Origin of the sequence: Lampropedia puyangensis (assembly GCF_004833285.1) — a bacterium.
In the GTDB taxonomy this organism is placed as follows: Bacteria; Pseudomonadota; Gammaproteobacteria; order Burkholderiales; family Burkholderiaceae_C; genus Lampropedia; species Lampropedia puyangensis.
On the sequence record NZ_STFG01000001.1, the window covers coordinates 632,694 to 690,364 of the forward strand.

Annotated in this window: 45 protein-coding genes (2 of these 45 cut by a window edge); 15 read left to right on the forward strand and 30 right to left on the reverse strand. The window is 54.4% G+C overall.

From position 1 onward, the window contains the following. Positions 1-40, reverse strand: partial view of an NAD-dependent succinate-semialdehyde dehydrogenase gene (locus E9531_RS02675; protein WP_136572166.1) — the start only. Its footprint begins 1,349 nt before the window's first position; 40 of the gene's 1,389 nt are visible here — the first part of the coding sequence; it begins with the start codon at positions 38-40; its stop codon lies beyond the left edge, outside the window. Between the two features lie 405 nt (positions 41-445). On the opposite strand from E9531_RS02675, the gene E9531_RS02680 reads away from it, so the two are divergent. The 5 genes from E9531_RS02680 (at position 446) to E9531_RS02700 (ending at position 6,150) form a co-directional block, all read left to right on the forward strand. Continuing rightward, the gene (locus tag E9531_RS02680; RefSeq protein ID WP_158291703.1) at positions 446-1,510 is read left to right on the forward strand and encodes an FUSC family protein; all 1,065 of its coding nucleotides are present in this window, start codon (positions 446-448) and stop codon (positions 1,508-1,510) included. 208 nt (positions 1,511-1,718) lie between these two features. Beyond that, positions 1,719-3,125 carry a prephenate-dependent tRNA uridine(34) hydroxylase TrhP gene (gene trhP / locus E9531_RS02685; protein WP_136572168.1) on the forward strand — a complete coding sequence of 469 codons (1,407 nt, stop codon included), beginning with the start codon at positions 1,719-1,721 and terminating at the stop codon, positions 3,123-3,125. A gap of 91 nt (positions 3,126-3,216) precedes the next feature. Further along, positions 3,217-3,804 carry a shikimate kinase gene (locus E9531_RS02690; RefSeq protein ID WP_136572169.1) on the forward strand — a complete coding sequence of 196 codons (588 nt, stop codon included), beginning with the start codon at positions 3,217-3,219 and terminating at the stop codon, positions 3,802-3,804. Positions 3,805-3,808: 4 nt separating this feature from the next. Further along, complete coding sequence (gene aroB / locus E9531_RS02695) at positions 3,809-4,957, forward strand: 3-dehydroquinate synthase (RefSeq protein ID WP_136572170.1); 1,149 nt, start codon at positions 3,809-3,811, stop codon at positions 4,955-4,957. Further along, positions 4,954-6,150: a deoxyguanosinetriphosphate triphosphohydrolase gene (locus E9531_RS02700; RefSeq protein WP_136572171.1), complete on the forward strand. Its 1,197-nt coding sequence runs from the start codon at positions 4,954-4,956 to the stop codon at positions 6,148-6,150. Before aroB ends, E9531_RS02700 begins: the two co-directional genes overlap by 4 nt. Before the next feature lie 108 nt (positions 6,151-6,258). Here the strand turns inward: E9531_RS02700 and tpx are convergent, their stop codons facing one another. The 4 genes from tpx to E9531_RS17430 form a co-directional block, all read right to left on the reverse strand. Then, the gene (gene tpx / locus E9531_RS02705; protein ID WP_136572172.1) at positions 6,259-6,759 is read right to left on the reverse strand and encodes a thiol peroxidase; all 501 of its coding nucleotides are present in this window, start codon (positions 6,757-6,759) and stop codon (positions 6,259-6,261) included. A gap of 250 nt (positions 6,760-7,009) precedes the next feature. Continuing rightward, positions 7,010-8,476 carry an ATP-binding protein gene (locus E9531_RS02710; RefSeq protein ID WP_136572173.1) on the reverse strand — a complete coding sequence of 489 codons (1,467 nt, stop codon included), beginning with the start codon at positions 8,474-8,476 and terminating at the stop codon, positions 7,010-7,012. Between the two features lie 12 nt (positions 8,477-8,488). Continuing rightward, positions 8,489-9,292: a response regulator gene (locus E9531_RS02715; RefSeq protein WP_136572174.1), complete on the reverse strand. Its 804-nt coding sequence runs from the start codon at positions 9,290-9,292 to the stop codon at positions 8,489-8,491. A gap of 383 nt (positions 9,293-9,675) precedes the next feature. Then, positions 9,676-9,852 (reverse strand): hypothetical protein, encoded by a 177-nt coding sequence (locus tag E9531_RS17430; RefSeq protein ID WP_158291704.1) that lies wholly within the window; start codon positions 9,850-9,852, stop codon positions 9,676-9,678. Between E9531_RS17430 and E9531_RS02720 the strand changes: the two genes are divergently transcribed. The 3 genes from E9531_RS02720 (at position 9,846) to E9531_RS02730 (ending at position 15,692) form a co-directional block, all read left to right on the forward strand. Then, positions 9,846-12,146 carry a TonB-dependent siderophore receptor gene (locus tag E9531_RS02720; RefSeq protein WP_136572175.1) on the forward strand — a complete coding sequence of 767 codons (2,301 nt, stop codon included), beginning with the start codon at positions 9,846-9,848 and terminating at the stop codon, positions 12,144-12,146. The two genes, E9531_RS17430 and E9531_RS02720, sit on opposite strands and share 7 nt — an antisense overlap. Positions 12,147-12,593: 447 nt before the next feature. Further along, positions 12,594-14,873 (forward strand): catecholate siderophore receptor Fiu, encoded by a 2,280-nt coding sequence (locus E9531_RS02725; RefSeq protein WP_136572176.1) that lies wholly within the window; start codon positions 12,594-12,596, stop codon positions 14,871-14,873. A gap of 141 nt (positions 14,874-15,014) precedes the next feature. Then, positions 15,015-15,692 carry a Fe2+-dependent dioxygenase gene (locus E9531_RS02730; RefSeq protein ID WP_136572177.1) on the forward strand — a complete coding sequence of 226 codons (678 nt, stop codon included), beginning with the start codon at positions 15,015-15,017 and terminating at the stop codon, positions 15,690-15,692. Between the two features lie 78 nt (positions 15,693-15,770). On the opposite strand, the gene E9531_RS02735 is transcribed toward E9531_RS02730, so the two are convergent. The 9 genes from E9531_RS02735 to E9531_RS02775 all read right to left on the reverse strand — a co-directional run bounded on the left by E9531_RS02735 (position 15,771) and on the right by E9531_RS02775 (position 29,313). Then, positions 15,771-16,112 (reverse strand): DMT family protein, encoded by a 342-nt coding sequence (locus E9531_RS02735; RefSeq protein ID WP_136572178.1) that lies wholly within the window; start codon positions 16,110-16,112, stop codon positions 15,771-15,773. A 121-nt stretch (positions 16,113-16,233) separates the two neighbouring features. Continuing rightward, a complete protein-coding gene (locus E9531_RS02740; RefSeq protein ID WP_136572179.1) occupies positions 16,234-18,000 on the reverse strand; it encodes a sulfite reductase subunit alpha in 1,767 nt (588 codons plus the stop codon). Between the two features lie 103 nt (positions 18,001-18,103). Beyond that, positions 18,104-23,659, reverse strand: coding sequence for a glutamate synthase-related protein (locus E9531_RS02745; protein WP_211343348.1), 5,556 nt, complete (start codon positions 23,657-23,659; stop codon positions 18,104-18,106). A gap of 729 nt (positions 23,660-24,388) precedes the next feature. After that, entirely contained in the window at positions 24,389-24,934 is a 546-nt protein-coding gene (locus E9531_RS02750; protein WP_158291705.1) for an Lcl C-terminal domain-containing protein, read from the reverse strand. 241 nt (positions 24,935-25,175) lie between these two features. Then, complete coding sequence (locus E9531_RS02755) at positions 25,176-25,406, reverse strand: DUF1653 domain-containing protein (protein WP_136572181.1); 231 nt, start codon at positions 25,404-25,406, stop codon at positions 25,176-25,178. 31 nt (positions 25,407-25,437) lie between these two features. Further along, positions 25,438-26,373, reverse strand: coding sequence for an EamA family transporter RarD (gene rarD, locus E9531_RS02760; RefSeq protein WP_136572182.1), 936 nt, complete (start codon positions 26,371-26,373; stop codon positions 25,438-25,440). 136 nt (positions 26,374-26,509) lie between these two features. Then, positions 26,510-27,469: a purine nucleoside phosphorylase YfiH/LACC1 family protein gene (locus tag E9531_RS02765; protein WP_244609941.1), complete on the reverse strand. Its 960-nt coding sequence runs from the start codon at positions 27,467-27,469 to the stop codon at positions 26,510-26,512. A gap of 40 nt (positions 27,470-27,509) precedes the next feature. Continuing rightward, positions 27,510-28,727: a type II secretion system inner membrane protein GspF gene (gene gspF, locus E9531_RS02770; RefSeq protein WP_136572183.1), complete on the reverse strand. Its 1,218-nt coding sequence runs from the start codon at positions 28,725-28,727 to the stop codon at positions 27,510-27,512. Positions 28,728-28,821: 94 nt separating this feature from the next. Beyond that, the gene (locus E9531_RS02775) at positions 28,822-29,313 is read right to left on the reverse strand and encodes a thermonuclease family protein (protein WP_158291706.1); all 492 of its coding nucleotides are present in this window, start codon (positions 29,311-29,313) and stop codon (positions 28,822-28,824) included. Between the two features lie 474 nt (positions 29,314-29,787). On the opposite strand from E9531_RS02775, the gene E9531_RS02780 reads away from it, so the two are divergent. The 5 genes from E9531_RS02780 (at position 29,788) to E9531_RS02800 (ending at position 34,256) form a co-directional block, all read left to right on the forward strand. After that, on the forward strand, positions 29,788-30,918 hold the full coding sequence (locus E9531_RS02780; RefSeq protein WP_136572185.1) for a Re/Si-specific NAD(P)(+) transhydrogenase subunit alpha: 1,131 nt from the start codon (positions 29,788-29,790) through the stop codon (positions 30,916-30,918). Further along, on the forward strand, positions 30,915-31,289 hold the full coding sequence (panD, locus tag E9531_RS02785) for an aspartate 1-decarboxylase (protein ID WP_136572186.1): 375 nt from the start codon (positions 30,915-30,917) through the stop codon (positions 31,287-31,289). The genes E9531_RS02780 and panD overlap by 4 nt, the downstream gene beginning before the upstream one ends. A gap of 25 nt (positions 31,290-31,314) precedes the next feature. Then, complete coding sequence (locus E9531_RS02790; protein WP_136572187.1) at positions 31,315-31,644, forward strand: NAD(P) transhydrogenase subunit alpha part 2; 330 nt, start codon at positions 31,315-31,317, stop codon at positions 31,642-31,644. Next, the gene (locus tag E9531_RS02795) at positions 31,641-33,062 is read left to right on the forward strand and encodes an NAD(P)(+) transhydrogenase (Re/Si-specific) subunit beta (protein WP_136572188.1); all 1,422 of its coding nucleotides are present in this window, start codon (positions 31,641-31,643) and stop codon (positions 33,060-33,062) included. The genes E9531_RS02790 and E9531_RS02795 overlap by 4 nt, the downstream gene beginning before the upstream one ends. 231 nt (positions 33,063-33,293) lie before the next feature. Beyond that, the gene (locus E9531_RS02800) at positions 33,294-34,256 is read left to right on the forward strand and encodes an EI24 domain-containing protein (protein WP_136572189.1); all 963 of its coding nucleotides are present in this window, start codon (positions 33,294-33,296) and stop codon (positions 34,254-34,256) included. Between the two features lie 67 nt (positions 34,257-34,323). Here E9531_RS02800 and hemG read toward each other — a convergent pair whose 3' ends face one another. The 12 genes from hemG to E9531_RS02860 all read right to left on the reverse strand — a co-directional run bounded on the left by hemG (position 34,324) and on the right by E9531_RS02860 (position 50,263). Further along, the gene (gene hemG, locus E9531_RS02805) at positions 34,324-34,911 is read right to left on the reverse strand and encodes a menaquinone-dependent protoporphyrinogen IX dehydrogenase (protein WP_136572190.1); all 588 of its coding nucleotides are present in this window, start codon (positions 34,909-34,911) and stop codon (positions 34,324-34,326) included. A 24-nt stretch (positions 34,912-34,935) separates the two neighbouring features. Next, positions 34,936-36,165 carry a hypothetical protein gene (locus tag E9531_RS02810; protein ID WP_136572191.1) on the reverse strand — a complete coding sequence of 410 codons (1,230 nt, stop codon included), beginning with the start codon at positions 36,163-36,165 and terminating at the stop codon, positions 34,936-34,938. Between the two features lie 41 nt (positions 36,166-36,206). Continuing rightward, a complete protein-coding gene (gene mfd / locus E9531_RS02815; RefSeq protein WP_425293549.1) occupies positions 36,207-39,737 on the reverse strand; it encodes a transcription-repair coupling factor in 3,531 nt (1,176 codons plus the stop codon). A 340-nt stretch (positions 39,738-40,077) separates the two neighbouring features. Next, a complete protein-coding gene (locus tag E9531_RS02820; protein ID WP_136572192.1) occupies positions 40,078-41,061 on the reverse strand; it encodes a Bug family tripartite tricarboxylate transporter substrate binding protein in 984 nt (327 codons plus the stop codon). Between the two features lie 38 nt (positions 41,062-41,099). After that, positions 41,100-42,290 carry a tricarballylate utilization 4Fe-4S protein TcuB gene (gene tcuB / locus E9531_RS02825; RefSeq protein ID WP_136572193.1) on the reverse strand — a complete coding sequence of 397 codons (1,191 nt, stop codon included), beginning with the start codon at positions 42,288-42,290 and terminating at the stop codon, positions 41,100-41,102. A gap of 18 nt (positions 42,291-42,308) precedes the next feature. Then, positions 42,309-43,751: an FAD-dependent tricarballylate dehydrogenase TcuA gene (tcuA, locus tag E9531_RS02830; RefSeq protein WP_136572194.1), complete on the reverse strand. Its 1,443-nt coding sequence runs from the start codon at positions 43,749-43,751 to the stop codon at positions 42,309-42,311. Positions 43,752-43,881: 130 nt separating this feature from the next. Next, entirely contained in the window at positions 43,882-44,850 is a 969-nt protein-coding gene (locus tag E9531_RS02835) for a LysR substrate-binding domain-containing protein (protein WP_136572195.1), read from the reverse strand. 176 nt (positions 44,851-45,026) lie between these two features. Then, the gene (locus E9531_RS02840) at positions 45,027-45,959 is read right to left on the reverse strand and encodes a 2-hydroxyacid dehydrogenase (protein ID WP_136572196.1); all 933 of its coding nucleotides are present in this window, start codon (positions 45,957-45,959) and stop codon (positions 45,027-45,029) included. Further along, the gene (locus E9531_RS02845; RefSeq protein WP_136572197.1) at positions 45,956-46,657 is read right to left on the reverse strand and encodes an RraA family protein; all 702 of its coding nucleotides are present in this window, start codon (positions 46,655-46,657) and stop codon (positions 45,956-45,958) included. Before E9531_RS02845 ends, E9531_RS02840 begins: the two co-directional genes overlap by 4 nt. Beyond that, a complete protein-coding gene (locus E9531_RS02850) occupies positions 46,650-47,654 on the reverse strand; it encodes a Bug family tripartite tricarboxylate transporter substrate binding protein (protein WP_244609942.1) in 1,005 nt (334 codons plus the stop codon). Before E9531_RS02850 ends, E9531_RS02845 begins: the two co-directional genes overlap by 8 nt. Positions 47,655-47,758: 104 nt before the next feature. Beyond that, positions 47,759-48,778, reverse strand: a complete 1,020-nt coding sequence (locus E9531_RS02855) for an NAD-dependent epimerase/dehydratase family protein (protein WP_136572198.1) — start codon at positions 48,776-48,778, stop codon at positions 47,759-47,761. 24 nt (positions 48,779-48,802) lie between these two features. Continuing rightward, a complete protein-coding gene (locus E9531_RS02860) occupies positions 48,803-50,263 on the reverse strand; it encodes an aldehyde dehydrogenase (RefSeq protein WP_136572199.1) in 1,461 nt (486 codons plus the stop codon). A gap of 76 nt (positions 50,264-50,339) precedes the next feature. Here E9531_RS02860 and E9531_RS02865 point away from each other — a divergent pair, with 76 nt between their 5' ends. Then, positions 50,340-51,308 carry a LysR family transcriptional regulator gene (locus tag E9531_RS02865; protein ID WP_136572200.1) on the forward strand — a complete coding sequence of 323 codons (969 nt, stop codon included), beginning with the start codon at positions 50,340-50,342 and terminating at the stop codon, positions 51,306-51,308. Here the strand turns inward: E9531_RS02865 and E9531_RS02870 are convergent. The 3 genes from E9531_RS02870 to E9531_RS02880 all read right to left on the reverse strand — a co-directional run bounded on the left by E9531_RS02870 (position 51,301) and on the right by E9531_RS02880 (position 56,530). Further along, a complete protein-coding gene (locus E9531_RS02870) occupies positions 51,301-55,290 on the reverse strand; it encodes a non-ribosomal peptide synthetase (RefSeq protein ID WP_136572201.1) in 3,990 nt (1,329 codons plus the stop codon). The genes E9531_RS02865 and E9531_RS02870 overlap by 8 nt on opposite strands. An 85-nt stretch (positions 55,291-55,375) precedes the next feature. Further along, on the reverse strand, positions 55,376-55,627 hold the full coding sequence (locus tag E9531_RS02875; RefSeq protein WP_136572202.1) for a phosphopantetheine-binding protein: 252 nt from the start codon (positions 55,625-55,627) through the stop codon (positions 55,376-55,378). A gap of 228 nt (positions 55,628-55,855) precedes the next feature. Further along, positions 55,856-56,530, reverse strand: a complete 675-nt coding sequence (locus E9531_RS02880; RefSeq protein ID WP_211343349.1) for a CDP-alcohol phosphatidyltransferase family protein — start codon at positions 56,528-56,530, stop codon at positions 55,856-55,858. Between the two features lie 129 nt (positions 56,531-56,659). Between E9531_RS02880 and E9531_RS02885 the strand changes: the two genes are divergently transcribed. Beyond that, positions 56,660-57,136: a flavodoxin domain-containing protein gene (locus E9531_RS02885; protein WP_136572203.1), complete on the forward strand. Its 477-nt coding sequence runs from the start codon at positions 56,660-56,662 to the stop codon at positions 57,134-57,136. An 8-nt stretch (positions 57,137-57,144) separates the two neighbouring features. Here the strand turns inward: E9531_RS02885 and E9531_RS02890 are convergent, their stop codons facing one another. Then, positions 57,145-57,671, reverse strand: partial view of an NUDIX hydrolase gene (locus E9531_RS02890; protein ID WP_136572204.1) — the 3' portion only. Its footprint extends 22 nt past the window's final position; only the last 527 of its 549 coding nucleotides appear in the window; its start codon lies beyond the right edge, outside the window; its stop codon occupies positions 57,145-57,147.

The window sequence follows — 57,671 nt, forward strand, 5'->3', positions numbered from 1 at the left end:
GTTGTTCGCCTGTATATGGATTAACGGTTTTGTAAGCCACAATTGGACTCCCTAAAGCTGCATCAAATAGAACGTGCATTGCCAAAGAAGCAGCCACACAATGGCAATGTGTTGCAGCCCTTTCACGCACTCATAGTGTGGGGGATTCAGAGTTTTTTCCTCTTTAAGCTGCATCAAGGCATCTTGTGCCTTGCTGAGTATCTTGCGCCTTTTATGGGCCGAGACAATGCCTAAAAAAGAAACAGTGTGTTGTGTTTTTTGTGCCTGAGTGAAGGCGCGCTGAATGAAGCGCAGTTGGATGCGTTTAGAACGTATTTAGGATGGAAGTCTTGTGATTCGGGTTTATGAAAAAACTTGAATGCTGTTGTTCGATGATGAGGATATTGTGAGCAGGCCCGGAGCGGTTTAATAGGAAGAGCGGATGTTTGCAGGCTTTTTTCAATACATGGCACAAGTTGCAAAGGCACGCGTGGACTTCGCTTTGCGTGATGCCGTGGTCTCAGCCATTGCTGCCGTGCTGGCTTGGGTAGCTGCCCACTTGCTATGGGGGCACGCCAAACCCACTTTTGCAGCCGTGGCTGTTGTGGTGTGTCTGGCGCCGGGCTTGCCCAGCCACCTCAAGCAAACTTGGAGCATGCTGCTGGGATGCACCATAGGGATTGTGATTGCTGAAGTGGCGTGGTTGCTGCCTGAACACCATCCTATGTTGCGCTTGGGGTGTTCAATTTTTATTGCTTTACTGCTGGGGTGCTTGGTCAGTCCAACGCCGGTTGCGGCGATTCAGGCGGCCGTATCCGTGCTCTTGGTTTGGGCTATGGGGCCTGCGGTTGCGGGCGAGGCGCGTTTGCTCGATGTCATGACTGGCGCTGCAATCGGCTTGGTGTTCAGCCAGATTTTGTTCACGACGGACCCACTCAAAGGGATGTCGGTTGCAGCGCAAAAGCTTTTGCACCAGCTCGGCAAAGGATTAGAGGCCATGCAGCTGGCCTGTGCTGGGACAGATTCTGCGCAGGCCGAAAAGGCACTCAACACCATCACGCAGGCCTACAGCAATTTGTCGGTGTTGCAGGCCGCTATTGAGCAAAGCGACCAGTCAGCCAAATGGTCCGTACGGGGGCGGTTGGTTAGTGACAAGGTGCAGGCGCACGCACGGCGGTATGGTCGGCATGCTGCCCGTTTGTATGGGGCCAGTTTACTGTTGGGAGAGGGCTGGGCGAGGACGTTGGCGCATGCTGATGGCGCGGCACCAGATGCCTTGCAGCGTAAACTGAATACGTTGGTGCAGGTGTTGCTGCGATTGGAGGTCGGAGGGAACGCCGCTGGGCCGCAGCAGTCAGCTTTACTGCAGCAGTTAATGCCATTGGTTCAACCCGTGTCTGCAGTGACCTGGCAATCTATGGCGGTTGATTCTGCACGCTGGCGCTTGGTCGATGAGTATGCTGTGCAGGTGGCGCAGGCAGTTGTCGCGTTGTTGGATGCCGAGCTTGGTGTGCACGACGCGACGCTATGAGAACGTGTTTTTACTGCGTTGTCATGGGCCATCAGGCGGCTGCAGGGTATGGTCTTTTGGTCTGAGGCTGGAAAGGTTGTCCGCAGACTGGGATAATTGCGGTTTTTATACCATCGTCCCCCTTGTTTGCTTTGGTTGCTGGATGGGCCGATGAGACAGCGTTGAGGCGCACGACAAGTTGCGCCTTGATGCCACCACGAGATCGACCATGACGACTTTTAGCCCTGAACTTTTATTGCCTGCTGGTTCGCTGGAAAAGATGCGCGCTGCCTACGATTTTGGCGCCGATGCGGTGTATGCAGGCCAACCCCGTTATTCTTTGCGCGCGCGCAATAATGACTTCAGGATCGAGCAGCTTAAGCAGGGCATTGAAGAAGCACACGCACGGGGCAAAAAGTTTTTTGTGACCAGCAATTTGTTGGCACACAACGACAAGGTGCGCACTTATCTGCGCGACATTGAGCCTGTGATCAATCTCAATCCTGATGCATTGATCATGGCCGACCCGGGCTTGATCATGCAAGTGCATGAGAAGTGGCCGCATATCCCAATCCATTTGTCAGTGCAGGCCAATACGACCAACTCTACTTCCGTGAAGTTTTGGCAAAAAGTTGGCGTCTCGCGCATTATTCTTTCGCGTGAATTGAGCCTCAAAGAGATTGAGCAAATCCGCCAAGACTGTCCAGACATGGAGATTGAAGTGTTTGTGCATGGCGCTTTGTGCATTGCCTATTCCGGGCGTTGCCTGTTGTCGGGGTACTTCAACCACCGCGACCCAAACCAAGGCACTTGCACCAATGCCTGCCGTTGGGACTATAAAACCCATGACGCAGCTGTTGACCCCAACACGGGCGAAGCATTGGCCACGGAAAAAATGGATGCTGGCTTTAACTTTCAGCATATGCAGGAAGAGGCCGATAAGGCGTTTTCAGCTTGTGGCGATGGCCAGCGCCACCCCAAGGCCGATCAGGTCTATTTGATTGAAGAAATTGGCCGCCCTGGTGAGCTGATGCCGATCATGGAAGATGAGCATGGCACCTACATCATGAACAGCAAGGATTTGCGCGCGGTTGAGCATGTGGAGAAGCTAACGAAAATCGGTGTTGATTCCCTCAAAATTGAGGGGCGTACCAAGAGCCTGTATTACGTTGCACGCACGGCACAGGTGTACCGCCGCGCAATTGATGATGCGGTAGCGGGCCGCCCCTTCAATCCGGCGTTGATTACCGAGCTTGAAGGCTTGGCCAACCGGGGATATACAGGTGGTTTGCTTGAGCGTCGCCCTGCCAATGATTACCAGAACTATGAAACCGGCCACTCTGTCGCCAACCGCAGCCAGTTTGTGGGCGAAGTGCGTGGCGTGCGTGCAGATGGCTGGGTTGAGGTGGAGACTAAAAACCGCTTTGCAGTGGGCGATACCCTGGAGATTATTCACCCCACTGGCAACCGTTTTGTGAAGCTGGAAACCATGCAGAACAAAGATGGTGCTGCCATTGATGTGGCTTCAGGCAACCCATTGCGTGTCTGGATTCCGGTGCAAGGCCCTGTTGAGGGCGCTCTGGTTGCACGCTTGCTGCCCGAGACTGCTGCCAGCGTGGCCGCCAGCTTGTCTTGAGCTGAGTGCAGCTAGGCCGAAAGCCTTGCGGGGCGTTGAAGTCATGGCATGATGGACGGATACGTTATTTCGATATTGAAGACCCATCTGAATGAGAACCGCAACGCCGCATATTGCGCTGATTGGAATGCCCGCGATTGGGAAGACCACTGTAGGGCGCAAATTAGCCAGAATTTACGCTAGGCCATTCGTCGATTTGGATCATGCCATTGAAGAGTCCATCGGTTGCAGTATTGCGGAATATTTTGAGCGCATGGGCGAAGTGGCATTTCGTGATGCCGAGCAGCGTGTATTGGCAGAACAGGTGGCTCGTGCTGAGCCTTTGGTACTTTCTACTGGTGGTGGTGTTGTGCTGCGCGAGGCGAACCGAGCCCAACTGCGTGCGCAATGCCACGTGCTGTATCTGACTGCAAAGCCTGAAATGTTGTTGCGCAGGGTTCGCAATGACCGCACCCGACCTCTGCTGCAAGTGGCTGACCCGCTCAAACGGTTGCAAGAGCTGTATGACGCGCGCCACCCGTTCTATAGCGAAACGGCGGACCATGCCATCGTCGCCGATGCTGGAATGCGCCATATTCTGCAAACCATTGAGCAAGCTTTGAAAACACACGGCATTGAACCTGTGCTGCCAGCCTGCACCAGTGATGCCCGTTCCCTGAATTGCCATTCCCCATTGTGAGCTTATGACTACCGCAACTACTGCCTCCTCATTTGCCCAGTCTGATCGTGCCGCTATTGATGTGGTACAGATTGACTTGGCAGAGCGTTCTTACCCCATTTTGATTGGCCAAGGCGAGAGCCTGTGGCAAGAGGCCCATGCGCACTGGCCCAAGGGCACCAGTGCGGTGATTGTGACCAACGACACCGTGGCACCGCTGTACGCAAAGGCATTGCGCCAACGGCTTGAAGGCCATTACCCTAAAGTCATTGAAGTGGTGTTGCCCGATGGCGAGCAATATAAAAACTGGGAAACACTGAACCAGATTTTTGACGTACTGCTAGGCCAAGCTGCGGACCGCAAGGCCGTGCTGTTTGCATTGGGCGGTGGTGTGATTGGCGATATGACTGGCTTTGCCGCTGCTTGCTATATGCGTGGGGTGCCTTTTGTGCAGGTGCCTACCACCTTGCTTGCGCAGGTCGACTCTTCGGTTGGTGGCAAAACCGCTATTAACCATCCCTTGGGTAAAAACATGATCGGTGCTTTTTACCAGCCCAAGCTGGTGGTGTGCGATCTCGATACGCTCAAAACCTTGCCTGCTGCAGAGTTGAGCGCGGGGCTGGGTGAAGTCATCAAGTATGGCCCGATTTATGACATGGCCTTCTTTGAATGGTTGGAGGCCAATGTACAAGCACTGGTCGCGCAAGATGTGGAGGCCTTGCGGTATGCCGTGCGACGCAGTTGTGAGATCAAAGCGGCAGTGGTGAGTGCCGATGAAACCGAAAGCGGCTTGCGCGAGATTCTCAATTTCGGACATACCTTCGGCCATGCGATTGAGGCTGGCAAAGGCTATGGCGCTTGGCTGCATGGCCACGCTGTGGCTGCAGGTATGGTGTTGGCCAGCCATTTGTCGACCAAGCTCGGCTATCAGCAAGATGCTCAGTTTCACGCCCGTTTGGTTGCACTGTTGGAGCAGGCTGGTTTGCCTGTGCAAGCGCCTGTTCTGGATGCGACTAACAATGCACAGCGTTACTTGGATTTGATGCGTGTGGACAAAAAATCCCAAGGCGGTGCAATCCGTTTTGTGGTGCTCAAGCCAGCAGGCAAGGCCGTGACAGAAAAAGTCGACGATGCCATTGTGGCCAACTTGCTGAACGAACTTATCACCGCATGAGTAACACCACCGCATTGGCCGTTTACGCCAGCGATTGGGCGCAAAGCCGTGGCAGAAGAATTGCGGAGCAGAGTGCTCCAACGCGCAGTGATTTTCAGCGCGATCGAGACAGGATTGTGCACTCATCGGCATTTCGCAGACTGGTGTACAAAACGCAGGTCTTTCTCAACCATGAAGGCGACATGTTCCGCACGCGCCTGACGCACTCGCTGGAAGTGGCGCAGGTAGCGCGCTCCATTGCGCGTCCGCTGGGTTTGGATGAAGACTTGGTTGAAGCCATTGCCTTGGCACATGACTTGGGGCATACGCCGTTTGGCCATGCAGGCCAAGATGCGCTACACGACTGCATGCGTGATTTTGGTGGTTTTGAGCACAATATCCAAAGTTTGCGTGTAGTGGATCTATTAGAGCAGCGTTATGCAGACTTCGATGGTTTGAACCTGACCTATGAAACACGCGAGGGCATTCTTAAACACTGCTCTGCGCACAATGCCCGTTTGATTGAAGCTCAGGAGCCAGGTGGTATTGCGCGTCGGTTTCTTGACCCGGCACTACCGAGTCCGAGTCTGGAGGCGCAGCTGTGCAATTTGGCCGATTCGATTGCCTACAACGCCCACGACATTGACGATGGTGTGCGTTCAGGCTTGTTGCATGAACAGCAGTTGGAAGATGTGCCTTTGTTTTCTACGTACCGGCGTGCCACATTGGAGCAGCATCCGCATTTGCGTGCCGCGCCCAAACGCTGGTTGTACGCGACGTTGCGCGAAATGCTCAGCGCGCAAATCTACGATGTGATCAACACTACGCGTGCACAGTTGGCAGTGCACGCGCCTGACGGCGCCGATGCCGTGCGCCGATTGCCACTGCTGGTGCGTTTTAGCGATGCGATGCACCAACAGGCCGTTCAATTGAAACGAACGCTGTTTGCCAATCTATACCGTCATCCAGTTGTGGAGGACACCACAGGCAGGGCGAAACAGGTGATAGCCACTTTGTTTGCGCATTACTGGCAGATGCAGCAAGAAATGCCGCCTGAATTCGCTGCCAGAGCTGCGCAGGCCGTGACAGCGCATGACCAAGCCCGTGTTGTGGCTGACTTTATCGCCGGGATGACTGACCGCTATGCATTGCGCACGCATGAGCGTTTGACGGGCAGTCGTATCATGGATGGTGCCTTGTCCGTCCATGAATAAGCGGTTGTAATAATCACTTTTTGGCATGCGTGCGCAGGCATAGATCCCCATGAAAAAAGACCATGCATGCATGGTCTTTTTGTTGGGCGTCAGTAGTTTCTTTGCAGATCAGGCTAGGCTGGCTTTGGCTGCTTCGTAGTTGGGCTCTTGCGCAATTTCGCTGACCAGCTCGCTGTGCAGCACTTTATTGTCTTCATCAAGTACCACCACGGCACGTGCGGCCACGCCGGCCAATGGCCCTGTGGCGATGGCCACACCATAGTCTTTCAGGAAAGCAGCGCCGCGCATGGTGGACAAAGTCACCACGTTGCTCAGGCCTTCAGCGCCGCAAAAACGTGCTTGGGCGAATGGCAAGTCAGCTGAAATGCATAACACGACAGTGTTGTTCAAGGCGGATGCTTGTTGGTTGAAGGTGCGAACCGACGTTGCGCAGGTGGGAGTGTCTACGCTGGGGAAAATGTTTAGCACTTTGCGCTTACCAGCAAATTGCGCCAAAGTAACATCGGCCAAGTCTTTGCCAACGAGCGAAAAGGCCGGAGCCGTTTGACCGGCTTGCGGCAATGTGCCTTCAACTTCGATAGGGTTGCCTTTGAGGGTAACTTGTGCCATGGGTGCTCCTTGTAATGGTTAAACAGAAATGCAATGCGCTTTGTGCAGTGGGCCAGACTGGCATTTGGAAAATGGTCTTTCTGCATGGTTCGTGCGCCACTGCCTGATCGGGCGAATTGTCGCATTCAGGCCGGTGCAGTGTTGGACTTCTTCGCAGTGGCTTAGCCTCAATAGGGCTATTGCGATGGTGTCAGGGGCAACTGCAACGACGGGGGCAGGTGGCTGCAGTGCTTGCGGTGCGGCCTGCCGATCAGTGGAGTGCAGTAAGCACTTTTCCTGAAAAACGAGGCAACTCTAAATAGGCGCAAACACCTTGCTGCTCAGCGCGGTTGCTCAAACGAAATTGGCCGCGGTGGCTGCGCGCAACAGCCTCAACAATGCTCAATCCTAAGCCGTAACCGCCGGTGGCGTTGTTGCGCGATGGCTCACCCCTGACAAAAGGCTGGGTGATGGAGGCAAGCAAAGCTTCAGGGATGCAGGGGCCCTCGTTGAGTATGGTGATACTGACCGTTTCTTGGGTGTGTGCCAACAGCACTTGCACGTTGTGGCCGTAGCGCAGAGCGTTGTCGAGCAAATTGCTCAGGGCGCGTTTGAGGCCCATCGCATCGGCCTCAATGGGGGCTCCTGTGGCACCTGTGATGGTGATGTGGTGCCCCAGCTCTTGCAGGTCTTGGCATAGGCTGTGTGCCAGTGAGTCTAGGTCTAAACGTTGAACATGGGAGGCCCGTTGCTCCGCTTGAATGAAGGCAAGGGTGCTTTCAACCAAAGACTCCATGTCGCTGAGGTCGTCACGCAGTTTGCTCACTGATGCCGCGTGGTTGTCAGTGTTGAGCAATGCCAGTCGCAAGCGCATACGGGTCATGGGGGTGCGCAGGTCATGCGAAACAGCGGCAAGAAAACGATCGCGCTCCTCAATCTGGGCAATGATGCGAGCCTGCATGCGGTTAAAGGCATGGGCTGCATGGCGTACTTCTGCGGGGCCATTCTCGTCCAAAGGGGTGGCCTGGGTGATGTTGCTGCCCAATGATTGGGCAGCTTTGGCCAGTCGCGACAACGGCTCCGCTACCCAGCGAACGGCAAGCACCACCAGCGCCACGACAATCAAAATACGGATGGCGTAGACCCGCCAGAATAAGTCACCAAGCACGCGCCAGGCATTGTCTTCCTGCCAACCTGGCTGTAACTGCGAGGTGATGCGAAGCCATTGGTTAGGGGCGTATTGCAATTGCATCGAATAGACCACGGTCAAAGGGCTAAAGCCTGAGAGCGTGAACCAGTCTGCGTTATGGCCTTGGTCATCCAGCAGGGCCAGATGCAGTAACTCTAATTGCCGCTGGTCGGGGACACGTTCGTGAAATACGCGCTCCAAGAGTTTGGCTGCAGAGAGAGCATGTTGTGTGCGACCCAACTGGCTGGGCTGGCTGCTGGTGCTGAGGGTGGCATTCAGGCCGATGTGCGTAGCCAGTTCCAGTACTTCAGCGCGTGGGTGCCCGCTGTCAAGCAACTCGACCAAGTCTGCAATGCGCTCTCCTACCAGACGCGTTGGTGCTTCAAGCCGCTGGGCGTGGCGCACATTAAGCCAAATACTACTGGTGAGGAATTGCGCTGCCAGCATTCCTGCCACCAGGATCAGCACCATGCGTCCAAATATGGAGTCCGGCCAAAGTCTAGCCAGGTGCTGCTTGGCCTTGCTGATGGCTTGCTGAATCGCGGTCATGCCAGCCAGGTTTTAGCTGAAAGCATGTGGCAAGGGCAAGGGGGTGGGTGTGAGACTGGCCGTGCGGGGCAGTTCGCCGTTGTACATATATCCTTCGTGGCGGATCGTTCGGATCATTCGCGGCTGACGGCTATCTGATTCGAGGTGGCTGCGCAGGCGAGAAACGCACACATCTACCGTGCGGTCGTTAGGAGCTCGCTCGCGTCCGAACGCGTGTTCCAGTAATTCATCGCGGCTGATGGGGCGGTGCGGGCGGCTCAATAGCAATTGCAGAATCTGGTAGTCAGAGTTGGCCAAGCTGATCACCACGCCTTCTGGTGAATGGAGTTGACGCGCACGCGTATTGAGTTGCCAACCTTCAAAGTGGTAGGTGGCGGGGATGTCGTCGCTCTCGTTGTGGAGCGCGTCATTTGCTGACGGATTGAGTGCATTCTCAGGCGGGCTGCGGCGCAGCACTGCTTTGATACGGGCGAGAAGCTCTACAGGTTCAAACGGTTTGGCCAGATAGTCATCTGCGCCCAGTTCTAATCCCAGCACACGGTCGAGTGTGCTGCCTCTGGCCGTGAGCATGATGATGGGGGTTTTGGCGTAGGTGGGGTGCGCGCGCAACTCTTTGCACAGATCCAAGCCATCCGAGCCTGGCAACATCAGGTCCATGACGATCAGGTCAGTGGGGCCTTGCAGCAGCGCTTCGCGCATGGCATCACCGTGTTCTGCCGTTTTGACATTGAACTGTGCTTGGTGCAAGAACGTTGCAATCAGTTGGCTCATGTCGAAGTCGTCTTCAACAACAAGAATATGGGGGCGCAATGACATGGGGAATTCAGCGTAAAGGGCGATGCGGCCTGAGAATCAAAAGTAATGGCTTGCGTGGTGCACATAACTCGCCACGTTGGGAGCGTGGGGACATGGCAACATCTTAAATTGAATCACTGGGGTGTGCGAGACGCGTCATCTGGTACAAACCAGCACGCTGGGGCGGCGTTCACGAGGTGTATGCCAAGAATGGCTAAATGCAATATCGGCGCAGGTTTACAACGGTATCCTGACCGTAATGTAAGCGATGTTGCGCCACCCAAATGCGCTATTCTTTCGGGATAAAAATGATAATGAGAATATATTTCATTACATTTCATTGGCTCTGTAACCCCTTTTCCGAGCCGCAGATTTACTAGACTTCGCTCGCGTTCGAAATGCCTTCAAACAGCATCTGGATACAAGCGAGCAGTGGCAGGATTGAGTTTTTCTGCAACTGGACGTGAAGGACTGAACGCAATCAGGTCACTACCACATACCAAGGACTGCCGAGTGCGTCCCATCGCTTGTTGCGGTATGGGGGGTGTTGGCTTTATTCCATTCAGAGCAATCCATGTCATCGAATCCATCTTCTTTCGCGCGCCGGGCTTTGCCGCCTTCGGTGGTTCCTACGGTATTGGCATTGAGCATCCAAGCACTCATGGCCTCAGGCGCTTATGCCCAGTCTGCAACCAACTCAGACACTCCGGCGCTGGCCGAAGTGCAAGTGAGCAGCACGGCCGAGGTGACCAATGCCAGTGAAGTGACCAAATCCTATGAGAACCCAGCCGTATCGGCATCGACGGGGCTGACATTGACGCGCCGCGAGACACCGCAGTCTGTGAGCACGGTCACGCGTCAGCAAATGGACGATGAAAACGTTGAAACCCTTGACGATGCGTTGTTACATGCCACAGGGATTACGGCCACCCAGCTCGACATTGGTGCGCGTGTTGATTACCGTGCACGCGGCTACAAGATCACCAACTTCAAGGTCGATGGCGGTCGCATTGATGGTGACACTGGCTTTGCTGGTCAGGGTATGTCGATCAACATGGATTTGTATGACCGTGTGGAAATTTTGCGTGGTGCCAATGGGTTGATGGGCAATACCGGAGATCCTTCTGGTGCCGTCGAAATGGTGCGTAAAGAACCACGTAAAACCCGCTCAACCACCTTGTCTGCGACGGTGGGCAGCTGGAACAAGCGCCAATTGATGGCTGATGTCAATCAACCCTTGACCAGTGATGGCCGGGTGCGTAGCCGCTTTGTGGTTTCGGGGGAGGATTCAGATGGTTTTCGCGATCGTGAAGAAAACAAAGCGGTTGGTGCGTTGGCCAGCTTTGCCATTGATGCCACGCCTGATACCAAAATTGGTTTTGGCGCGCAGTATGAGCGCCGCCGTTTGAATGGGGCAACATGGGGCACAAACGTACCGATCTGGTTTGCAGATGGCACGCCAACCAGCTTTAGCCGCAGCTTGAATTCAGCGGCGGATTGGAGTTTTAGCGAGCGCGAAAGCCGTGGTATTTTTGCTAATGTGGAGCACCGTTTCGAGAACAACTGGACTACACGCTTTCAGGCTTCTAGCGCTAAGGGCGAGAGCAAAACACACATTGGCGCATCCAAAGCCAATAGCGGCGGTAACCGTGGTTACTGGAACCAAGATGGCACAGGCGGCGCCATGAATACGATGTTCCAAGAAGGCGAGAACACTACGAAAAATGTGCAATGGAGTCTTAATGGCCCTTACGAGCTGTGGGGGCAGCGCCATGAATTCATGGTCGGCTTTAATGGTACAGACAGCAAGAGCACAACGTTTGGCCTGAAATGCACTACGGCAGAAGGCGTGGCATTGGGCGCTTGCATGAACCGCATCACTGACCAATTTGCGATTCCAGATTGGCGTGACTTTGTGGCCAATGGCGATACGTTTGGCGAGATCACGGCTGCGCGCACAGGGATCAACACCACAAGTCGTCAAAAAACTTATGGGGGCTATATTGCCAATCGGTTCCGCATTACTGAGCCATGGTCTGTGATTGCAGGCGCCCGAGTGAGCTGGCAGCGTAACTATTCCAATGGCAATCTGGCGTCCGAGTTCAGCAAAGAAATCACGCCTTACATTGGGACCGTGTACGACCTCAATGACAACTACTCTGTTTACGCTAGCTACACCGATATTTTTGAGGCGCAAAACCGCCGCAAAATCAACGGCGACTACATCGACCCGAAAACAGGCAGCGCTTACGAGGCAGGGATCAAAGGCGAATGGCTCGATGGCTTGTTTGATGGCTCTTTAGCGGTGTTCTATACCAAACAGCAGAAGCTGGCCACTAAGGATCTGGACCCGCAAGGCAACGACCAATATGTGTACGGCAACGAAGCTGAAGGTGTTGCCTATATCAATGGTGCATCCGGCGTGCGAACAAAAGGTTTTGAGGTGGACTTTTCTGGCCGCATCACACCCAATTGGAATATGTATGGGGGCTACACCTATCTGAAGGTCAATAACCCCAATTCGCCTAATACGGACGATGATCCACGCCACTTGCTGCGTTTGAACACCAGCTACCGCTTGCCTGGTGCACTCAACCGTTTGACTGTCGGTGGTGGATTGACATCACAGAGCTCAATGCGCCAAAGTGCCACTGGTACCAGCCACCCTACGCAGGGTAGTAATGTGAATATTGACCTGAAAGGGTACACCCTGTTCCATGCGATGGCGCGTTACGACTTCAGCAAGCAGCTGGTTGGTACGTTGAACATCAGCAATTTGTTTGATAAAACCTACTATCGCCAATACGGCTTCTACGCTGGAGCTATCTACGGTGAGCCGCGTGCTGTGAAATTGAATCTGCGCTACCAGTTCTAAAGGCCGCAGTTGGGCTGATCGCCAGTTCAGCCATTGCCCTCAAAGCACTGACACACATGCTGTCAGTGCTTTTTTTATGCCTAGAAAGCAAAGACAGGATGAAATAATTTTGTTGCCGCGCAGGTGACAGCCGGATCACGAATGCATCATAAAAGAGACAAATTAAAAAATGATATCAAAAACCATTCTCATTTAATTTATATTTCGACTCCGTAAATTTTCGTCAATTTGACGTGTTACGCAGAACTATTGATGGGTATGGCGGCGAAGCCAAAACGCTTCCGACTGGTGTCGGTGTTCAAGGCATCGGTCAGGCTGGTTGGAGCTGTACATGAGCAGCACACATACCCAGTGCAATAGGCTTTTAGCTAGCCAAACATGGAAGATGCCAAAGGCACTTGCCACGACAAAGCCAGCCGATATCGTCCTTTTAAAAGGTTTGATTCCATGGCTTATATCCGTAGTCAAAAACACCGAGTTACTCGGCAAGTGGCTTCTTCTTCTGTGGTGGCTGCAATAGGCTTGGCCGCTTGCAGCTCTGTATTGGCACAACAAGTTGCGCCTGATGCGCGCAATGCTCGCACACTTGCTGAAGTGGAAGTGTCAGGTGATGCGCAGACCTACAAAACCGAGCAGGCTGCCAGCCCCAAAATGACAGCGAATTTGGTTGATACGCCGCAAACTGTTACGGTGATTAACCGTGAAGTGATTGAAGAGCAAAACGCCAGCACGTTGCAAGAGGCACTGCGCAATACACCGGGGGTGACTCTGTTGTTGGGTGAAGGCGGCAACTCCAACACCAAAGACAACATTTTTATGCGCGGTTTTGATACCAGCAGCAGTATTTTTGTTGATGGGGTGCGCGATTTGGGCAGCCAGAGCCGCGATACCTTCAATGTCGAGCAAATCGATGTGATCAAAGGGGCCTCCGGTTCTGAATATGGCCGTGGCGCCCCATCGGGCACCATCAATATGGCCACCAAAGTTCCTTTTACGGGCAACGCCAATGAAGCGCGCGTTTCCATGGGAACTGACGACCATAAACGCATTACGGCGGACATCAATCGCAGTTTGTCAGATACGTCTGCCGTGCGTTTGAATGCCATGGCGCAAAACAGCGGGACCCCAGGGCGCGATTTTGTGCGCAACAAGGGTTTTGGTTTTGCGCCATCGGTAGGATTTGGTTTAGGCACGCCGACACGCGTGTTTGCTGATTTATCGTATGTGAAAAAAAACAATCGCCCAGACGGTGGCGTGCCCACATTGGGTTTGCCCGGTTTTTACAATGCGGCGCTGGCCAATGCAGGTGTTGATTTGAGTGGTTTGGCCGCTGTTGACAGCTCCAATTACTACGGCAGCTTGAGTGACTACAGCAAGACCGAAAGCACCCAGGCCACATTGCGTGTGGAGCATGACTTCAGTGCCGATGCCACGCTGCGCAATACCACCCGCATCGGGCAGAATGAGTTTGATCAACTGCTCACGGGCACCAGTGCTGTTGTTAGCGATGGCTCTGGCGCCAATGCCGTGGCCAGACTGGATCCTGCGACATGGACGGCGTCTCGCTCACGTCAGTTGCGTTGGCAAAAAAATTCGATAGCCACCAACCAAACCAATTTGAGTGCTCGCTTTGCGCTGGCTGGCATGCAGCACACGCTCAATACGGGGGTGGAGCTGATCTATGAGAAGCAGACCACTAAAGGTCTTACGGGCGCGGGTACCGTGGCACAAGCCAACTTGTACAACCCGAATGTGAATGACCCGATCGCAGGGCAAGACATCCAACGGACTGGCCAGCGCAGCAACGGTAACACCAAAACGCTGGCGTTGTATGCGTTTGATACGGTGGAGCTGCACCCTCAGTGGCAAGCCACAGGAGGGGTGCGGGTTGAGCGTTACCGCACGCAGAATGACTCGGTGACAGCACCTGATGCGGCTGGCGTTCAAACCTTCAGCAACCTCAAAGCCAGTGATACCTTGGTGAGCGGCAAGTTGGGATTGGTGTTCAAGCCTACAGCCAATGGTTCTATCTACGGTGGAATCTCCACTTCTCAGCAGCCTCCTGGCGGCAGCAACTTCACGTTGAGTGCAACCGAAAGCAGCATCAATAACCCCAATATGGATCCGTCTAAATCGACCAACGTGGAGTTGGGCACGAAATGGAACCTGTGGGATAACCGCTTGATGGTGACAGGTGCTGTGTTCCGTACAACGGTTAAAAACGACCTGACCCGCACGGTCGAAGGTGACATTCAGCAGTACGGTAAAAAGCAAGTCTCTGGCGTTGAATTGGGTGTTGTTGGGCAACTGACACCGGCCTGGAATGTAACGGCAGGCTTGGCACGCATGAACACCAAGGTCAAGGATGGCTCTTCCACCCAAACAGGGGCGCAGTTGAACTGGTCACCCAAACTGAGCTTCACCAGCTGGACTTCCTATCGTTTGGGTAATGGACTGACCGTTGGTGGTGGCGCGCGGTATATGGATTCGGTGACACGTTCGGTCAGCAACAGTGCTGATCCAGCTATGTCCAATATGCTCAATACGCCGTCGTATTGGGTGTATGACGCGTACTTGGCTTATGAGATCAACCGCAATGTGTCCCTGCAGTTGAACGTATTCAACCTGGCTGATAAAAAGTACATCGCCAATTTGAATAACAACGGTGGCCGCTATACACCAGGTGCGGCGCGTTCTGCACAGGTGACTGCCAATATCAAGTTCTAAATCAAGCCGGGCTGCCGTTGGCCATTTGCTGCTTGCTGTAGGAAAATGGCCAACACGAGTTCCGGCTTGATACTTGTTGGGGGGCGTGCGCACGCCTGCCCCATGCCAACTGATTCACCAGTAGATGAAAGAGCGCACACCATGATGCTGCATATTCCCGGAGTGCTGACGCCAGATGAGGTGTTGGCGATACAGCAACGACTTCAACAAGCGGACTGGGGTGATGGGCTGGCCACTGTGGGGGCGTTGGGCGCTACGGTGAAGCACAATCGGCAGTTACCGCAACAAGCCCCTGTTGCGCAGGAACTGGCCCAATACGTCAGTCAGGCGGTACGCAAACACCCATTGTTTGTTTCGAATGCCTTGCCGCTGCATGTCTTGCCGCCGCTCTTTAACCGCTACGAAGGAGGCGAGAACTATGGTCTGCATGTAGATGGCGCGATTCGCCAGTTGCCAAACGGACAGAGTATGCGCACCGATGTTTCCTGTACGCTGTTCTTGTGCGAACCAGATACTTACGAAGGGGGCGAGCTGGTGGTCGTGGACACGTATGGCACGCACGAAGTGAAGTTGCCAGCAGGCGATATGGTGGTGTATCCCTCAACCAGCTTGCACCAAGTGTTGCCTGTTACGCAGGGCGTGCGTTTGGCCTCGTTTTTTTGGGTGCAAAGTTTGGTGCAGGACGATCAGCGCCGAGCGATGCTGTTTGAGCTGGATCAAACCATTCAACGTTTGCTGGCGCAGTTGGGCAGTACGACCGAAACCGTGGCGTTGACCAGCCACTACCACAACCTGATTCGCCAATGGGCGCAAACCTGACACCAGTGGCAGCACCGGTGGTGTTGTGTACAAAGGTGCTGCCGCGCCTGTTTTGCAGTAAAGGCTATTTGTGTTTGTTCAGAATGGCCCTTTGAAAATGAAAAAAGCCCCCAGTCCTATGCAACCAAAGCCGATCAAATGGTTGAGGGTCAGTGACTCTTTGAGCACCAGCGTCGAAAATACGGCAAACACCACCAAGGTGATGACTTCCTGCATGGTTTTGAGTTCTGCTGCTGAATAGTGTGCGTGGCCTAAGCGGTTTGCCGGTACTGCCAAGCAGTATTCAATCAAGGCGATGGCCCAACTGATCAACACCACTTTGACCAGAGGCGCATGCGGAAACTTCAAGTGGCCATACCAAGCGATGGTCATGAAGACATTGGAGAACACCAGCAGAAGAATGGGGAGCCATTTCGCCATTCAAGAACCTCCGTCATTGGCATGGTTATGCATGCTGAAGCAGCTCAGCATGCGGCGATTGATTATCTCTGCAATGGCACGACCAGAAGTTGGTGTTCGCTATCTTCAATGTTCAAGGGTGTCAGTACACGTCGCGTAAATAGCGTTTGTCTTTCTTGAGCTGGTTGACGTAGTCAGCTGCTTTTTCGTGTGACGTGCCACCATGTTCTGCCACAATGGTGTGCAGCATGTCGTCCACATCTTTGGCCATGCGCGTGGCGTCGCCACACACATAAAAGTGGGCACCTTCTTGCAGCCATGCAAAGAGTTCTGCGCCATGTTCGCGCATGCGGTTTTGCACATACACCTTTTCACCTTGGTCGCGTGAGAAGGCCAGCTCTAGTCGGCTGAGGTGGCCGTCTTGGTGCCATTGGCTTAGCTCATTTTCGTAGATGTAGTCGTTTGCACGGTGCTGGTCACCAAAGAAAAGCCAGTTCTTGCCTTTTGCACCTGTGGTTTGACGTTCTTGCAAGAAGGCACGAAATGGTGCAATCCCTGTGCCGGGGCCCACCATGATAATGGGCGCATCGGTGTTTTGTGGTACGCGAAAGGCTTTGTTGGGGGAGATGAAAATGGCCGGTTTCTCCCCACGGCCAACCCGGTCGGCCAGGTAGGTAGAGCACACTCCACCGCGCTGGCGGCCTGCATGTTGGTAGCGCACAGCCGCAATGGTTAGGTGGACTTGGTTGGGGTACGCTTTGCCACTGGATGAAATGGAGTAGGCGCGGTGCTGCAAGGGGCGCAATTGCGCAACCAGCTCTTGTATGCCAATCGTTTGCGCAGGGTTGAGCATCAGTAAATCCAGAATGTCTTTGCCCCAAAGCCAGGCATCGAGCGCATCTTTGTCGTCATGCTCCAGAATGTATTGGAGTTCTTCGTGTTGACTGCCTTGCCCAATCCAGTCCACTAATTTGCGTGAGGGGGCTGAGATTTCCAGTTGGTGCGTAAGTAAGTCCCCCAAGCTGCTTTCATGGCCCGGCACTGGGCTGTCGTAGTCCACATTCAAACGCTCAAGCAGCAATTGAACCAAGGCCGGATCATTGACAGGAACGATGCCCAGTGCATCGCCTGCCTCATAGTGCAGGCCACTGCCTTCCAGGTCGAACTCAAAGTGGCGAATGTCTTTGGCTGATGCAGCGCCAGATAGTTTGTGGTTGCTCAGCAAGGTAGAGGCATAAGGATTTTTCCGGCCCGTGCCTGGAATGGCTGGCGTGGTTGGAGTGGCGCTGGCAGCAGGCGCGGCTATTGCCCCAGCACCTGCCGTGCGGGCGAATTGGGGCATGGCGGCTTCTATCCATGTTTGCGCTTGTGTTTCGTATTCAACGTCGCAATCGACGCGTTCACACAGACGCTTTGCGCCGAGCTGCTCAAGCCGCATATCAATGAGCTTGCCGGCTTGGCAAAAGCCGTCGTAGCCCGTATCGCCTATAGCCAGTACGGCAAAGTGCATGTGCTCCACACGTGGGGCGGTGCTTGCTGAAATGGCATCCCAAAACAATTGCGCGTTGTCAGGCATTTCACCTTCTCCGTACGTGGAGCTGATAACCAGAACGTGACGCATGGCGGCAAATACCCCTAAATCCACTTCGCCCAAGGCCTGAACGACCGGGGCCATACCTTGCGCGCGCGCCAGTGTGGCCGCATGTTGGGCCAATGCTTCAGCATTGCCTGTTTGGGAACCGAACAAAATATGCAATGGCACTGAGGCAGTTGCAGCCTGCGCACCGGCGGCCGTGTTGGCGCTCTCCAAAACCAACAAGCGCGAGTGCAGGCCAGCCAAGAAGCCAGCGAGCCATGATTTTTGATCGGCACTGAACGGGGCGTCTTCAGGAATGTAAGGAATTTTCATAGTCTGGTTTGAGGGGGACGACCCTATCCGGTCGGTCCAAATATTGGAGTGGCCAATGCCTGCACAGAGTCCTAGGCATTGGTCGTGTTGCTGCTTCGCGGTCTTAACGTGCCGCGCTCAGGGCTGCAGTCAGATCTGGCAACGCTGCCTTGGCAAACAGCTCTTCAAAATCAGGCATGCGCCCAAGTGCAGCGGTATTGCGGCGGTCTTGGTCCATGATCCAACCATATGTGGCCGGCGCATCAATAGAGCGGATGTTGCGTTGTGCCAACGCCGCTTTGTAGTCCGCCAGGCGCTTGGCGGCAATCAAGGCTGCCAGTGCGTCATCGCTGTATGACTCAATGGCAGCACGGGCATGGCGTTGCAGCTTGCTCATCAAACCAAAGTCTTCGGTCATCAGTAGGTTGCGCACGGCTTTTTGGGCTGCGGCGTCTTCAACGCGCGTATCTTTGGGCAACTGGCTGAGGGCCAATTGCTGCGCCGTACGCAGCACTGTGTAGTTGTTGAGCAGCACCAGCATTGCGTGGTTGTCCATTTCGCCATAAGCGGGTACGGCCCCAGCGGCAATGGGTTTACCGTCGCGCCACGCCCGTTTGAATTTGGCGACTTGGTGGCTGGCTAGCGCTGTAGAGAGTTCTTCGAGCAGCTCTTTGCGGGGTTTGTTCTGCAAAATGGCTGACGCATCTTGGTACAGCAGCAAGGCGCGCGGCATGGCAAATACAAAATGCACACGCTCGGCATCCCAATGGGTCAGGAGCCAGGCGGCCTTCTCTGAATGGGTGGCCTCAACATGCCAGCGCAGCAATTGCAAGATGGCCTGTTCATGCACACGCGGCATTTCGCCCTCGTCAGTGAGTTGGCCCAGCAATACAGAGTCGCTGGCGGCGTACTGCGCCAAGGTGTTGTACGGGTCGTATTGGTAGGCAAAGCCACCGCTCATGCCGTTGCCAAAGCCTTTGCCATACGTCCCCAGGTTGAGCACGACGCCGTTGGTCATGTATTCACAGCAGAAGTCGCCAACGCCTTCCACGATGGCTGTGGCGCCAGAATTGCGCACCGCAAAGCGATCACCAGCCTGGCCTTGTACAAACAAGCGACCGCCTGTCGCGCCAAACAGGGCGAAGTTGCCGATCAATACGTTGCCGCCCGGCTCTTGCGAGCCGCCACCTGGCGACAGCACGATCAGCTCACCCCCGCATTGGCCTTTGCCAACCCCGTCGTTACAGGTGCCGCTGTGTTGCATGCGCATACCGTCATTGCAGAAGGCGCCATACGATTGGCCTGCTGCACCGCTGGTGTGGATGCGCACACTGCCAGCGCCCAAGTAGCGGCGGCCACGGTCATCGCACAGTACCGCAGGAGTGGACTGCAATTGCTCCTCTGTCAGTTCGTGGTTGAGCATGCGTTCGATGTCGATGGCCAATTGGCCGCCCACGCTTTTGCAACGGTTGCTCAGCACCACCCCATCGCCGAGTTCAACGCGGTCGGCATGGTTGCCCACCAGTGCATGCCGCACAGGAGCCAACCAGATTTGATCGTGTGTGAAGTCTTTTTCTAAATACACCGGGGCAGCAATCGTGACTTCGGGCACTACGGTGAGCATGGCGCGCAAGTCGAGTGCACCCACTTCATGCGCATGTGCCATTTGATGCAACAGGTCGCTGCGGCCACGCGCTGCGCGCAACGATGGCAGGCCAATGCGCGCCAAAATTTCACGCACTTCATGGGCCACATTCATGAAGTATTGGGCCAATTGCCGAGGGTCGCCATCGAAAGCTTCGGCATTGGTTGTTAAGCCTGCGGGACATTTGATGTTGCAGTTCTTGGCCATCACGCATTTGAGCATCATCAGCGCAGTGGTGCCAAACTCAAAGCTGTCGCCGCCCAGCAAAGCCGCTTTGACCACGTCGGAGCCGGTTTGCATGGCACCGGAGCAGCGCAATTGCACCTTGGCGCGCAAGCCGTTGGCACACAGCGCATGGTGCACTTCGGCAATGCCAATTTCAGCGACTCGACCGGTATATTTCAAACTGGTGACCGATGCGGCGCCAGTGCCGCCGGTATTGCCAGCTACGTTGATGACATCCGCCCCCGCTTTGGCAACCCCCACTGCAATGGTGCCAATGCCTTCGCTGGAGACGAGCTTGACAATGACTTTGACGCGTGCGGCCTTGCAGTCATGGATCAGCTGGGCCAAATCTTCAATGGAATAGGTATCGTGGTGCGGTGGCGGTGAGACCAGCTCTACCCCCGGTGTGCCGCCGCGAGCTGCGGCAATTTCCACCGTGACTTTGGGCGCAGGCAGTTGCCCGCCTTCGCCGGGCTTGGCCCCTTGACCGATTTTAATTTCCAGCTCTTCAAGCATGGGGTCAGCGAGGTAGCCTGCCCATACACCAAAGCGGCCTGAGGCGAGCTGTTTGATGCGTGAGGCACGAATGGTGCCGTGGCGCGAGTAGTGTTCACCGCCTTCACCGCAGTTGCTCATGCCGCCCACCATGTTGGTGCCATGGGCCACGGCTTCGTGGGCGGGGGCTACCAGGGCGCCATGGCTCATCGCGCCGGACGCGAAGGTGCGTGTAATTTCGCTGGCCGGTTGTACGGCGCTTAATGGCAAGCTGCTTGGGGCCTCAAAAAGGCGGCTCAAATAGTCAGCTGCTGCATTGCAGGCGTGGATGTGCAGTGCCTCGTTGTGAACCCGCATGTCAAGAATCGAAGGCCCAAAGCGGGTGAGCAATGCATCACCAAGTGCAGCAAGGCGCGCGGGCGCTTCGAGCAATCCGTCAACACAGTCAGTCAGGTGCAAGGCAAAGCGCTGTCCTTCTTCAACGACTTGACTGCGCAGGCCGCGAACTGCAAAGCCGTTGTTGCACAAGGCGTAGCGGCCCAGTTTTCGGCCAAATTCGGCGGCACTGTCTACGTGGGTAAGGTCGGCGGGGAAGGCCAAGATATCGCGCAGCGCAGCGGGGCGCTTTTTACGCTCTTGCAGCATCAGACTGGAGAATTCCCGGTAGGCCGGCGTGATGGTGAACCCGTCGATGGCCTGCGCAGGAATGCGGTCAAAGCTGTTGGCGTCGTAAGCCTTCGCATTCAATGCAAATGCATCGTGCAGTTTGGAGAGGGTAAGCAGGCGTAGAAATTGTTCGCCTTCATGGTTTGGAGCAGTAAATGCAATGGGACGCTCTGTCATGTCCACAAAGCCGCGTACGGCGGTGGTGCCATAAGAGTGACCCGCGCCTTCGGAGCGCTCTTTGAATAGCCCCAGCAATGGCACATCGGACTCTGCGCTGACGCGCAATGCACTTTGGTGCCAGTCAACGACCATGTTGGCAATGTTCTGAAAGCGAGCGCCGCCAACTGGGGTGCGCAGATTGGGAAAGTATTTTTTCAGTACCGGGTCGTTGGTATCGAGAAAATTCGGTTCGAAAAACTCCCCGCATGAATAGCTCTCGACTGTGCACAGGCCGACTTTCCCCATGGTTTTCATAAGCGCTTTTTCAGCTGCTTTGGCGTAGCGTTTGAATGCTTTATTGCCTTCTTCACCTTCGCCGTATTTTTCTTCGGCCCGCATTTGCACGCCCAAGGGGTAGATGGCCGATGCGCCAAAACCCAATGCTGCTGCGATGTGGTGGGAGGAAATGCTTTGCCCACTTTCGACCACGAGAGACACATCCAGCCGCAGACCTTCCTGCACCAAACGCTGGTTGATGGCGGACACCACAATCAGCATTGGCATGGCTGCGCGGCTAGAAGAAACATGCCGGTCAGTCAATACGGCAATGCCCCCCTGTGAACGGGCAAAATCCACCACCGCATTGGCCAGGCTGTCAATGGCGTGCTCCAGCGCCAATGCGTTGTCGGTGCGTGTGCTGATACTGGTGCCAACGACGGGCGTATACAACATGTCAAAGCGTTCATAAGGGGCAACGCGCTGCTCGCGCAGCCGCAACATGTCCAGATGCGTCAAGATGGGCGTGGGGACAATGACTTGCTGGCCTTTACTGCGGCCCAAATGCGGCTTGGCACCCAGTGCTACGCGCAGGGTCATGCCATCGGCTTCTCGGATAGAGTCCAGCGGTGGGTTGGTCACCTGTGCGAAGCGTTGAGAGAAATAATGGGCCACGCCGCCTTCATGGTCGGACAGTGCATTGATGGCGTTGCCATAGCCCATGGCTGAGATTTTTTCGCCTCCTGTGGCCAACATGGGGTCCATCATGAACTTGAAGGACTCCTGGTTGTAGTAGTACGCGACAAAGCGTTGGTAGCGCTGCAGATCACCGTTGTAGCGCATTGGCGAACCTTGTTGTTCGGCAGCAATGGCAGGCAAGTCATTGAGGGTGATGCGTGCTTGCGCCAACAGGGCGGGATAGTCCTTTTGCGCAGCCAGTTTCTCAAGGGCCTGTGCACTGGTGTAGCTGCGGCCTTCTCGGTGGTCAAAATAGAGCATTCCACCCGCTTCAATGCGCCCGCGACGAATCACAGATTCTGGAGCGAAAGCAATCTGCCCCGCTTCAGACATTGCGCCAAGGTAGTGTTCTGTTTCAATGGAGCGCAAGGGGCGCAGACCCAAGCGATCAAGTCGGGCACCAATGATTTGGCCGTTGCCGAAAATGAAGGCGGCCGGGCCATCATTTTTTTCCTCATACAGAGAGAAGTATTCCAGCATCGCCCGTACGCGTGGGCAGAGGGCGGTGTCGTTCTCCCATGCAGGCGGCATCATGGAGACAACGGCCTCAATCAAATCCAAGCCATCTTCAAGCAATCTGCTGTGTAGCGTTTGATCCAGACGTGAGCTGTCTGACTGCCCCTTGGGACGCACAATTGTTTTATCACGAGCCAAGGCCAAGGCGTTTTCTGCAATCCGGTTCTTGCGGTCGGTGTTGAGCTCGCCATTGTGCGCCATCAAGCGAAATGGTTGCGCCATTGTGGTGTGCGGGTCTGTGTTGGTGGAAAAACGGGTATGGAAAAACAGATCGCGTACCGCGTGATCCGGATCCATCAAATCCATGAAGTACGGGATGACTTCGTTGGAGTTCAAACGCCCTTTGAAAACCTGCGTGCGTGAAGACATGGACAGTGGATACAACCCGCCTAATTGCGCGTCGGTGAATGCACGCGCTTCAATGGCCAGCAACGCCTGATAGATGCGCTTTTCAAATTCCTCTTGGCTTTGCGTGTCATCGGGCGAAGCAAAAATCCATTGCACGATGGGCAGCTGAAACCGCTCTGCTGCTGGCCTTGCTGCAGCATGATTCAACGGCATATCCCGTTTAAAAAGAACGGGGAGTTTGAATTCCGCCAGTTTGGCTTCGACCCATTGTTCTGCTCGGTCACGCGCATCAGCATCTTTGGGGACAAAAAAATTGCCAACACCAAACTGGCCTGCTTGCAATGGCAATGCGGTGATTTTGCGAAAAAATGCAATAGACAGGTCTACATTCACCCCCGCACCATCCCCAACGCCTTCGGCGGACATGCCGCCCCGATGCGGCACAGTGCATAAGGCTTCGTGGGCCAGTTGCAGCACTTCATGCGTCTGTACCCCATCTTTTCGGGTTATGAAACCAACACCGCAGCTGTCAGTCGCATCGTCTGGGGTGTATAGCCCTGTGGATTCTGACCTGACCAATGCAGAGGGGGAGTGGTGATCCATATTGTTCATAGGTTTTCTTGGTGTGTTCAAAACAGCCATTTGCATGCTGAGAGGTCTGCAGTAAGTGTCCTGACTTTTTATTGGTGTCAAAAATGCGTTTGATATGCATTTACTAATTAGTGCAAAACCTATCTCGAAATTGCTCAAAGGCGCGCCAGATTACAGATATTTTTCAGGATGCTCAAGAAAAATAAATGGGGACGGTATTTGTTATATAAATTTGCTTATTATTTATAAATAAATGGGGACATATATAAAGTTTTTATCCAGAATGAGGGGCATTGCCAATGCGTGGCGAACACAAGCGACTAGAAAGAATGGGGCGCTATGTCAATCAGGTGTGCACGAAAAATAGTGTGCAATGCAGCAGGCCTATTAAATGCAAGCGTGACAGTGCGCACAGGCCCATGTTTTCGGCGAATTCCAAAAAAAGTGCAGGGGGCTGTGGCGCAGAGGAGTCGGCCATACACGCTCTGGCCTGAATCAGCACGCTTGTGCGCACGACTGGCGCGGCTGATTTATGTGGTGTGAATAAGTCAATGCTGCGCCTGGCATCCAATGGATTGGTATTCTTTTCAGAGGGGCGCACCGAAGCGTGCGCCGCAGCATTGCTGGGTTGATTGACGCGTGTACAAACAGAACAATGGCGAGCAGATGTTCAGATCGCAGGCCATTCTGGCATTCTTGGAAGCGCGCGAACCTGTCTATAGCGGCCCGTCGTTGACGGTAGCCTTCTTGTTACTGAGTTGAAGCGCCTTGGGTGCGTTGTTTGGCTATGGGGTGTGTTTGAACCAGTCGTAGCGCCAATGAGAAGCCAGCGCTGTGCCCATCGACTGCGCCATCCATAAAGTCGATGTAGTAGATTAAGCCGGGTAGCGATGCAATGGGCGTTTGGCTCCAATAGGGGGCGCCATCGCCTAAATCTTCAACGTCAGGAAATACGTGGGTGTCAATGGCAGCCGTATTGCATGGCTGTATGACTAAACTGTGCAGTTGTTCAATCGTGGGGACTTGCCAACCCTGTCCTTGTTTTTTTGCTGCTTCTTGCGCCGCAGCAAGATTCATCAGTTGCACATCTCCTGTGCAGGACTGCCCATCCCATTGTTTGCCGATGCTGCAGCGCATCCAAGTCAAGCCGGTTTGATGGTCGAGCACATGGGCTTCTTTTAGCTCGAAGCGAGAAGGTGTGGCACTGGGTGTGCTGTCCTTGCATGCGCTCCACGCTAAATTGGGTAGGAGTATTGCGGTACTAAGGGCGATTAAAACAGAGGGGATCGAACGCATGCTGGTGGTGGTACGTATTGGCTTCAAAAGGGCGCCGATACTAGCATGCATGCCTCACATCTGGCTCGGCCGCAATCGTATCCACTGCTAAGTATTCTCAGAGCGTGTTTAGGATCGGCGACCTGGTCGCGCAAGACTCAAAAAAAGAGGCGGTGCACAACGGGTAACGCCGTCATATGCTTTTTGCTCGTAACCTATTGGACTCCACTGCAGTCAGCGAGGGGATCCTAAACACGTTCTCTCATGTGCTGAGTGGTGTAAAGCGGGCGATGGCTGTGCCATTGTGGGTGACAGGCTCGCAAAACATGGCATAGGGGCGAACCCATAAACCACCATCGCCGTACAAGGGTTTGTACAGCACCATAGGCTCAAGGGTTTCGCTGTGGCGAACAACGCCAAGCACCTCGTAGTCGTTGCCTTTGTAATGGTGGTAACGTCCAAGAGGAAGGGTTGGAAGGGGCGTTAGAGTCATCGTTGTCACTGTGCTGGACTGGATTGAGGGCTTACTGGCCGTTCGCGTGACTGGCTAAACTGGCTTGGCGCAGCCGCCATTGCGCACGAATCGAGTCGATGGAGAAAACCAGCAGCCCCAGCCAAATCAAACCAAAGGCGACCAGGTGCTGTTGGGTAAAGGGTTCGTGGTAAACAAAAACACCCAACGCCAGTTGCAAAGATGGCGCCAGATATTGCACAAACCCCAAAGTGGACAGCGGCAGGCGTTGTGCCGCATTGGCAAACCACAGCAAAGGCACTGCGGTGGTCAGCCCTGATGCAGCAACCAGTGCCCAGCCTGCCCAACCATGCTGGCCGACTGCAAGCCCTTGGTCGTTACAACCCAACCAAAGCAAGTAAGCGATGGCCACAGGCACCACCAGCAACGACTCAACGGTCAGTCCTACCGTGGCCGATACGGGAGTAAATTTGCGAAAGAGGCCATACAATGCAAAAGAACTGGCCAGCATCAATGAGATCCATGGCACTTGGCCTAGGCGAAGGGCCATCCAGGCAACGCCACAGATGGCCAGGCCAACGGCCAGCCATTGTGCAAGACGCAAACGTTCGTGCAAGCACAGCACACCAAGCAACACGCTGAATAACGGGTTGATGAAATATCCCAGACTTGCCTGCACGACTTGGTCATGGCTGACCGCCCACACAAAGCCCAGCCAGTTGACGGAAACCAAGGCCGCAGTCAATGCCAAGACGGCCAGCAAACGTGGTTTGCGAAAAACGGCAGCCAATGCCCGGCCTTGTTGCATGCCAAGTACCAATGGCACGATCAGCAGCAGCGTCCAAATCACTCGGTGGGCAATCATTTCCAGGCTGGGCACCCAGGCCACCCACTTCCAGTACACGGCCATCAATCCCCAGGAGCCATAGGCCAACAGGGCATAGATCACGCCAGCTTTAGTGTCAGAGGAAGTCGCAGTGGATGGCATGAAGAGTCCAATAGCAGTGAGCGAGCGATCATACGACCAGATGCATGCGGGTAGAGCGTAAGGCGTGACATACGCAGGGCTGAAAGTTTTGTGGCGCGTGGAGATGCGTGCGCTTCTGGCGTTCAATGAAGGGAAGTTACGTGCGATCCAGCCAGATGCATGCGGCCATGCGGCCAGTACTGCCTAGTTGCGCTGCATCGCGGCGGTGTGAAAAATACCATTGGGCGTTGCGCACCGTACACCACGGCGCACTGCCATCGTTGCCATGCAACTGCGTGATGCCCAGTTTCTGCAGGCGAATACGTGCCACGCCGCTCAAATGTGCCATCCAGTGGTCAGGCCGTTGCTGGGGGTGGGGCAGAAAACAGGCCTTGTAGCGTGCATTCAACGCATCGAGTGAATCACAAAGGCTTTCAGACTCGTCGACAAAGGCATTGCGTACGTCCTTCCCGACTTCAAAGGCTTGCGGGCCAATGCAGGGCCCTAACCAAACCAGTGTGTCATGGGCGATTTCTGCATCGGTAAGGCTTTGGCTTTGCGTTTGAAACCAGCGCTTAACGGCTTTGCGGAAGGAATCAAAGCTGGTCTCCAGAATTCCCTGCCCATTGGTGCCAGCCAAGCCGCGCCAACCGGCATGTGCTGCCGCCACAACAGGGGCTTGCTTGTGTGCAAACAAGACAGGCAGGCAGTCGCCCACCATGATGGTGCAGACGACACCGGGTTGTGTGGTGATGGCTGCATCGGCGCAAACCTGCGTCGTATTTGGGGGCAAGTCTGTTGTAGCGTCTGCAGTCAGTGGATGAACGTCACAGCCATGCACTTGTTTGAGATAGCGCGGTGCGGCCGCTTGTGTATACACGCTGGTCGCTTGGATGGCTTGCTGCAGCAGTGCTCGATTGGCTTGGACGTGGGCACGTTCGTCGCCAACGAACTCGCCCATGTTCCAACTGTCCCATGGCGCGGTACTGTGCCCGCCTTGGCGGGTGGTGAACAGCGCTTTAACGAAAGAGGGGGCAGGCCATTGGGGGCGCAATACAAAAGCCTGCGTTGTCTGGTCTGGGAAAAGTGGAGTGGGCTGCGACACGGTTGCTTTCACTGCGTAAGGGGGGGATGAGCGATGCGCAAAGAGCGCAGATTTACTGCACCCATGTATTCATTTGAATGATCGGAAGCAGCACGGCCAGAACAATCACCATCACCGCAACTCCCATGGCCACAATCAGCAAAGGTTCAAGCATGGTGGCCAGGCGCACGGAGCGTCGCTGCACTTCGCTTTGCATTTGTTTGGCGGCGCGTTCGAGCATCAGTGGCAAGTCGCCTGTTTGTTCACCCAAGCGGGCAAACATGGGCAGCAGCGCGGGAAAACGTTTTTTTTGTGCAATCGCTGCGGCCAGGGGGGCGCCTTCACGAACCAGTACCAGGGCATCCATGGCATCGCGGCGCATGGAGCGGTTGCTGACGGTTTCAGCGGCCGCTTGCAGTGATTTCAAAATGGGCACGCCCGCTGCGCTGAGCATGGCCAGCGTAGAGGCAAAGCGCGATGCATTGAACTGCGCACTGAGTTTTCCTATGACCGGCAAGCGTAACCATGCCGCATCAAATTTTTCCCGTTGTGATGGAATGCGCAGCCAGCGGCCTACGCCAAAAATGGCCACTACCAGTGCAATCAGAACCCAAAAACCGTAAGCACGGATCACGCCGCTGATACCCATGAGGATTTCAGTCAACAAAGGCAGGCGGCGGTTTCCACCCGAAAACACATTGGCCACTTGTGGCACTACATAGCTGAGCAAGAACGTCACAATCACAATGCCCACCAGCGTGACGATGGCTGGGTACAACGCTGCGCCCACAATCTGCGACTGCAATGCTTGGCGGTTTTCCAGTTCGTCGGCCAGCCGGTCAAGCACATGGCCGAGCTCCCCGCTTTGCTCGCCGGCACCCACCACTGCGACGTATACGTCTGAAAATTCGTTTGGCCAGGCGCTCAAGGCACGAGCAAAGCTGGTGCCTCCATTGATCTCGGCGCGCAAACTGGCCACCAGCCGTTGCTGGCGCTCGTCTTCAGCTTCTTCTGCCAGCATAGCCAAGGCGCGTTCCAGTGTTAAACCTGAAGTCACCAAGCCGGCTAACTGCCGCGTCCAAATCGTCAAGTTCGTGGCATTGAATACCTTGCTGCCCCAGTGGCGTTGCGAATGGGCCGCATCTTTACCCTGTGCGACGGCTTCAACGGATAAGGGCACTAAGCCTTGCGCACGCAACTGGCTGCGGGCAGAGCGCGCAGAGTCCGCTTCTAACGTGCCTTTGCGAGATTGGCCTTGCGCGTCGATCGCATCAAAAGAATAAGCAGGCATGTGCGTTAATCATGTGGTCTTGAGTAGAGGGTGGAGTTGGTGGCATTGTGCACGCAACCGGCTATCTGGCACTGTAAGAAAACCGCGTTACCGCTTATTGACGGTGACGCCAAGCCCAAGGCGGCGTAGGATTGGCCTGCCCCCATAGCCCTTTGCCACTGCGTTTGGCGCGTGCTTCTGCAGCAACCAAGTGGGGGTAATCACCTGCCGTGGCGCGATAAGCCCATGCCAGACCGGCCTCCACCATGAAAGTCGCCACATCCTGCTGTTTGCATTGCAAATCCAACAGGCTGCGCCCGTATTGGTCACGTTCATGTTGCCGCGCCAATGTGAAGGTTTCGCGCAAACATAAGCGCTGCAATGCCTGGCGCGAGGCTGAACCATAAGGTTGGCGCAACTCGGGCGCATCAATGGCTTTGATACGAATGCGCACCTGTGTGCGGTAGCTGCCTTGCTGGCATTGCGCGCGCACAGTGTCGCCATCTGAGATTCGGTGAATAGTGCATGACATGGAGCCGCTGGCGGCACGTGAGGCTTGTGATTGACCAGCCGCAGTTTGGCAGCCCACCAAGGCTATAGCAACCATGGCTGTCCATAAGCAACGCGAGATGTAGGAAAGAGCAAGAGGCAGGAACATGTTGCGCATTATTTCAAGAAATCATGCGCAACATACGGTTTGGAATGGCATCGCCCTAACAGTAGAGCTGCAGATGGGGCGATGCCTGCTTTCGTATTTAGCGATGACGCGACGTTTTGTCGTATGGAGTTGTGCAAGGGAAGGATTGGCTGGCGCTGCCCATGGTTTGCGGCATAGAGGATTGGTGCCATTGACATATTGCAGGCACGGGGCATGCTGCAAGGTGCTTTGAGGATTGGTTTTTTGGGGGCTTTGGCTGGTATTTTTTGACGTGATGCACAAGTCATGGATGTGACGAAAAAAATCGTCTGTCAATAAATTCTTATTTAATTGGCATCAACTTGCACTATATTCGCGCACTAGTTTGCGCAGAGCATGCGTGTATCCTCATGAGGAGTAGAGATTGATGACAAGGAGACCATCATGTTGATTGGCGTACCACAGGAAACGGCGCGGGGAGAAACCCGGGTCGCGCTGACCCCGGAAACCGCAAAAAAACTCATTGCCCAAGGGCATGCGATTCGCGTGCAAAGTGGGGCGGGTGTGGCTGCATCTGTTACTGATGAAGCCTATCGCAGCGTGGGTGTTGAAGTTGTTGATGCGGCTGCAGCATGGGCTGCCGAGGTAATTTTAAAGGTGCGTGCTCCATCCGATAGCGAGCTGGCACTGATGACGCCCGGCGCGGTATTGGTCGGGATGCTCAATCCATTTGATACGGCCGGCCTGCAGCGTATCGCTGCGGCCAACGTCACTGCGTTTGCGCTCGAAGCTGCCCCACGCACCACCCGCGCGCAGAGTATGGATGTGCTTTCATCGCAGGCCAACATTGCAGGTTACAAGGCGGTGGTCATGGCCGCCAATGCGTACCAGCGCTTCTTCCCTATGTTGATGACAGCCGCTGGCACGGTCAAAGCTGCTAAAGTGGTCGTTTTGGGAGTCGGGGTTGCTGGCTTGCAGGCCATTGCTACGGCTAAGCGTTTGGGCGCGACCATTGAGGCCAGTGATGTGCGCCCTAGCGTGAAAGAACAGGTTGAATCTCTGGGCGCCAAATTCATTGATGTGCCTTATGAAACCGCAGAAGAGAAAGAAGCTGCTGAGGGCGTTGGTGGCTATGCCCGTCCGATGCCTCAGAGTTGGCTGGATCGGCAAAAAATTGAGGTTGCCAAGCGCGTGGCTGCCGCTGACGTAGTGATTACGACTGCGCTGATTCCTGGCCGCGCAGCCCCTACGCTGGTGACTGCGGAAATGGTGCAGGCGATGAAGCCGGGCTCAGTGATTGTGGACTTGGCTGCAGGGCGCGGACCTGATGGTGTGGGCGGCAACTGCCCTTTGACTGAAACTGATACCACAGTGCAAAAGCATGGCGTGACGTTGATTGGGGAGTCAAATTTACCCGCGTTGGTTGCTGCAGATGCCTCACAGCTGTATGCGCGCAATGTGCTGGATTTCCTCAAACTCATTTTGCCAAAAGACCAAGGGCTTCAGATTGATTTGGAAGATGACATCGTGGCTGCCTGCCTGATGAGCCGTGATGGAAAGGTGACCAAACCATGAACCGCATCATGTTGCGTGCCAAGCTACACCGCGCCACAGTGACGGAAGCAGATCTGCATTACGAGGGGTCTTGCGGCATTGACGAGGACCTGATGGATGCGGCCAATATGCGCGAGTTCGAGAAAATCGAGCTCTACAACGTCAACAACGGTGAGCGGTTTTCCACTTACATCATCAAGGCGCCGCGTGGTTCAGGGGCGATATCGCTCAATGGCGCTGCAGCACGTCGCGCGCATGTGGGTGACTTGCTCATCATTTGTACTTATGCACCGATGAGTGAAGAAGCTGCCGCGGTGTACCAACCCACGATCGTTTTATTGGGTGAGAACAACCGAATCACATCGATCAAACCGCCTAATCCTTCGCTTTAAACCGATTCACAACAGGAGAGCCACCATGGAGTTTGTATCCCCCATCGTGACCAATTTGATTATTTTTGTACTAGCCATTTACGTGGGTTACCACGTGGTCTGGACAGTGACCCCCGCATTGCACACCCCTTTGATGGCGGTGACCAATGCCATTTCAGCCATTGTGATTGTGGGCGCCATGCTGGCAGCAGCACTCACTGAAACTCCACTGGGAAAAACCATAGGCGTGCTGGCGGTGGCCTTGGCTGCGGTCAATGTGTTTGGCGGTTTTCTTGTCACACGCCGCATGCTGGAAATGTTCAAGAAGAAAGAACGCAAAGCAGCGCCCAAGACTGAAGGAGGCAATGCATCATGAGCATGAACCTCGTCACTTTGTTGTATCTGGTCGCCAGTGTCTGCTTTATTCAGGCGCTGAAAGGCCTTTCGCACCCCACAACATCGATCCGTGGCAACGTGTTTGGCATGGCAGGCATGTTGATTGCTGTGGTAACTACGGCAGCCCTGATCGTTAAGCTTGCCGGTGGTGCCATGGGTTTAGGGTGGGTCATTCTTGGCCTGCTGGTGGGCGGCACAGCAGGCTCGATCATGGCCAAACGTGTTGAGATGACCAAAATGCCTGAACTGGTCGCTTTCATGCACAGCATGATTGGCCTGGCCGCTGTGTTCATTGCCATTGCGGCGGTGGCAGAGCCTTGGGCCTTCAGTATTTCCGCGCATGGTCAGCCGATTCCTGGTGGTAACCGGGTGGAGTTGGCGCTTGGAGCCTTCATTGGCGCCATTACCTTCACAGGCTCTGTGATTGCGTTTGGCAAGCTGTCAGGAAAATACAAATTCCGTCTGTTCCAAGGTAAACCGGTGCAATTTGCTGGGCAGCATTGGTTGAATTTGGGGTTGGGGCTGCTCGCTGCCTTCTTTATTTTTGGCTTCTGGCACAGCCAAAGCTGGCTAGACATTCTCTTGGTCGTTGCACTGGGTTTTGCGTTGGGTGTGCTGCTCATCATTCCGATTGGAGGCGCTGACATGCCCGTAGTGGTGTCCATGCTCAACAGCTATTCTGGCTGGGCGGCTGCTGGCATCGGTTTCTCGCTCAACAACTCCATGCTGATCATTGCGGGCTCTCTGGTTGGTAGCTCTGGCGCGATCTTGAGCTACATCATGTGCAAGGCCATGAACCGCAGTTTCTTCAATGTGATTCTGGGCGGTTTCGGGGGGGATGCCACTGCAGCTGCAGCGGGAGAACAAGCACAGCGCAATGTTAAAAGTGGCAGTGCCGATGATGCCGCCTTCGTACTGGGCAATGCTGAAAGCGTGGTGATCGTGCCCGGTTATGGCTTGGCTGTGGCCCGTGCGCAGCACGCTGTGAAAGAGCTGGCTGCCAAGCTGACGGAGAAAGGCATTGATGTCAAATACGCCATTCATCCTGTGGCAGGGCGCATGCCTGGTCACATGAACGTGTTGTTGGCTGAAGCTGAAGTGCCTTACGACCAAGTCTTTGAAATGGAAGACATCAATGGCGAGTTTGGGCAAGTCGATGTAGCGATCATTCTGGGGGCCAACGATGTGGTTAACCCTGCTGCACATGTCAAAGGCAGTGCCATTTATGGCATGCCGATTCTCGAGGCTTACAAAGCTAAAACCGTGATCGTGAACAAGCGATCCATGGCTGCTGGTTACGCTGGGTTGGACAACGAACTGTTCTACATGGACAAAACCATGATGGTTTTTGGCGATGCCAAAAAAGTGGTGGAAGACATGACCAAGGCCATTGAGTAAGCCCGCTTGCCACTGTTACCACTGAGGTGGAGAACGCTAGCGTCCATCACCTAAAACCACAAAAACGGGGTGCACAAAGCAATCACTTTGTGTACCCCGTTTTATTTCGTTTGTATAGTCCGCGCATAGCACAGGCTTATGCAAAGGATACTGGCGTGTAGTGGTGATATCGCCCTGACGTGGCAGACCCATGCAGCAAAGCTTGTTTCAATCACATAAGAAAGGATCGCAATGCAACGGATCATGGAGTCGTTCTGGCGGGCGCTGATAGACAGCTTTCGTCCCAAAATCATTGCCTTGTCGCTTTTGCCCCTGGGCTTGATTGTGGTGGCTGCATTGGTGCTGGGGTACCTGTACTGGACCAGCGCGGTGGTGGCTGTGACGGATTGGATGCATGCCAGCACCATCTGGAGTTGGTTTGACGCGCGTTTGGCCACGATGGGGGTGAGCAATATCACTGCGATATTTGCACCGCTATTGGTGGTGTTGCTGGTGAGTCCTGTACTGGTGATCACCAGCTTGCTTTTAGTCACCATGCTGATGACGCCCGCTATGGCCAAACAAGTGGCGCAAAAGCGGTTTCCTGGCATGCAGCCCCAACCGGGGGCCACCTTTTGGCGCAGCTTGGCGTGGTCGGCATCGTCTACCTGTTTGGCTTTTCTGGCTTTGGTGGTGACCTTGCCGTTGTGGTTGATTCCACCTCTGGCGCTGATCTTGCCACCACTGATTTGGGGCTGGTTGGCTTATCGCGTGATGAGTTTTGACGCGCTGGTGGAGTACACAACGGCAGACGAGCGTAAGCTGATTGTCCAAGAGCACCGTTGGCCATTGCTGCTCATTGGGGTGGTGTGTGGTTTCCTGAGTGCAGCGCCAAGCGTGGTCTGGGCATCTGGGGTGATTTTCGCCTTTGCCTTTGTTGCCTTGGTTCCAATTGCTGTGTGGTTATTCACCTGGGTGTTTGCATTGACTTCGCTTTGGTACGCCCATTACTGCCTCAGCGTTGTTGCAGAGCGGCGGGGGCCTCAGGTGCTGGTGCGCGATGCCTCAGGCGACAACACGGGGGGCACTAACAGTGCTGAGGCGGCTGAACCTGCACCATCTGCACCAAGCGTCACTTCTGCACCATCATCGCCTGCTGCGCTCTTGGGCAATGGTGCGGCGGGCAGAGCGGGCGATGCTCCAGGCAGTGACTGAGCCAGATGCTCTAGGCTGAACTGGTTTGCGTTTTTTACCAAACGCGATCGCGGCTTACGCCTGATTTTTACAGGCCTGCTTGGGCTGCAATGGCATGGGCCCAGCAGCGCACGGCTTTCCAATCGGTGTACTCGCTGTTGGTTGATGGATTGGTCTCGCCCCCTGTGATGCGCATGATCAAGCGGATCATGGCTTTGTCCAGCCAACCATAGCGGGGGTAGCGCAGCGCGCCTGCAAATACGGCAACTGTTTCTGGATGCCAGCCGCGCCGATGCATGCGTTGGAGAAAGCGCCGCGTATAGGGATGGGTCTGTGGCGTGTTCTTTTCTGGCTTGCGGGCGGTCAGGCTCACCGAGGCAAAGGCTGTGGGCACATTGGCTAGCCAAGTTTTGTTGGCTTCAATAAAGGATTCGAGTTCGGGGGCAAAGTGGCCATAGCGGATCGAGGCAATCAACACCACACCGGCAACTTTTCCCTTGGACGTAGCCCATGCTGGAATTGGGTGGTGGCCTTCTTCTTGTGATGACAGGGCTGCAGCCAGTGAAGTGACGGGGGCGCTAAAGCCTCGTGCTGACAGTTCAGCGGCCACGACATGGGCAATTTTTTCGGCTTGCCCAAAACGGCTGGCATGCAAGATGGCGATCGTTGAGGGCATGAATCTCAGGCTTTCTGCGGTGCATCACCGAAATGTGAAGCCGCTGCTGGCCAATGTGTGGAGCATTTTTTCATGCTGCATTTGCTTTTCGATGGCTTTGCGGGTGTTGTTTAGCCAGCGTTTGAGCCCTTTGCTGGTTTGCAGCAACGTCAATTGCTCTTCAATCTCTGCGATTTCTTCTTGCGTGCCCTCGACAAAATCCGTGATGATCGATTTGAAATCTTTCGAGGTGACGCTGCAGATCGGGTCAAGGTGGTAACGCATTTTGAACTGTGCCTGCACTTGCAATAATTCGATTTTCAGCTCTTCACTTTGCTGCGTTAGCACGCGGTTGTAGTGTGAGAGTTGGGTGTCAGCCAACTGTGAGAGTTTGTTGGGATCGATCTGTTCAACCTCTAACTGCAGTTGCAACAACTGCAGCAAATCCTTGGTGCGGTAAGCCGCGGTGACGCGCTGCATCAGCGCGGTTTTGCGTTCGCGTTCGGTTGGGTCAGGCTCGCGGTCGGGGTGTAGCGCGCTGCTGAGCTTGCGGAAAATGCTCTGCAGCGACTGGCTGGCCTGCTGTTCGGCTTCTCGTTGCTCTTGGAGTTTTTTCTGCTTGGCTTGCTCGCGCTTTTGCTGCGCTTTGGTCTGGGGTTTGGTTTTTGCTTCTGTTTGATGGCCTGCTCGATGCGGTTGGGTGGTGTCATCACTTTCGGCTTGCTCTTGTTGCAGGCGCTGCAGCATGCGCGCTATGAATGCTTCTGGATTGTCCAGGTCAATGTCTTCCTGGCTCAGGTCCATGCCCAACATGTCTTCCATTTGTGCGCGAATTTGCTCTTTGGCTTCGTTCATTTGCGCTTCAAGCGTGCTGTCGCTGTGCTTGTCATAAAGGGCATGCAATTGCTCGCGACTGGGCTCGTCCATGGCCGGTTTTTGGAGCAATTCTTCGCACAAATCAAGCACTACGTCGGACAGCGTTTCGAGGTCGGCTTCAGTGAGTTTGATGGTCGCGTTTGCGTTGTCCAATAGGCAGGCCAATTGCCAGTTCAGCAGGTTCTTTTTTTGCTCAAGAGGAACGTACTCTGTACGCCAAAGGTTTTGAAAAACAGCCTCTTCCTGCTCCCATTTCTTCAGGGCATCGCCTTGGCGTTGCAGTTTTTTTACCAAGTTGTTGAAATGCTTTTGCGCAGGGGTAAAGGTTTGTGCTCCTGTGGGGGCAATGGCCAATTGCTGCAGTAACTGTTTGCTTGGTGCAGATTCAGGCGAGGGCATGTCGTCGAAAAGCTGGGTTTGGGTGGAATTTATGGTGGCATTCAGTGCTGCGTTGCTGTCTGGTGGCCGGGCGCGGAACCGTCAGCCACTGCCGCGGTGGGCTGTCCCAGGTTTCTCAGAACATCACGCACCATTTGCACGCGGTCTTTCATTTCAGGCAGTTCACGCTCGATGCGCAGCTTGTCGTTGCCTGCGAGTTTGATGTGCCTGTTTTTCTGAATCAATTCAATAATGCGCAAAGGCTCAATCGGAGGGTTGGGCCTGAAGCTGATTACGATGGCTGCGGGCGAGGCATCTACCTTGTGCACGCCATAGGGTTCACACAGAATGCGCAGGCGGTGCGTGTCAATAAGCGACTGCACCTGCTCTGGCGGTTTGCCAAAACGGTCGACTATTTCTTCGAGCATCACATCAATGGCATCCAGGCTGTGCGCAGTGGCCAGGCGTTTGTAGAACGACAAGCGCAGGTGCACATCGCCGCAATAGTCGTTGGGCAGCAGCGCGGGCACGTGCAGGTTGATTTCCGTGACCGCCTGCATCGGGGCGAGCAAGTCAGGCTCTTTACCTGCTTTGAGGGCTTTGACGGCATCAGAGAGCATTTCGTTGTAGAGCTGAAAGCCAATCTCCAGCATATTGCCGCTTTGGTTTTCGCCCAGCACTTCACCAGCACCACGAATTTCAAGGTCATGCATGGCCAAGTAAAAACCACTGCCCAGCTCTTCCATGTCTTGAATTGCATCTAGACGTTGTTGGGCTTGCTTGGTCAGGCCTTCGGTGTCGGGCACCATCAGATACGCATAGGCTTGGTGGTGGCTGCGGCCTACTCGGCCACGCAACTGGTGCAACTGTGCCAAGCCGAACTTATCTGCGCGGCTGATCACAATGGTGTTGGCAGACGGCACATCAATGCCGGTTTCAATAATGGTGGAGCACAGCAGGATGTTGTAGCGTTGGGCCACAAAGTCGCGCATGACTTTTTCCAGCTCGCGTTCAGGCATCTGGCCGTGCGCGACCGCAATACGCGCTTCGGGCAGAATTTCTTGTAGTTTGTCGCGCCGGTTTTCAATCGTCTCGACTTCGTTGTGCAGAAAGTAAGCTTGACCGCCGCGCTTGAGTTCACGCAACACGGCTTCACGGATCACGCCCTGGTTTTCACTGCGCACAAAGGTTTTGATGGCCAAGCGCTTTTGGGGGGCTGTGGCAATGACCGAGAGATCGCGCAGGCCTTCAAGCGCCATGCCCAAGGTGCGGGGGATCGGTGTTGCGGTCAGGGTCAGTACATCGACCTCGGCGCGCAACGCCTTCATGGCTTCTTTGTGGCGCACACCAAAACGATGTTCTTCATCAATGATGAGCAGCCCTAAATTTTTGAAATCGATGGAAGATGACAGTAGTTTGTGTGTGCCCACGACAATATCAACCGTGCCTTGCGCCAAACCTTTGGCGGCTGCATTGATCTCTTTGGTGGTACGAAAGCGGCTCATCTGCTCGACCTTGACGGGCCATTTGGAGAAGCGGTCGGTCAGCGTCAGGTAGTGCTGTTCGGCCAGCAGTGTTGTGGGCGCTAGAAAGGCTACTTGCTTGCCCCCTAATACCGCAACGAAGGCGGCACGCAGGGCGACTTCGGTTTTACCAAAGCCCACATCGCCACACACCAGGCGATCCATCGGTTGCGGGCTGACCATGTCTTGAATCACTGCGTGGATTGCGGCTAACTGGTCAGGGGTTTCTTCAAACCCGAAATCTTTGGCAAATACCTCGTATTCACTTGGGTTGAAGCGGAACGAGTGGCCTTCACGTGCAGCACGCCGTGCGTAGATGTTGAGTAACTCGGCGGCGACATCGCGCACTTGTTCTGCGGCTTTGCGCTTGGCCTTCTCCCACTGGCCTGAACCCAGCTTGTGCAGTGGCGCTTCGTCGGCAGCCACACCGCTGTAGCGGCTGATTTGTTGCAACTGACTTACGGGAACGTAGAGCACGGCTTCGCTGGCGTATTCCAGATGCAGGAATTCTTGCAGCGCTGGACTGCCGTCGGGGTTCTTTTGCCCCATGTCCATGTTGATCAGGCCGCGGTAACGGCCAATACCGTGTTGGGCATGCACGACGGGGTCCCCCACCTTGAGCTCAGCCAGATCCTTGATCAATGAATCTACATTGCTGGCTTGCTCGTGGCGTTTGCGCTTGCGTGTGGTCGGCTCAGCATTGAACAGCTCGGTTTCAGTGACGAAGTCTATGCCCGCATCCAGCCATGCAAAGCCACGTTGCAGCGCACTGGTGGCAATGCCGATTTTTTCGTCGCTGGATTGAAATTCTGCCAACGAATCAAAGGCTGGGCTGCTAAGGTGGCTGGCGCGCAGGAAGTCGGCCAAGCTCTCGCGTCTGCCTGCACTTTCCGCCAAGATCAGAACGCGTTGCTGGGTATTGCGCAAATGGGCTTGCAGGCGTGAAAGCGGGTCTTCGGCTCCGCGCACGGCAGAAATATCTGGCAGTGCAAGAAAGTCCGCCGCAGCATGGTTGGCATCGCTGTCAGCGGTTGCCTCATCACTGGCAGGACGCAGAGACAGTTGGGCCAGCGGTTTGCACAACGAATAGAACTGTTCAGTGGTCAAAAATAGGGTGGCAGGCGGCAGCGCCGGGCGCTCTTCATCGCCTTGCAGCAGGCGGTAGCGCTCTTGTGTGTCTTGCCAAAAGCGTTGCAGCGCGGCATCCAATGGGCCGTGCAACACCAGCGTGGTGTTGGTGCCCAAATAATCGAAAACGGTGGCTGTCTGCTCAAAAAACAGGGGCAGGTAATATTCAATCCCTGCCGTAGCGACGCCATTGCCCATGTCTTTGTAGATGCGACTTTTGGTGGGGTCGCCTTCAAGCAACTCTCGCCAGCGGCTGCGAAAGTGTTTACGCGCCTGTTCGTCCATTGGGAATTCGCGCCCCGGCAGCAGGCGGATTTCTGGTACTGGAAATTGGCTGCGCTGGGTGTCAGGATCAAATGTGCGGATTGAGTCAATCTCGTCATCGAATAAATCAATGCGATACGGCAGGGCCGCGCCGTTAGGGTACAGGTCAATCAAGCTGCCGCGTACAGCATACTCACCAGGGCTGACCACTTGACTGACGTGCTGGTAGCCCGCCATCGTCAACTGCTCTTTGAGTTTGGCTTCATTGAGTTTTTGCCCTGATTGGAAAGCAAAGGTATAGCCTGCCAAAAAAGAGGGGGGTGCCAAACGGTACAGGGCCGTGGTGGCGGGGATCAGTAGCACATCTGCCTGGCCTTGCTGAATGCTCCATAGCGTGGCCAAGCGCTCGCTGATCAAGTCCTGGTGCGGCGAGAAGCTGTCGTAGGGCAGCGTTTCCCAATCAGGAAACAATACGGGCTTAAGCGTAGGCTCGAAAAACACCATTTCACGCAGCAGGCGTAAGGCATCGCGGGCATCGGCCGTGACAATCGCGGTGCGCTTGCCCTGTGCTTTCTCGCGCAATGCCAACTGGCACAGCAGTAAAGCATCTGCAGAGCCAACAGGCATGGGCATGGTGTAACGGTGACCGGCGGTGATTTTGGGGAGATGGATCGACATGGTGGTAATGCAGCGTTGGTCTTACTTGGCCCTTTGTGTCACCATCTTGCTGCTCTAGCAGAAGTGGTACATATCGCGCAAAGGCCTTCAACGCAGAGACGCTCAAAATAAAATGCCAATGCCCCATTCAATGGGGCATATGTATTCGTAATACAGCACATTTTATAGATAGATGGGAGGAGCGTTTTACGTTCCCTTTTTGCCACCTCACGATGCATCCTAGGCGGATACATCCTTTGCGCCATGTTGGTACACAGACTTGTTGGCGCTTAGTTGACTGCGATCTATGTAACACAAAGGTGAGCACTAGGACGCAGTACTTTGCTGGCGCAGAACAAGGCTAGTTCTGTGTTTTCAGTTGGCCATCTTGAATGACTTTTTTCCACTTCTGGTCTTCACTTCGAATGAATTCAGCCAACTCTTGGCGTGTAGTGGGATGAGGGGTCAAACCATGCTTTTGTAGCGCTTCTTTGACATCAGGTTTGTTGAGGACCTGGACCAGAGCATGGTTCCACTTTTCCAAGATAGTTTCAGGCGTGCCTGCTGGTGCAACAAATGCGTACCAGTTGAGGGCATCAAAGCCGGGAAACCCAGATTCCGCTACGGTGGGAACATTGGGTAAATAGGCAGGACGTTGCAACCCCGTTGTTGCCAGTGCCGTGAGTTTGTCCGTTTCCACGTATGGCATGGCCGTGGGAGGAGCTGCAAAGTAAGAGGCAACACGTTCGCCCAGCAGGTCCTGCAATGCGGGAGCTCCGCCTTTGTAGGGCACATGCACCATTGGAGCTCCAGCTTTTTGGCTCAGCAACTCGCCTGTCAAATGGGACGCTGAGCCTGCGCCCGATGATGCGTATTCAACCGTGTTGGGGTGCTCTTTGGCGCGTTGAATGAATGCCTCAAAGGTGGTGATTCCAGTCCCTTTATGCACTACCAATACGTTGGGGAAATAGACACCTCCTGATATGGGGGCCAAATCCTTAAAGGGATCGTAGTTGACTTTCATTAAGTGGGGAGAGATGGTCAGTGGGCCAACAGAACCAAACAACAGCATGCTGCCGTCTTTGGGGCCTTTCGCAACTTGCCCGTGGGCGATGTTGCCACCTGCGCCTGCTTTGTTGTCGACGACCACAGACTGCCCGACCGTCTCGCTGAGTTCTTTGGCAATCAAACGTGCCGCTAAATCGGCTGCACCGCCGGCGGCAAATCCGACAACCATAGTGACTGGCTTTTGCGGGGGGAATTCTTGTGCTTGCACCGTATGGCTATTGGTGATGACAAAAGCGATAGTCGCAGCCATACCCGCAATTGAATTGCGTTTTCTCATCGTGGTCTCCTTCTGGCTTGGTGCCAGTTCGTTAAAAATCAGTCTGCGCCCAAGCCAATTGGATTGGGTTGGCGTTTTTCTACGTTGTGGCGAAGTAAGGCTGCGGTGCGGAAAATGCCGTGGGCGAATTTGTTGTAGGGCAGGGTGATGAATAGGGCCATCACGGCACCAAGGTGCACGCACAGCAGTAAGGCCAGTGCGGGGGTGGATCTTCCTAACCAAAGGGCCATGCCTGTGGCTGCCACAAAAAACAGCAATGCAATAAAGCCGAGATCCATGGTTTTTTGTTGGCGTGCCCCTTGTTCAGGGTTGCGTTTTTGATGCAGATACCACAGTCCCGCAGTGCCTAGCATCATGGACGCACCGCCAACAGCACCCAGGAGTTTTGGGAGGCTGGGAAATTCATACGGCGCGACCCAGCCAAATACATAGTGGTAAATGGTAGCCAGGGATGTTGCGGCAAAGCACAGGAGGAAGCCATAAAAGGTCAGGTGATGGCACCGTCTGCGGGCATGGGTAAAGGCATCGTCTGCATTGGTGCAGCCTTGCCCATGTCCTCCATCCAAATATTTAAGCTCAAGGACGTTGCTTGTTGCCTCCAAGGCTGCTGGTGGCTTGAGGTCTGCACCGCTGGTTGCGGGCTTGATGTCACGCCAGAAGCGTCGTACCCCCATCGCTAGTGCAAGCATGGCAAAGAGAAAAATGGGTAGGAAAAGACTGATTAAAAGGTTGTGTGGAAAGAGGTTATAAAAATTGCCCTTTAAGTCCACACTGCCCCATAGCACAGCCAGCCCATGGCCGTTCAGGACGGTTGACAGAATAAGAAACAGCGACAACGCGGCAAACAAAGCAAGAGACAGAGTCAACCCATTGCGTTGGTAAAGTTTGCCTAAGGGGGCAGGCCAGGCGTACTCGCTGTACGTTTGACCACGCACGACAGCCATTGCTTGAGGCACGTTGACAGCAAATTCATGCGGTGGGGCGTATTGGCACGAAGTTAGGCAGGCACCGCAATTGTGGCAAAGGTTGGCCAGGAAGTTGGTGTCTGCTTTAAAAAACTCCAGCCGGCGTGTCATCGCTGGAAAAACAGCGCAAAAGCCTTCGCAATAGCGGCAAGCGTTGCAGATTTGCAGTATGCGTGCCACTTCTTGTTCCGCTTCGGTCATTTCGACCGTCTCACCTGCGGCCAAGGCTTTGGCTTGTTGGGTCAGGAGTTCTATCGTTTGCATAGTTGGGGTTCCATGGACTCAATGGCTGGCATGTTCTTGTTTTTCATCGGCAACAGGGCCGCTGAGTACGGATAAGCTTTGCGCGACGCGGGCGGCATTCAAGCCTGCAATACGGCCAAAAGCAGTGCCAATCGACATGCCAACTCCTGCCGTGTAACCCTTGCCCAGCACGTTACCGGCCATCATTTCGCCGGCAACAAAGAGGTTGTGGCTGGGGATATCGTTAAAGCGCACCGCTGCGGTGTCATCTACGCGTAAGCCCAAATAGGTAAAAGTCACCCCCGGGCGCAATGCATAGCCGAAAAATGGTGGCTTATCTAAGCGCAACGCCCAATGCGACTTTTGCGGCATCACTCCTTGTGTATGGCAGTTGTCCAGAACCGTATGGTCAAATTGGCCGGTTTGGCAGGCAGCGTTGTATTGCGCAATGGTTGCTTCAAACGCTGATGCGTCCAAGTCCAGTTTGTGCGCCAGTTCTGCCAAACTGTTGGCTTTGACGCCGTTGAATACTGGCGGCATGAAGCGGCCAATGGCTTTGCTGTCAATGATGGAGTAGGCAATCTGGCCTGGTTGCTGGGCTACTAAACGGCCCCAGATGGCGTAGCGTTTGGGCCAGAAGTCTTCTCCTTCATCGTAAAAACGTTTGGCCTCGCGGTTGACGACTACGCCTAACGAGACGCAGTCGATGCGTGTGCAAATACCGCCGTCATACAGTGGAGCCCGGGCATCAATGGCGACCATATGGGCTTGCGTGGGATCACCAATGCCATCGGCTTGATGCTCCTCTAGCATGTGACGCAATAAAACCCCTTGGTTGAAGGCTGTTCCGCGAATCAGGAAGTTGTCAGAAGGCCATTCTCCACGCTCGTTTTGTCCCCATGCTTGGCGAAGCCATTCACGGTTGGACTCAAAGCCACCGGCCGCCAGCACACAGGCTTTGGCGGTAATACGTTGACCGTTGCACCATGCCGCTTTGAATTGGCCTTCTTCAATCTCCAGTTTGTCGACTGGTGATTCGTAGCGTACTTCTATCCCTAGAGAGGCCGCACTGCGGTAATAAGCATTCACAAGGGCTTTGCCGCCGCCCATGAAAAACGCGTTGGTGCGCGCAACATGCAAAGCGCCGGAGAGTGGGGGCTGGAAGTGCACACCGTGGCGGCGCATCCAATTGCGACATGTGGAAGACGCTCGGATGACCATGCGTGCCAAATGCTCGTTGGTGTTGCCCCCGGTTACTTTGTAGAGGTCTTGCCAATACTCTTCTTCTGGGTAGGCATCGACCAGAACGTCTTGCGGGGCTTGGTGCATGCAGCGCAAGTTTCTGGTGTGTGCGGAGTTGCCTCCGCGCCAAGCCTTTGGGGCTGATTCAAGCAGCAGCACGCTTGCACCTGCTTCACGCGCCATCAGCGCGGCACAGAGTGCAGCATTGCCACCACCGATGACCAATACATCGGCGTCCATGGAAACCCCTTTCTTTTTTGCTTGATGACCTCTTGCAGGTCCTTCATCGTGTTGGGGCTGATTATCGAGATCAGAACGCCAAGCACTAGAGCAGAATCAGAATGGGGGTATCACTAAAAGTGATGGGGTGTCAGGGTTTTCCTGGGTGCAAATGAGCACCAAACCAACGCCCTGATCGCACTAATTCCCGTACGCAGTGCAGCAACACGACGCGCAGTGCCAATGCAGCAGGTGAGAGTTCTTCATCAGACAGACAGCATAAGATGTTGCTGCGGACGGCCAAGTTGTCATCAATCCGAGACCATTCAAAATGCTGCGCCGGCTCGGCTACACGGCCAAGTGCAGCCCAGGGTTGAATGGTGGAGCCAAGGCCATCAGCCACTGCAGCCATGACGACATGCAGCGAATCAATTTCCATCGAAATATAAGGTTGAATGCTTTGCCGATTGAAAGCCGCTTGCAACGTGCTTCGCAGGCCATGGTTGGCAGTAGGCAAAATCAGTGGCTCGTCTTTAATGGCGTTGAGCGTGACTTGTGCAGGTAACGCAGAAGAGGCCACTGTTTTACGGCGAAACAAGAACAGATCTTCATCCAGCAAACCTTGGGTTTGCCAACGTTGCCGCAGAGCCGGCTCTTGTGTGTGCGCTGCATGGGTGTGGGTATCAAACAAAATCGCAACGTCCAGTGAGCGTGCTTGGAGCATGTGCGCCAGATGCCCTGACATGCCATCGGTTAGCAGGAGCCGCACATCAGGGTAACGCTCACGCATGGCGCGAATCAACGGCACGGCCAGGATAGTAGCGGTTGTAGTGGGCAGGCCCACACTCACAGTGCCACTCAAGCGGGCTTGTTGGGCATTGTGGATGGCCTGCTGGGCATGCCGCAGTGTGAGCTGTGCCTCTCGAAAAAACGCCATCCCCGCTTCAGTGGGAATCACGCCTTGGGTCCTGCGTAGTAACAATCTGGTTGATAGCTCGCTCTCTAAGCGACTGAGCTGCTGACTGACAGCAGATTGGGCCAAGCCCAAGTCCAGCGCTGCGGCGCTCATAGAGCCAAGCTCCACAACACGCACAAAATAGCGAAGTTGGCGCAGTTCCATATTCGAGTGGCGATGCGTCGTGAACCATACGCAACGCAGTTTGTTTAGTAGCCCATCACAATACGTGATATTCACATGGTCACGTATTGTTTTTTTATTCTGAAATCTTGTGCAAGTGGTGCCAAGCACGGATTCGCTCAATAGTGCTGATTGTGGTGCTTCACTTTTGGTGAAAATTAATTAACGCGATCTAGCACTTGGCCATACGTCAAAAAATGCTCAACGTTGTGGATGACCCGCTCTTGCATCAGGTTCCGTGTCTCGTGGGTTGCGCTGGCCATATGGGGAGTTAGAACGACGTTGTCCAAGGCCTGCAATGCTTCAGGGGCCCCCGGTTCATTGGCCAGAACATCCAATCCAGCGCCGGCGATATGCGCATGTTGTAGTGCGTGAATCAATGCTGGCTGATCAATCACAGAGCCTCTGGAGATATTGATGATTATTCCGTTGGCTCCAAGAGAACAGAGTACTGATTTATTGACTAGGTGTTTGGTTTGTGGCCCTCCTGTACAGGCTACGACAAGATAGTCAGCCCACTGTGCCAGATCGTTTAGTTCTGCGAAGAATTGGTACTTGCTGTCAGGCAATTGGCGCCTGTTATGGTAGCCAACGGCCATTCGGAAGCCGATGGCGCGTTGTGCAATAGCTTGACCAATACGGCCTAAACCAAGCAGACCAAGGCGTTTGCCTGCCACGCTGCGCCCTAGGGGAAATTGGCCTAACTCTTGCCAATGACCTTGCCTTACATATCTATCTCCTTCAGGAATGCGGCGGGCAACGGATAGGATTAGTCCCCATGCCATGTCCGCAACGCATTCGTCCAATACATTGGGAGTATTGCTAACTTGAATGCCCAGACTTGCTGCTGCATTGAGGTCGATGGTGTCATAACCAGCCCCCCAACTGCATATGGCTTTGAGTTGTGGCCATTTCTTCATATCCTCTGCGGAGCAACCTCTGCGAACACTGGTTACGAGAACTTGTACTGTAGTCGGCAAGTTCGTGTTTGCACCCTGCCAGAGAGGTATGGCTTGATGCTGATGACGGAGCCGTGCATCGGCATCTTCGCCAATCGGAGTCAGTTGGACGATTTTTTGGGGCTGATTCATGAAGCGACTGACGTTGGCATGTAATGGCTGGCTTCACAAGCGCTGGTAAAGCCCATGCCTTGTTTTAAGCAAAGTTTCATTTGCGAGTCTTTGTAGGCAATGGTGCGGGCTTGCTGTAATACCAGTTGAGTGTGAGCACGTGGCACGACGACGATGCCTGTGGCATCGCCAACCACCAAGTCTCCTTGTGCAATGGATACGCCACTGATCTGAACGGGCTCGCCCATGCTGACTAACTGCAGGCGACCTTTACCTGTAATCGGAGAGACATGACGGCTGGCTAACCACAGTCCCGTAGCACGAATCTCAGTCAGATCTCGACAGGCACCATCTAGTAAAACACCGGCTGCTTTGCGCTGTACACAGGCGTAAGCAGCTAAACCGCCTAGACTGGAGATGGGTTGTTCTTCCATCGCCACTACAAGTATCTTTTTGGGACCCGTGGCTTCCACCAAGTGGTGTACACCAAATGCATGAGCAGCAAATGCATGGACTGTTGAACTGCACTGGTGCTGAGCGGTAACAGCTTCAGCTGCCACAATGCCTTGGCCACTGCGCAGTTCAATGCCTCTTAACAGGTTTATTGGTAAGTGCAGGCTATCGAGTGCGTCGCACCACGTGCTGACGTCGTACTGCGCGCATTCTTGCAGCCAATGTTGCGTTGCCATTGCTGTATCGGCGCTGGTCCGATCAGTCAATTTTTGCTCCTGATAAGGCAACTGCTTCAGCCCAGCGTTTTTGCTCTGCTTCTACTAGTGCTTTGAAGGCAATAGGCCCAAGATTATTGACTTCGCCCCCCATTTCTTCCAGTTTCCGGGTCACTCCGGGCAAAGCCACAACGGATTGAATGTCTGCGGCAATTTTGTCGCGAAGTGTAGGATCCATATTGGCTGGTGCAAAAGTACCAAACCATGTGGCTGCAAGAAAGTCTTTCATGCCCAGTTCATCAAAGGTAGGGATTTCTGGCATGGATTTCATGCGCTGGTGGTGCGCCAAGGCAATGGCTTTGACTTTCCCTGAGCTGATGTAGGGCGCTACTTCCGAGAGCGTAACAAACGCCGCATCCAATTGATTTCCAACCAAATCTGTCACCATTGGTGCGCCTCCACGGTAGGGGACGTTCGTGCCTTTGATTCCCGTTTTTTGCTTAAAAAGTTCAGAGGTGAGGTGTTGCACGCTCCCCGTTCCGGGTGAGCCAATCGATAGCCCTTGCGGTAAGGCTTTGGCCCAGTTTAAAAATGAAGGTAAATCATTCGCAGGAACTTTGTTGGCAACTACCAGTACGAGCGGAATGGTACTGGTCAGCGTGATCGGAGTGAAGTCTTTGACCGGATCAAAGGACAAGTTGCTGTACAGACTGGAAGTCACTGTGTGCGTGGCGGTAGTTTCGTACAAAGTGTAGCCATTGGGGGGAGATTTCGCGACAAACTCAGCACCGACGGTGGTGCCAGCTCCTGCACGGTTTTCTACAATCACGGGCGTATTCCAACTGCGGTAGAGTTCATCTGACAAGATTCGGGCAATGATGTCAGTAGCTCCTCCGGGGGCATAGGGCACAATAATTTTGACTGTTTTATCTGGAAAGTTTTGTGCTGATGTTGTATTTGCCATGGGCAGGCAGATCAGCCAGCTTGAGCACGCGATGGCGATATTTTTCAGGTGAGTGCGCCATGTTTTTGGGATGGAATGTTTCATTTTTGTCTCCTTGGTTCTTATTTATGCATCCTGCCGGCCAGCCATACATGCGTGCTGACCGGCCATCGTGGTGGCCATTAAATTAGCTGTCGACCTCAGTTCAATCAGTGGTCTTGTGCTTGACGCCATTGCAATAATCGTTTGACACCCTCTTGCATAGACACAGAGGGCTGCCACTGTATTTCTTGCCCAGCCAGAGCGTGTGGAATACTGAATGCTCCGCCTGAAGTTAGGCGCACTTTGCCGGGCTCTTCAGGCGGGGAAATAGGGACCAGTTTGCTATCGCAGTAATCCAGTACGTGTTGCACGATCTCACGTGTGGTGACGGTGTCAACTCCGGAAACATTTACAGCAACATCGCTGGCATCGCTTTGAAAGGCAGCAATATTGGCGCGGGCCACATCACCTACATAGACAAAGTGCTTAGTCTCTGACCCATCACCAGGCAAAGTTGGCGCCTTACCTGCACGTACTTGGTCATAGGTGCTCATGATGTAGAGCGCATTGGCTGCACGGTAGTGTTGTCTTTCTCCATATACTGTGGAGTAGCGGACCACTACATAGTTGAGGCCGTGTTTCTGGTGGACTTGCCTGCACAATTGCTCGCCAATAATTTTGGACGCACCGTACAGTATGGCTGCAGGTGGAGCGCCTTCAGAATGAAAAGGCGTTGTTTCAGTTAATTCGCCTTTAATCCCATTGCCATATCCGTAGACGGCATTGGAGGACGCAAATACCAGTTTCTTAACGCCATTGCGACGACAGGCTTCGACTACGTTTTGGGCGCCACGAATATTGACATCTAGTGCAGCCCAGGGGCTTTGATCAAACCCCAGTGTCATATAGGCCGCCAGATGCAAGACTCCATCGATTTGCTGGGTCGCATCTAAAAGCTCATGCAGTTGCATGATGTCTGCTTTGAGAATACGTACCTTGGGATGGTCTTGTAAATGTGCGATCGCTTGCATGGCACCAAAGGCAAAGTTATCCAAGAGCACTAACTCTTTGGCACCTTCCGCTAGCAGCAAGTCTGCGGTGTGCGAGCCCACTAGGCTGGCCGCACCAATGATGAGAAAGCGATGGCCACGTATGGCAAGTCGATTGTTGGGTGTGTGTGTTGGCATAGAGTGTCCTTGTTATTGGGCGCGTTAGCCCAGAGCCATTGGGGCTTGGTGCAGGCCCCAGTAAATACTTTTGTTTTGGCTGTAGAGCTTCAGGCCTTCAATGCCTTTTTCGCGACCAATACCGCTGTCTTTGAAGCCCCCAAATGGCGTAGCGATATGGGACTGCTTGTAGGTGTTGATCCACACGGATCCTGCTTGAATGGCTCGCGCAATACGCCAAGCCTTGGCGTAGTCACTTGTCCATATTCCTGCACCCAAACCAAATGCGGTGTCGTTGGCTTGTGCAATTAGGTCGTCTTCGTCATCAAAGGGGAGGGCGACCAGAACAGGTCCAAAAATTTCTTCCTGACATACGCGCGCACTGTTGCTGAGACCATCAATGAGTGTGGGCATGTAAAACGCGCCTTGTTGCAGTTCTGATCCAGACGGAGGCATTCCTCCTGCAAGAATTTCCCCGCCCTCATGGCGGGCTAGTTCTACGTAGTTGGCTACGCGCTGGCGATGCTTGAGGGAGATCAATGGTCCGACCTGTACGGTGGGATCATCGGGTAATGCAACACGTATTTGCCGGGTTCTTTCTGCCAGGCTATTTACGAATGCTTTGTAGATGGTGCGCTGCACAAACAGGCGTGAACCAGCAACACAGCTTTGCCCTGCCGAGCCAAAAATACCAGATATGACTGCTGCTAAGGCTTTTTCTTGGTCTGCGTCTTCACACACAATGTGTGGAGATTTTCCACCAAGCTCTAAAGCCACTGGAATGAGGCGCTGTCCGGCAATAGCTCCGATTGCTCGTCCTGTATCCGTCCCTCCGGTGAACGACACCATGCGCACACCCGCGTGTTTGACCAATGCAGCACCGACATCCTCACCATCTCCTGCGAGTACCTGTAGCATGCCTGTGGGCAAACCCGCCTGCTGTGCGATGCGTAGTAGCTCAAATGCCAACTGAGGAGTTTCCTCTGAGGGTTTGAGTATTACCGCATTACCAGCTGCTAGCGCAGGTGCGGCTTTCTGTGCTTCATTCATGATGGGGGAGTTCCATGGCGTGATGCAAGCAACCACACCGAATGGCTCTGCCAATGCCATAGAGAAGTACTCTCCACGCGCCGGTGTTAGTGCTCCCTGTAAGGTTTCACACACGGCTGCGTAGTACCGAAAATTTCCTGCTGCCGAATCGACCATATGCAGGCATTCTTTATAGGGTTTGCCACTGTCGCGCATTTGTAGAGCCGCGAGCGATTCGCGCTCAGCCAGAATGCCCTGTCCTATTGCATAGAGTACGGTAGCGCGTTGGTCTTGACGTAAGCCAGACCATGCTTGGTGATGAAAGGCATCCCAAGCCGTTTGTACGCAGGCGTCAACGTCTTGCGCTGTTGCCTTTTGCACCTCGCCTGCGACTTGGCCATTCGCTGGATTGATGGAAATTAATTTGTTTTTGTTTGCCGCTAGATCGTAGTTGGTTTGGCTTGTTTGTGTGGCCATGTTTTGCTCCTTTGCGTGTATTGGATGCGCAAAACATCTGCTCATAAAATTGATATTTATCTTATATTTATAGGTTATGGCTATAAATATTAAATACCGAGCTTTAAAGGCATTTTTGTTGGTGGCGCAAACACGTTCCTTTACGTATGCCGCTAACGATCTGGGGGTGACACAGCCCTCCTTGACAGCGTTGATTCATGATCTAGAGGAAACTGTTGGCATGCGTTTGTTTGAGCGCTCGACGCGACATGTGGAACTTACTGAGGCTGGTGGCGAGTTTCTTTCGCGCATCATGCGACCATTGGGCGATATTGAAGATGCCTATGCCAGTGCTGTGACTCACGCAAAAGGGGAAATCGGTTCGATCTCTATCGGCAGCCTACCTTCTGCCGCCATGGGCATGTTGCCAATTGCAATGGCTCAGCTCAGGCGCTCACACCCTGCATTGCGTACAAAAATCATTGAAATGCACAATGACCAGCTGCTGGAAATGATTCGAAGCAATCAAATTGAATGTGCGATCGGAGCTATGACCGAATCCACTCAGGATTTGGATTTTGAGCCTTTGATAGGAGATGCTTTTTATTTGATCGTATATCCCAGTCACGCCTTTGAGAGTCGTCAGCGCCTGTATTGGCGCAATATTCAAAAGAAAGAGTTGATTGTTTTGGCACAAGGATCGAATGCACGGGCGCAGATCGAGCGTGAGTTGCCGGATCTTGATGGTGAGGAAAAGAATGAGCCACAGTACGATGTCACACACATCGTCACTGCGCTAAACCTAGTGCGTCAACAAGTGGGGGTAACTGTTGTACCTGGACTCTCTATGCTGGGCTTGCACTTGAATGGGTTGCACATCAAACGATTGCAAGACGCCAATGCGCAACGACGTATTGGCATCATTAAGCGTAAAGGCAAATTTCTTAGCCCAGCCACCACCATGTTACTCAATACTTTGCGCAGCATTGCTCCTTCGGTTGAGAAGAAGTTAGAGTCGCTTAATGTAAGGACGGATGTAGACAGAGCAAAGCGGAGTTTCAGCTAGAAAACAGTTCTGGCGCAATAGCGCGTGTTGCAGCCAGTCCTGTCATTTCTGAATGTAGGAATGGGACTTCCAAAGTACGCAATTGGCTGGCGTAGGTATTCCACAAACTGGCTTGGAGTTGCGGTTTATTGGCGTGGTCTTTGCCTGCGCGGATGTGGGTGAGAACGCCGTTGTAGTAGCGGTGCTGGTGTTCTCGGATAAGGCGGTTGGTGTCGGTCACCACGCGGATCACGCCTGCCAAGGCTTCATCGGGCAATTGTCCTAATGCGGTGTCGCCCTGTTTCAGAAAGGCAATCACTTTGTCTTGGGTGTCCAGTTCTGGGTGGCCTTCAGGGTCATAGCCTGCAATCGCCAGCAGTGCGCGCAGGGCTTGCAAAGGGGATGGCTCAGGTTCGGCGCGCCAGACATCTGCAGGATAGGCATCGAGCATGGCAACCAAGCCCAGCGTTTTGCCCATGTTTTGCAAATGCACGGCAGTGGCCTGCGCAATGATGCCCCCGACGGACCAACCCAACAGATGGATAGGGCCATCGGGTTGGATTTGCAGCAGACGTTGGGCGTACTGCGCTGCCAGTGCATCAATGCTTTCAGGCAATGGTGTTTGTGGGTTCAGCGCTGGAGACTGCAGACCATACACCGCGCGTGGCACGCTGTGTTCGGACATGAAGTCAACATCTTTGGGGTGCGAGATAGCGCGGGCCAAGTGGCGATAGCCCCAGCTGATCCCACCTGCGGGGTGAATCACAAACAAGGGTGCATGGTCACTCAATATTGCCGAGCCATCTGCCATAGCGGCTGCGCTGGCCAATTGAATGACTGGGGCCAAGCCACTGTCGAAGCTGACTTTTTCGTCATCGATCAATGCAGCCAAGCCGCTGATGCTGGGTTGAGCGAACAAGGCGCCTAAGCCAGGGTTGCGCTGCCACTGTTCCTGTACCAATAGCAGCAGTTGCACAGCGCCAAGAGAGTCGCCTCCCAGGCTGAAGAAATCGCTGTCGGCATCTATTTTCTCTAATGGGACTTCCAATAATTGTGCAAATAGTGCGGCCAGCTTTTGTTCTGTGGCTGTTTGCACGGCTCGGCCGTTGCTGCTGCCAAAATCAGGTGCGGGCAGGGCTTTGCGGTCGAGTTTGCCGTTGCTGGTTACGGGCCAATCGTGCATTTGCACGATGGCAGCAGGCACCATGTAATCGGGTACTTGGCTGGCAATGAAGCGTTTGAGTTGCGCGTGATCGAGTACTTCAGAGGCTTGCACATAGGCTACGAGTTTTTTGTCACCCACGCGATCTTCGCGGACGATGACATTGCCGCGGCAGATCATGCCGCTGGCTTGCATGGCCGCGTCAATTTCACCCAGTTCGATGCGCAAACCCCGCAGTTTGACTTGGTGGTCACTGCGACCGATGTACTCCAAGGCGCCATCGGTACGCCAGCGAGCCAAGTCCCCAGTTTTGTACATGCGTTCACCAGAATGGAAGGGGTCTGGCACAAAGCTGGCACGGGTCAGGTCATCACGGCCTAGATATCCGCGTGCCAATTGCACTCCGGCCAGATACAAGTCACCGGCCACACCTGCTGGCACGGGGTGCAACTGGGCATCGAGAACGTACAGGCGCGTATTCCAGACGGGAAAGCCGATAGGAATAGGGCGTGAATGATCACTCGCACTGGCAGGCCAATAGCTGACATCGACGGCGGCTTCAGTGGGGCCATAGAGGTTATGCAACTGAGCCGTCAAGGTGGCATGGGTGCGGTCGCGCAGATCGGCCGGCAACTCTTCTCCACTGGTGAAGATGCGCTGCATATGGATGCCACGGGCACTGGGTTCGCTCAGGAAAGCAGCCAGCATCGAAGGGACGAAATGGCACGTACTAATGCGCTGTTGGCGGATGATGCGGGCCAACCAGGCAGGGTCGCGATGGGCTTCAGGAGGGGCCACTACAAGCGTGCCACCACATAAAAAAGGTAAAAAGAACTCCCATACAGAAACATCGAACGTGGCGGGTGTTTTCTGCAAAATCCGATCATCCGCACCAAATTTGTAGTGTTGGCGCATCCATTCCAGTCGATTGACGATGGCTTGGTGTTCGACCATGACTCCTTTGGGCTCTCCCGTCGAGCCGGACGTATAAATGACGTAGGCCAAATCGTGCGGTGAAGGCGCCTCCAGTGCACTCATGTCTCCTTCTGCTTGCTCGGGCCATTGCGATGTAGTCAGCAATGGCAACTCTTGCGGCAGCAGGTGGGCATCAGCCGGTTGTACTAAAGCGCACAGAGGTTTGGCCAACCGGACCACGCGCGCCAACCGTTCGGCGGGATGGTGCAAATCAAGCGGCAGGTAAGCGCCACCGGCGCGTTGTACTGCAAGTAATGCAATGACCAGTTCTAAAGAGCGTGGCAGTGCGACAGCCACTAGCGTGTCTTTGCCGACGCCTTGGCGTTGCAGGGCTTGAGCCAATGCGCGCGTGCGCTGTTCCACTTGCGCGTATGTCAGTGTGGTTCCTTCAAATTCCAGCGCAGGCGAATCCGGGGTGTGGCGCATTTGCGCTTCTATCAGGGCGACTAGGGTGGTACTGGGTACAGGGTGCTTTGTCGCATTGACATCAAAGACATAGCGCTGCGCCTCTTCAGGGCTGGCCAGGGTTATGTTGGCCAGCGTGGTGGCCTGCAATGCTTGGCTGATGAAGTGGGGGAGGCGCTGCAAATGGGCTTGTACGCTGTACAGGTCGTACAGGTTGGGGTTGGCTTCGATTTCCAGTTCGAGCGCATTGTGGCCGTCGCCTCTGAAGCCAATGGTGATGTCGTCAATCGGGCCTGTACCCAAAATCTCCAGTTGGGCATGTAAGCCGGTTAAGTGAATGGGCTGGTAAAACGGTTGCACATTGATCAGCGCACCGTACAGGCGACGATTGCCACCCAGCAAGCCCAGATCGCGGCGCAACTGTTCGCTGCGGTAACGCCCATGGCGGCGTGCACGAACCTGTTCTCGTGCCATGGTCTCCAAGAAGTCTGAAAGGCTTTGTTGGCTGTTGGCAGCGACGCGAAGTGGCAGCACGTTCATGACCATGGCAGGTACGCGGGCGCTGGCGCTGCCCAGACGCCCCATAAAGGGAATGCCGACTACGGTCTCTTCTGCAGCAGCCATGCGTTGGCAGTACAGCGCAGTAATGGCCGTGAGTACATCGGGCCATGGGATACCTGCCTTGTTTGCAAAGTCCAGCAGGGTCTTGCGCCAATGGGCACTCAATGGCGTGCGCAGGTGGTGGCAGGTATGCGCAGCCTGTGCTTTGGCACTTTGGTTGCCCGCCATGCCTGCCACTTCTGGGATGGGGTGTAGCTGCGCTTGCCAATAGGCAGCGTCTTTGCTGCGTTTGTCCGCATTCCGGTAGGTATCCGCTTCCGCCATGACAGCCCCAAGCAAGCCGAGTGGTTTGGCGAGCGCCTGTTGGTGTGCTTGTTCGCCTTGTAAGGCTGCGTTGTAGAGTTCAACCACACGGCTTTCCCACAAGGCCATGCCGTAGCCATCGTTGAGCAGGTGGTGCGCGCGTTGGTACCAAACAGCATCGGTATCGGTTAACAGGAACAGGCACTGCTTGGCCAGTTTGTCTTGAGCAGGAAGAAGAGGCTGCACCATGTCAGCATGCATGGCTTGCCGGGCAGCGGTTGCATTGCTGTTGAGGTCCCCGTTGGCGCGCCAGTCCACCAGTTCTAGCCAGGGCGTATGGCTGGGGTCAAGATATTGCTCTGGTGTTTGGCTGGTTTCACGAAAGCGCAGGCGCAGTGACTGCGCTTCTTGCGTGGCTTGGTTCACCGCTTGCGTAAAGGCCTCCAGTGCGATTGCGCCATGCAGCCATAGTGCATGGCCTGTATTGAGGCTCGGATTATCTGGTGCCAGTTGCTGGGCATACCAAAGGCCCGATTGGGCTTCGCTCAAAGGCCAGACAGCTTGAGTGTTGAGAAAAAGGCTGTCTGGTGCATTCATGAGAAACATTACGCAAATGAAAACGGTTAAAAATGGGCAGCTGGGCGTGGAGTAATTGGCCGCACGTTACCTAGGGAGATGCCAATTAAGGGGTGATCTGTTCCAAACGCTTTTGCACCACACTCCACCAGCCTTGCAAGGTGGTGTGTTCTGCAATCTCAGAGAAATCCAAACCAATGCCGGTTTCATTCCAACTTACCAACAGATTCAGTACGCGCATGGAATCCAGCCCGAGATCCATCAGGTTGTCATCGAGTTGAATGTCTTCTGGTTGTTCATGCACCATGCGTGCGATGTCTGCGCGCATGCGTTCAAGGGTGAGTGTGTTCTGGCTCATGGTGGTGAATGCTTGTAAAAGGCTGGTGGCGCAGGCGTAGATGCCATGAATGGGCAATGGCGCTTAGGTGGTAATGCAATGCGCCACACTGAAGTCAAATGTGAAAAGGAGTCAGCACTTAGATTGCTGACCCCATTAAGCGGCTATTTTGCCATAGCCTGAAAATAGAAATCATTATCAACTGATGTAAAGCGCATCTTTACGGAACGGTTTGCTTACATCCGCCGTTCACTGCTGCTTCAATGCTGTCGCGATACCGTTTAAACGCGTCAGGCAGGTGATGAGAGAGCCGGTTGTGATCACGGCGCAAGCCGTCAGCAGGGCGTATTGGGTATGGTTCAGTGGCGCTTCAAGTAAAGCAATAGCACAGGCGGCAGTCATCAGTGCCATGCGGTGTTGTTTTGCCATTGGGCCGCGAAAGCTTTGTGCCAAGCCCAAGGATCCACCCAACACACGTACATAAGCCGTCAGGGCGGCAGCTAAGGCACCCAGCCAACCCAGCCAATCATGGCCCACCGCGTAACCGAGTGCCACAATCAAAATGCTGTCGGCAATGCGATCTGGCACTTCGTTATAAAGCGCACCTGTTGGGGTTTTTTTGCCTCCTTCAATAGCCACCATGCCATCAATGACGTTGCATAGCAGGCGCAATTGAATGCCCAGAATGCAGCCAAGCATGTTCCCGCCAGCAGGCAGCCACAATAAACTTGCTGCGCCTAATGCGGCAAATGCCACGCTGGCCACGGAGATGGCATTGGGTGTGATGCCTGTTTGAGCCAGCTGTTTGCTCAAGCGCTGAATCCAGGGATTTGAACGGGCTTGAATAGGGCGTCGGGCCATTTCCTGTGATTCTGCCGCGGCGTTGCTGGCCTGCGGATTGGGGGCAGAGGGTGGATTTGTCATGCGCAGTCAAAGAAAAGGGTTGACCAACTGGTAAAACCGCTCAAAGCAAAGCGGCACGGCTGATGCTGTCTTTTGGGCAGCGGTCTGGCACCGGTATCATGCCGGCTGGATTGTGCATCAACAAACAGTATGAAACTGAAAATCATTGTCGGAACGGCTAGCGACAACGCGCTTTACGCCGCCCAAGCCATTCAAACCGCGTTGGCTGGTGAATTGAACGCCATTGACGTTGTTTTGGCGAATGCCCATACGACAGGAGAGATTCTGGAGGTCGGCGCTGATGAGGTGGTATTGGTGTGTACCTCCACACACGGTAACGGCGATGTGCCAGAAAACTTGCTGCCTTTGTATGCAGACCTTGATGCGCATCCACGCTATCTTGGGGCGTTGCGTTATGGCGTAATTGCTTTGGGAGACAGCTTTTACGGCGAGACCTTTGCCGCAGGCGGCAAACTTTTTGATGCCCGCCTACAGGATTTAGGCGCACAGCGCATGGGTGACCTGTTCACTATTGATGCCAGCGAAATGCCCGATGCCGAGCCCGAGGCTGTGCAGTGGGCGCAGGTATGGGTTGCGCAATGGCTTAAACCGGGGGGTGATCGCTGACGACCAGGCTAGTCAAGGCGTTCATCGTGCAACGCCCATTGGCCTTGTTTACGATCAGCAAAAAAACGTTCTAAAGTCACACGTGTGGTGTGAAATGCCAGTTCTTCCCAGGGAATTTCGTTTTCTGCATAAAGCTGGGCTTCTTGAGTTTCAGGGCCCGGGTTGACCTCGGGGCTGTGCATTTGTGCCAAATAAAACAAATGCACTTGCCCTACGCGTGGCACGCTGATGATGCTAAAGAGGGCGCCCATGTCTACGCGAATGCCCGCTTCTTCCCAGGTTTCACGTGCAGCACCTTCGGCAGTGGTTTCATCTAACTCCATGAAGCCTGCAGGCAAAGTCCATTTACCCAAGCGAGGCTCAATGTTGCGCTTGCACAGCAACACTTTGTCTTGCCATACAGGGATGGTGCCCACCACGTTCAGCGGGTTGAGGTAATGGATGGTGTGGCAAGAAGGGCATACAGCCCGAATATGTGTGTCACCATCATCAGGAATGCGGTGTTCGACGGCATGCCCGCACAGGCGGCAGAAAT

What these genes read in the sequence shown, in the direction of transcription:
- E9531_RS02680 (WP_158291703.1), top strand. Translation starts at nt 446, where the DNA reads ATGGCACAAGTTGCAAAGGCACGCGTGGACTTCGCTTTGCGTGATGCC.
- trhP (WP_136572168.1), top strand. Translation starts at nt 1,719, where the DNA reads ATGACGACTTTTAGCCCTGAACTTTTATTGCCTGCTGGTTCGCTGGAA.
- E9531_RS02690 (WP_136572169.1), top strand. Translation starts at nt 3,217, where the DNA reads ATGAGAACCGCAACGCCGCATATTGCGCTGATTGGAATGCCCGCGATT.
- aroB (WP_136572170.1), top strand. Translation starts at nt 3,809, where the DNA reads ATGACTACCGCAACTACTGCCTCCTCATTTGCCCAGTCTGATCGTGCC.
- E9531_RS02700 (WP_136572171.1), top strand. Translation starts at nt 4,954, where the DNA reads ATGAGTAACACCACCGCATTGGCCGTTTACGCCAGCGATTGGGCGCAA.
- tpx (WP_136572172.1), bottom strand. Translation starts at nt 6,759, where the DNA reads ATGGCACAAGTTACCCTCAAAGGCAACCCTATCGAAGTTGAAGGCACA.
- E9531_RS02710 (WP_136572173.1), bottom strand. Translation starts at nt 8,476, where the DNA reads ATGACCGCGATTCAGCAAGCCATCAGCAAGGCCAAGCAGCACCTGGCT.
- E9531_RS02715 (WP_136572174.1), bottom strand. Translation starts at nt 9,292, where the DNA reads ATGTCATTGCGCCCCCATATTCTTGTTGTTGAAGACGACTTCGACATG.
- E9531_RS02720 (WP_136572175.1), top strand. Translation starts at nt 9,846, where the DNA reads ATGTCATCGAATCCATCTTCTTTCGCGCGCCGGGCTTTGCCGCCTTCG.
- E9531_RS17430 (WP_158291704.1), bottom strand. Translation starts at nt 9,852, where the DNA reads ATGACATGGATTGCTCTGAATGGAATAAAGCCAACACCCCCCATACCG.
- E9531_RS02725 (WP_136572176.1), top strand. Translation starts at nt 12,594, where the DNA reads ATGGCTTATATCCGTAGTCAAAAACACCGAGTTACTCGGCAAGTGGCT.
- E9531_RS02730 (WP_136572177.1), top strand. Translation starts at nt 15,015, where the DNA reads ATGATGCTGCATATTCCCGGAGTGCTGACGCCAGATGAGGTGTTGGCG.
- E9531_RS02735 (WP_136572178.1), bottom strand. Translation starts at nt 16,112, where the DNA reads ATGGCGAAATGGCTCCCCATTCTTCTGCTGGTGTTCTCCAATGTCTTC.
- E9531_RS02740 (WP_136572179.1), bottom strand. Translation starts at nt 18,000, where the DNA reads ATGAAAATTCCTTACATTCCTGAAGACGCCCCGTTCAGTGCCGATCAA.
- E9531_RS02745 (WP_211343348.1), bottom strand. Translation starts at nt 23,659, where the DNA reads ATGAACAATATGGATCACCACTCCCCCTCTGCATTGGTCAGGTCAGAA.
- E9531_RS02750 (WP_158291705.1), bottom strand. Translation starts at nt 24,934, where the DNA reads ATGCGTTCGATCCCCTCTGTTTTAATCGCCCTTAGTACCGCAATACTC.
- E9531_RS02755 (WP_136572181.1), bottom strand. Translation starts at nt 25,406, where the DNA reads ATGACTCTAACGCCCCTTCCAACCCTTCCTCTTGGACGTTACCACCAT.
- rarD (WP_136572182.1), bottom strand. Translation starts at nt 26,373, where the DNA reads ATGCCATCCACTGCGACTTCCTCTGACACTAAAGCTGGCGTGATCTAT.
- gspF (WP_136572183.1), bottom strand. Translation starts at nt 28,727, where the DNA reads ATGCCTGCTTATTCTTTTGATGCGATCGACGCGCAAGGCCAATCTCGC.
- E9531_RS02775 (WP_158291706.1), bottom strand. Translation starts at nt 29,313, where the DNA reads ATGGTTGCTATAGCCTTGGTGGGCTGCCAAACTGCGGCTGGTCAATCA.
- E9531_RS02780 (WP_136572185.1), top strand. Translation starts at nt 29,788, where the DNA reads ATGTTGATTGGCGTACCACAGGAAACGGCGCGGGGAGAAACCCGGGTC.
- panD (WP_136572186.1), top strand. Translation starts at nt 30,915, where the DNA reads ATGAACCGCATCATGTTGCGTGCCAAGCTACACCGCGCCACAGTGACG.
- E9531_RS02790 (WP_136572187.1), top strand. Translation starts at nt 31,315, where the DNA reads ATGGAGTTTGTATCCCCCATCGTGACCAATTTGATTATTTTTGTACTA.
- E9531_RS02795 (WP_136572188.1), top strand. Translation starts at nt 31,641, where the DNA reads ATGAGCATGAACCTCGTCACTTTGTTGTATCTGGTCGCCAGTGTCTGC.
- E9531_RS02800 (WP_136572189.1), top strand. Translation starts at nt 33,294, where the DNA reads ATGCAACGGATCATGGAGTCGTTCTGGCGGGCGCTGATAGACAGCTTT.
- hemG (WP_136572190.1), bottom strand. Translation starts at nt 34,911, where the DNA reads ATGCCCTCAACGATCGCCATCTTGCATGCCAGCCGTTTTGGGCAAGCC.
- E9531_RS02810 (WP_136572191.1), bottom strand. Translation starts at nt 36,165, where the DNA reads ATGCCCTCGCCTGAATCTGCACCAAGCAAACAGTTACTGCAGCAATTG.
- mfd (WP_425293549.1), bottom strand. Translation starts at nt 39,737, where the DNA reads ATGTCGATCCATCTCCCCAAAATCACCGCCGGTCACCGTTACACCATG.
- E9531_RS02820 (WP_136572192.1), bottom strand. Translation starts at nt 41,061, where the DNA reads ATGAGAAAACGCAATTCAATTGCGGGTATGGCTGCGACTATCGCTTTT.
- tcuB (WP_136572193.1), bottom strand. Translation starts at nt 42,290, where the DNA reads ATGCAAACGATAGAACTCCTGACCCAACAAGCCAAAGCCTTGGCCGCA.
- tcuA (WP_136572194.1), bottom strand. Translation starts at nt 43,751, where the DNA reads ATGGACGCCGATGTATTGGTCATCGGTGGTGGCAATGCTGCACTCTGT.
- E9531_RS02835 (WP_136572195.1), bottom strand. Translation starts at nt 44,850, where the DNA reads ATGGAACTGCGCCAACTTCGCTATTTTGTGCGTGTTGTGGAGCTTGGC.
- E9531_RS02840 (WP_136572196.1), bottom strand. Translation starts at nt 45,959, where the DNA reads ATGAATCAGCCCCAAAAAATCGTCCAACTGACTCCGATTGGCGAAGAT.
- E9531_RS02850 (WP_244609942.1), bottom strand. Translation starts at nt 47,654, where the DNA reads ATGAAACATTCCATCCCAAAAACATGGCGCACTCACCTGAAAAATATC.
- E9531_RS02855 (WP_136572198.1), bottom strand. Translation starts at nt 48,778, where the DNA reads ATGCCAACACACACACCCAACAATCGACTTGCCATACGTGGCCATCGC.
- E9531_RS02860 (WP_136572199.1), bottom strand. Translation starts at nt 50,263, where the DNA reads ATGGCCACACAAACAAGCCAAACCAACTACGATCTAGCGGCAAACAAA.
- E9531_RS02865 (WP_136572200.1), top strand. Translation starts at nt 50,340, where the DNA reads ATGGCTATAAATATTAAATACCGAGCTTTAAAGGCATTTTTGTTGGTG.
- E9531_RS02870 (WP_136572201.1), bottom strand. Translation starts at nt 55,290, where the DNA reads ATGAATGCACCAGACAGCCTTTTTCTCAACACTCAAGCTGTCTGGCCT.
- E9531_RS02875 (WP_136572202.1), bottom strand. Translation starts at nt 55,627, where the DNA reads ATGAGCCAGAACACACTCACCCTTGAACGCATGCGCGCAGACATCGCA.
- E9531_RS02880 (WP_211343349.1), bottom strand. Translation starts at nt 56,530, where the DNA reads ATGACAAATCCACCCTCTGCCCCCAATCCGCAGGCCAGCAACGCCGCG.
- E9531_RS02885 (WP_136572203.1), top strand. Translation starts at nt 56,660, where the DNA reads ATGAAACTGAAAATCATTGTCGGAACGGCTAGCGACAACGCGCTTTAC.